This is a genomic window from Enterovibrio nigricans DSM 22720 (assembly GCF_900167155.1).
Taxonomy (GTDB): Bacteria; Pseudomonadota; Gammaproteobacteria; order Enterobacterales; family Vibrionaceae; genus Enterovibrio; species Enterovibrio nigricans.
Genome location: NZ_FUXU01000021.1, coordinates 1 through 57,671 on the forward strand (window position 1 = coordinate 1; position 57,671 = coordinate 57,671).

Here is a 57,671-nt window from a genome sequence, read left to right on the forward strand (position 1 = left end):
GCCTGAAACTCAGTATATTGCTTAAGAACCGAACAACTTTAGGCTGCCATGTCTTCCAACCGAATTAAGCAACAAAGCCTGTTAGAATTGTTTCCGACGGTGTCCATTTCGTTGATCTGGCCGCCATAAGAGTCAATTTGAACAATCGTTTGCTTTAATTCATCGATATCCACAATAGTTGGATCGATACTTTCAGGAATTGTTCTTAGGAAATTATATAATCCCGTTGCTTCAGTAAGAGTGAAAGACTCTTTCATATTGGCTGATTTATATTTCCCATTCTGATTGTCACCTGAGCCATTCAATGCCTGAGTGACATCAATCCATGGTAAATCATGAATCTCACCTTGTGGAATGACAGCATTGACAGGGTGACCCGCCAAATTTGCCACTGAACCCTTTCGGCCGCTTCGCGTGGTCTTGAGAAAACGGGCATTTTCAAAATGACTAAAGAACTTTTCAATCGCTGCCTTCGCAGTCGCTCTGTCTATCGCCACGACATCTACACCACCATTGGCCTTTGAATGAGATGTGCTATCCCCGTAGACAACTTGAATCAGGATAACAATGTCATTTCCATGCTCGATACCTTTGTTATCAACACCATTCCAATTCAGCTTACCCAGCGTGAACCCCTGCAAAGGTAATTCCAAGCACGCGGTTCTGTATGTGTTTATAAAATCGCGTAATAATTCAGGAGAATCGAGATCTTTCCAAGGAATGGTCGCGGCTTCATACATCGCATATTCTGGAGAGTTTGGAAGCTTATCAAACTCAAAATAGTAGGCAGTAATAACACCGAATTGACCACCACCGCCACCTTTGCTCGCCCAAATAAGATCGCGAGGCGTTGCTGAATTTGGTTCCACACTGTCCATCAATGAAGGCGTATATTTAAGTAACTCAAATGTCCCTGTACGGTTTACGACGATGTCGACACCCGATAAGTAATCCACGGTCAATCCATGCAACCGTGACAGCAAACCATAGCCCCCGCCAGAGACATGCCCTCCCGCACAGACCGAATAACACGAGCCACCCGGTAAAGCCTTTCCAAACAGTGAGAACAAGGTGTGTTGCGCATCCCAGTTCCCCACTCCAGGCTCAACTACGAGGTATTTTTTACCCTCAATCATTTCGATACGTGTGCCACTCATGGTACTCATATCAACGATCACTTTCGACGATGTCGTTCCATTTTCAAAAACGAAGTTCTCATAACAGTGGCCACCACTGACCACTCTTATATCACCAGGGATAATGTCGTGGTTACTATTCGCAGTGTTTAATGCATCAACAACATCTTGGGCGGTTGTAACAACATATACGCCCTTGTTTGTGCCCGCTCCAATATTACTTTCATCAAGGACAAATCGCTGGTTAAAACCACGATCGCTACCGGGCCAGTTATTACTGTCTTTGTCTATTTTTACGTAGTTACTCATTATGCAATACCACCATGTTAACAACAGGATAATGGTAAAATGGTTATATCGCTTTCAAATAGCACTACTTAAAATGAGGTTTAATAACGTTCACTTTGATATTGAAACTATAGTTACATTTTAATCATTCTAAAACTTAGAATAATTAAAATATAAATCATCACAATCTACGATGAGACGCCTCTCGATGGGCAACAAAGAACATATTCGGACAATCATTTTAAATCATGAACTATACGGGGGCACATCACACTTAGTATTGTTCATAGATGTCGTAAATGTAACAGTTTAATTTCTTTATGCTTATTTAATATCACTGTAACAAAGTGCGAATAGAGAAAGGAGTTATGGTGGATCAATCGTTGATAACGATATCGGCATTCGCGCCTATTTACCCATCCTCACTTTATTTCACTTGAATTAATTCGCATCAAAGTAGCAATAAATATCATCCACTAAATAATTAGAATCAACTATTGTACAAAGTGTTTTTTACGCATCACAGATAAAAAGAATTATTGTTTAAAATATTGAGGTAACGCGGGGGATTTTACAAACGCTAGATGGGTGGAAGCCTCCCCAGCCACATCCCGGCACACACGTCCCAAGCGCGGGCTGCTTCCTTCCGGATCTGACCCAGTTCACAAGTTAGTGTTGCGGGAGGACCAAGGAGGCCTCCATAGATTTGATACACCTAAAATTTCTTTAGAAAGAAACCGTTGGTTCGAGCGCATTATGTGGGATGGCCGCGACCAATGCAAGGGGTTATCGGGGTTTCACGAATCAAGTGGCGAGATTTTACCCGCCTACTCCTCTTCATTTTCCGTGTTAATCAGATAATCCCCCAGCCAAGCAATGGTAAGAGACAGCAGCCATGCCACGAACACGGGGTTAGGTACGCTGAAATCAGGAATAACGACAATGGTTGCAAATGCAATCGCGGGGAGAATAACACTCAGTTTATCACCACGTTCTTCGCCGCCGATTCGATACAGCTCTTGGAGTGCCAACGCCAATACGCTGCCACAAAATGCAAGCAGTGCACCGTGCTCCCATCCTCCTGCCAATAACGCAAGAATAAGCACGGCAGGCCACCAGCTCACTTTAACGGGTTTCCAGAAATACACCGATATCCAAACCATGACCACATAGAGTATCTGCATCAAGGTGTAACTCATCGCGCCACCAAGTTTCTGATCACTTTGCAGCGCCAGCAAGCCACATTCCATCGCAATAATCACAGAAATAACGAGGACGGACACTTGCCAATTGCGCTTCACGCCAGTGATAAGAACAAGCGCGGGTAAAATCATCCATAGGCTGAGTGAAATAGAGATAGGTTGATCCGGCGTTACCACACCAAAACCAACAAGACCCACTGCAAGGATCCAGACTGCAATGCCGCCGCGAGCAAAGAACAGCGCTGGAATGACGAACGCAATTAAGGGAATATTGCCATCGGTGATGGCAAGCGAGAGTGCAGCCCCTACGACCATAACGGCTGACGTTATCATGAGCATTGTCGAATACCACATAGCCACACCTCCTTGCGCTTCTATGCCGACATCATGTGCTTTTTTCCTACCTAAGTGTGTAATGGGAAACAAAAGCCCATTCTTTTCTCTTTCTTCGTGCACACTTGGTATGATTGTTATTACTTTTTTTTGCCCGTTCGATACGATGACTGCTTTAAATATGCCTAATTTTGACCTGCAAATCTATGCCGTATTGGCACAGATTCCTCAAGGAAAAGTAACAACTTACGGTGATGTCGCAAAAATCGCGGGTTATCCTCGGCATGCTCGTCACGTGGGTAAACTGTTGGGTTCCTTACCCAAGGATAGCCGTCTGCCTTGGTTTCGGGTGGTGAATGCGAAAGGAATGATTTCACTGACTGGCGAGAGGTTTGCCGTTCAGAGAGAGAAGTTGTTAGAGGATGGTGTTGAGGTAAAAGAAAACGGCGCCATTTCTATGCGCCGTTTTCGTTGGGATGGTGAGCCGAATTAACGCATTGCGCTAACGACTTGGATCCTTACGTTGGTGGTACTGTTTGGATCAGTAATAACGTTATATGCCGTGTCACTGATAAACATGAGTTGACCATCTACTTCGATTCTCGCACTCACGTTATAAGTGTGGTTAGGCTTAATCTCTGACGGTGAATAGCTCAGGTTAAAGGCTAGCGGAACCTGCTGCCCCTCCGTGATATACGATTGACTGCTAATCACGTCCATTGGCGCATCAGCCAATGACACATCCGCCAAGGTTACCGTAAGCTTTGCATTATCTGGCAATGCAATGCGCTGAAGGTAGTACACATCACCTTGAATATTTGCCATGTCTCCATCTTCCATGAAGTTACTGCATGCTGTGAATGCAAGCAGCGACAGTGCCGCAAAAAAACCGAAAAACACCTTATTCATGGTATCAAACTCCAACTTCTACGCTGTATAGACAAAACTAACATTAGTGTAACAGGATTGAATAAAATCCCACGACTAATTTGTGGGTTTAAGATCACAGGTTTTCACACTGAGTCACTCTAGCGCTGGTATATTAACGTCTAGATTCCAAATAATTAATGGATAAATTGAGAGGAATATGTCATTTCTTTGTCAATTTATGCAATCTGTGTGTGTCAGAGGATTTATGAGCACAAAACTTGAAGAGTTGTTAACGCTACTCAAGCTAGAACAAATCGAAGAAGGAATTTATCGTGGTCAAAGCGAGAACTTGGGCTTGCCTCAAGTTTACGGAGGACAAGTCATTGGACAGGCGCTTTCCGCCGCTAAAGGAACGGTCAAAGGCGACCGCTTTGTCCACTCCTTTCACAGTTATTTCCTAAGACCCGGCGATCCGGAAAAACCGATTGTCTATGACGTTGAAAATCTTCGTGATGGCGGCAGTTTCAGCACTCGACGAGTAAAAGCGATTCAATACGGTCAGCCCATTTTCTATCTCACGGCCTCTTACCACAAAAACGAGCCCGGGTTTGAACACCAATCAAGCATGCCACAGGTGGCAGGCCCTGATGGTTTGATGTCTGAAAAGCAACTCGTTGATTCCATCGCACAACATTTACCGGAAAAGCTACTGGAAATTTTCGGGGGAGAGCGCCCTATCGAAGTGCGCCCGGTTAGCATTGTTAACCCGTTAAAACCTCAAAAAACCGACGCCAAGCAATATCTGTGGATCCGAGCCAACGGAAAAATGGATGACGATCTGCGAATCCACCAATACTTACTGGCCTATGCCTCCGACTGGGGATTCCTCACAACAGCATTGCAACCGCATGGCGTATCTGTGATGACGCCAAAGCTTAAAGTCGCCACAATCGACCATGCGATGTGGTTCCACCGAGAATTCCGCATGGATGAGTGGCTGCTGTTTGCTATCGATAGCCCGTCCGCAAGCGGCTCTCGCGGTTTAGTTCGCGGTGAGATTTACAACCAGCTTGGTGAGCTTGTCGCGTCTGCAGTACAAGAAGGGTTAATGCGCTATAAAACACAGCACCCTCAATCCTAGCTCAGATACTCCCCGCCCTTGCGGGGAGTATCATTTGGGCAGATCTGCCAATTCCTCATTGTCCCTTCGATTTTGGCTTTGCTCGTTGTCTGCAATCGCTTCCAGACCGTCCAACTTCTGCCCGTTTGAATCCCCCTGCGTTTCGTATTTATCCAGTGGGTAATCCGCTACCGCCTCAGGTACCGTAGCAGCACCCGGCTCTTGCGATAACGTCGGTAACGGGTCTGATTGCAGCGTCATAGGGGGCGCCTCCGTTTCAGCGACGCACACAGATGTGAAAACCAAGATAAGAAGTGAAAACAGTCTCATGGCAATGACCTTGTCGTTTTAGATACTCAAGATCTAGCACACGCTAATAATGCAGGTTGTCGTAAATATTCAATACTGAAAAAGTCATCGTCGCTAGGCTAAGAAAAAACCAGCAAGGATAGGATGATGAAATTTCGCTATACCATTTTGTACGTTGAGAATGTCGAACTGACCCTGTCGTTTTATGAGAATGCGTTTGGCCTAACGCGCGGCTTCATTCACGAAAGTGGCGATTATGGTGAGTTGGCAACTGGTGAAACAAAATTGGCGTTTTCTTCCATGGCGTTAATGACGTCATTAGGTAAAAACCCCAAAGGTCTGGACACGCATTCCCCGAGTTTTGAAATTGCATTTGAAACCTGTGACGTAAAAGCGCAGTTGGAAAAGGCGATAGACGCAGGCGCTGAGTTAGTTCAAGGCGTGGAGGAAATGCCATGGGGGCAAACTACCGCGTACGTTAGAGATATCAACGGTACTCTGATTGAGCTTTGCACGGCGGCTGGACAGTAACCCGAGTCATGATTCGGATTAATACCCCGGAGAATGAAGCTGACTGAGCAAGTCTTGACGAACTTTCAACTCTCCGGGTGTTACCCCAAACCAACGTTTGATTTCACGGGTTAAGTGCGCTTGATCGGAATATCCCCAGTCGCAAGCAACATCCACCAATGGGCATCCACTTCCAATCGATTTCGCACTTTGTCTTACTCGGGTCAGTTGCATCCAGAAAACGGGCGATATTCCAGTATGGCGTGTTAAATGCCTCTGCAGCGTTCTTTCACTCACGCCCAATTTTACGGCGAGTAACGAAGCCCTCCCTTGATGATGTCGAATACTTTCAAGTATTTCAGAAATATCGGGACAAATGTGGGTATACACACCCACTTTGTCTTCAATATCTTGCGACGATTCCGTAAGCGCACAAATCAGTCTACTTTCATCAATAAATGCCCCTGGCGCAAGACGATAGCCCAGCATTGTCATCCCTGGGGTCATTTGAACATTCAAGGTGTTTGCGTAAAGCGGAGAAACATGGACTGAACACGCACCCTGCTCCGTTGTGGTGAGAATGACATCCCGACAGCCATCGGGTACAACGCTGAAAGTTTGCGCTTCACTGACCGACGATTGCCAAATATCAATCACTGCAGGTTCGATAGCCACGTTTATCTTCCTCGCTTACCTTGTACGTTTAGGCACCACGGACACTGTATTTATCAGCAGATACCTTGCCCTGCTTCAGCACACGCGTGTTCTATCTCTTTAAGGTGCGCTCGGGTTTGCTGAAGTTGGTACATCTGCCAGTAGCGCCCTTTTTGTGCCAAGAGTGCTTGATGCGTACCCTGCTCTTCAACATGACCATGATGAAGCACCATAATGTGGTCCGCGTCTGCGATGGTCGACAAACGGTGGGCAATCACCACAATGGTCATGGATTGGCGCAGCACGGTCAGGGCTTTTTGAACCCGCTCTTCCGTCCCTGAATCAATATTAGCTGTCGCCTCATCCAAAATCAGGATCTTCGGTTTTTCTACCAACACGCGCGCCAACGCAAGAAGCTGTTTCTGCCCCGCTGACAAGGTGATTTCTCCCACACCAATAGGCGTATCCAGTTGCTCGGGCAATTGCTGCACATACTCGGCCAAATCAACCTGCTCTAGCGCTTTCCACACTTGCTCATCGGTCACCTTGCGTCCTAACGTCACGTTCTCTCGGAACGAATCAGACAAGACGTGTGGATCCTGTTGCACCATGGCAATCCCTGAACGTAGCGCGCGTTGAGAAAACGACGACAATGCCCTTCCACCCAACGCGATATCCCCCTGTTGAACAGGGTAAAAACCCATGAGTAGCGAGGCCAACGTACTTTTCCCGCTTCCGGTGTGCCCAACCAGCGCAAGGAATTCACCTTCTTTGACGGAAACGTTGATGTTGTTCAGTATCTGCGTTTTACCGTCATAGCTAAATTGAAGATCGGTTATCGCAATATCGCCGGAGTCTAACACGCGGTCATCATCACCATACTCGTGCGCTTTCGCATCCATCAGCTCAAACAGACGTTCGCCTGCCATGATCGCTTGTTGCAGCAATGACAATCGCTGCATCAGTTCAATCAATGGCTCTGTCACACGCCCCAAATAGCTAATAAAGGCATAGAGCACACCCACGCCAATGACTTCGCTGCCTGTCCAGCCGAAAATCGCCGCCAACGAAACCAGTGCAATACCTGACAACAAATCGATGAGAGGACGAAGGAAGATACCGTTGATCTTGACGATCTTTACTTCAGCCGTGAAATGCTGATCCGTCAAAGACGCGAAACGCTCAGAAAAACGCTGCTCCTGACCCATTACCTGGATAAGGCTCATGCCCTGGATCGACTCGCTCATTACGGAGTTAATGTCGGTCAACAAATCTCGTGAGTCACGAAACACAGTAGACGAGCGACGTTGGTAGTAGTACATCACCAAAACCACGGTAGGAATAAGAACAGCAACGACAATGGTCAATTGTGGGCTCAAAAAGTACATCGCTGTTAGCATGGCAACGATCAGCGTACTGGCCTGCAAGAAGCTGGCGACCACCTGCACGTATAGTTCTTTCAGTGACTCCGTATCATTGGTTACGCGTGAAACCAGCTTACCTGCTGGCACATAATCAAACGCCGATAAAGGTTGATTGATTATGCTGGCGTAGACCTTTTTACGAATAGTCTGAACAATATCGATGGCAATACGACTAAAACGAATACCGTAGGCGTAATGCAGAAAACCCGACAAAATGGTGACGCTGATATACCCTACCGCTAACGCCCAAAGCATGGTCGGCGGATAACTATCTTTCGCGACGTAATCATCTAAGAAGATACGGATCAGCCAAGGTCCGCTCACATCGGCCACAACAGCACATAACAGAAATACCACCGCAGTAGCAAACGACGCCTTGTCTCCCAACAAATAACTCAGAAGGCGTTTCAAGGTTTCGCGTTTACTCATTACGCCTCCTCCAATGCTTGTTCAAGTTGTTGGTAACGCTGCATTTCTGCGTACCAACCGTTCGCCACGAGCAGTTCCTTATGGCGACCCCGCTCTTCAATATGGCCTTTTTGCAAAACAATTATTTCGTCTGCCGACTCAAGTGCTGACAGCCTGTGTGCTATCACCACGGTTGTTTGATCCTTCGCCCTATCATGTAAATTTTTCAGAATGTGGTGTTCAGTGCGCCCATCAACGGCGGAGAGCGCGTCATCAAGCACCAGAATCTCTGCATCCAAAAGTAAAGCTCGCGCAATCGAGATACGCTGCTTTTGCCCGCCTGACAGCGTAATCCCTTTTTCACCGACCAAGGTGTCGTAACCTTCCCTGAACTGCATGATATCTTCGTCAATACAGGCAAGCGCGGCAGCAGCACGAATTTCTTCTCGCGTTGCATCAGGCTTACCTAACGCAATATTGTCCGCAATGCTTCTGGAAAACAGAAACGGCGTTTGGGTCACAACCGCCAATTTGCCGCGCCAATCCCCGAGCCTAAGATCGCGAAGATCGATATCGCCATACTGCAAACGTCCCTGTACGGGGTCTTCAAACCTCAGCATCAGCGAGAGAAGCGTGGTTTTTCCACTCCCCACGGGGCCCGCAATACCTAACACTTTCCCTGGCGGTAAGGTAATCGAGATATCACGCAATGCAGGCAGGTCGTGACCGCGCCAAGTGAATTGATCAACATTGATAGAAAGCGTTTCTTTGCTGTCTGGCAGACTGGCTTCACCGTCCACCAAATCCGGCGTGGTATCCAAGATCTCTTTGATGCGCTTCCACGCAGCAGAGCCACGTTCAATGATATTAAACAGCCACGCCACCGCCAGCATTGGCCAAATCATCAAGCCCTGATAGAGCGTAAAAGCGGTTAGTTCCCCCAATGTCATCATGCCGTGGGCTACCATGTAGCCACCACCACTGATTGAGCAGAAGAAGGACGCACCGATGGTGATATAAATCACAGGATCAAACATGGCATCCACTTTCGCGACGTCCATGTTCTTTTTGCCCGTATCATCCGCTACGGCATTGAAGCGATCGATTTGCTGTGATTCCAAACCAAATGCACGGATCATCCGAATGCCATTAAGCGACGATTGTGTTTCATCGGAAAGTGAGGAAAACGCCGCTTGAGAGGCAGTGAATCGATGATGCAATTGCTCTCCAAAGCGGTTCACAAGAATCGCCATCACGGGCATTGGGGCCAGTGCTAACAGGGTCAGCTCCCAACTCATGAGGGTGGTCATGACGATAAGAACAGCGAAGCCAGTGATAAGCGAATCCGCCAGCGTGAGAACACCCTCGCCCGCGGTCATCACCACTGCTTTGACGTCATTGGTGGAGCGCGCCATCAAATCACCCGTTCGATAACGGTCAAAGAACGGGGGCGCGTGCGTGGTGAAATGACGATACAGTTTGTCACGTAGCACAGTACCCAGCTCTGCTGCGGCACCAAATAGCCAGATACGCCACACAATGCGAAGAAGGTAAACGAAAACCCAAAGAAGAATGAGTGCACCAAGGATCAGCAGCATCTGGTTACGATGGATATCGCCAGCCATTACGCCGTCCACCAGCCAGCCAATTGCTTTGGGTGGAATCAGTTCAAACCCCGCGACAAAGAAAAAGATAATGATCGCACCAAGATAACGTTTCCACGCCATCTTAAAAAACCAACCTAGCTCTAGAAATATGCGCATCCATCCTCCCTTGCGCGACTACGTTACTCATCAGGTCTATGTCTTGCCTGATTTCAATTGCTGTTATTTGCTGTTTGTTACAAAGGCAACGCTGTCGTGTACTTTAGCGGTTCCATCGCAAAGGTGGACGTCACGTTGGTCAGTCCTTCAATGCTGTTCACCAGTTTTTTATAGAAACGGTCGTAAGCCGCCATATCAGCCACTTGCACCTTCATCATGTAATCGTATTCGCCAGCCATGCGGTAGCACTCCATCACTTCGGGAAAGGGTGTCACAGCATCCACAAACTTGCGATACCACGCCTCTGAATGATCAGAGGTTTTGATGTGTACAAACGCAGTAAACGACAGCCCCAAAGCTTCTGGGTCTAACAAGGCCACACGCTTACGTAAAACGCCGCACTCTTCTAAACGTTTCAAACGCTTCCAACATGGCGTGGTGGTGAGATTGACGTGCTCAGCGAGTTCAGACAACGACAATGAAGCATCTCGTTGCAACCAGTCAAGCAATTGTCGATCGACTTTATCTAGTGAAATTGTCATTGGAGTAAGGCCATAAAAAGGATAAATATTCCACCTAACCATAGTAGAGGGAAATATTTTTCTTTTCTAAGCCTTTTTAAGCATACTTTTTCCACAAAGACGCATTTTTCGCCAAAAAATAGCAAAAAAATCCTCTTAACAAGCACTTATAGTAATCCTATCCCTACGCCTATTGAGAGAACCCATAATAATGACAACGACATGCTGTTCTGCTTCCCCCGCTGACTGGACTTGCGAAGCAATTCGTAAAATTGAGGCTGATGTACAACGCTCTGCCGACACGCACCTCATCAAACTGGATCTGCCGTACTTCGAAGCGTGCGATATCGACATCTATCTGAAAGATGAAAGCACACACCCAACGGGCAGCCTGAAGCACCGCCTTGCACGCTCACTTTTTCTCTACGGTTTGTGTAACGGTTGGATTAACAAAGACACCACTATCATTGAATCTTCATCTGGCAGCACCGCCATTTCTGAAGCCTACTTTGCTCGCTTGCTAGGATTAAGATTCATCGCCGTTGTGCCAAAAACCACAGCGAAAAAGAAAATCGAACAAATCCAATTCTACGGCGGTGAAGCGCATTTCGTTGAACGTTCAGACGAGATTTACGCGGAATCTCGCCGTTTGGCCGAAGAGTTAAACGGTCACTACATGGATCAATTCACGTACGCAGAACGCGCAACGGACTGGCGCAGCAATAACAACATTGCTAACAGCATTTTCAGCCAAATGACGTATGAGCGTTACCCTGTACCTCGCTGGATTGTTATGAGCCCGGGCACAGGCGGCACGTCTGCAACCATTGGCCGTTTCATTCGCTACCGTTGTCACCAAACGCAATTGATGGCAGTAGATCCTGAAAACTCCGTATTTCACGAATTCTACAAAACCGGTGACGCGACACTGACGTTGGATCGCGGCGGCAAAATCGAAGGCATTGGTCGACCACGCGTCGAGCCAAGTTTTATTCCTGGCGTCATCGACCGCATGGAAACCATCGCTGATATTGACAGTGTTGCGACAGTGCACTGGCTGGAAGGCATTCTGGGCCGCAAAGCGGGCCCGTCTACCGGCACTAATTTGTTTGGCGTCTTGAAGCTCGCTGAAGAGATGAAAGCAAACGGCGAAAAAGGCTCGCTGGTTACCTTGTTGTGTGACAGCGGTGACCGTTATCTGGATACCCATTTCGACGACAACTGGGTTGCCGAGAACATTGGTGACATTTACCCAACGTTGGATTACCTGAATAAATTTAACGGGTAATCACAAGCCAAATAGGTTTCAAAAAGCGCACATCGGTGCGCTTTTTTGTACCCAAAAATCCAACGATTCATTATCTTCATCAAGCATATATCTAACTTTCCACCTTCTTTAAACCAGTTTGTCAGACATATCCTTTCTCAACAAAATAACTTATTGACCTTTCACACAGTTCCGCAAAAAAACCATTTCTGCGCAAACGTTTACACGCTATAAGTTCACGCAATTTTTTCAGGGTTACTGCCTGACGATTCGCAACAGAAAAACGCGCGTTCGCAACAATAAAAAGAATAAGGAACACCCCATGAATGCTAATAACTTCACCGTTATGGCAAAGCCTGTCAGTGATAAATGCAACCTAAAGTGCGAGTACTGCTTTTACCTTGGCACGGCGGAATCCCTTTCCAGTAAACCGACAGAATGCATGTCGGACGAGACGCTAGAACGCTTTGTTCAACAATACATTGAGGACGCTAACGCGCCTCAGGTGAGTTTTGTCTGGCAGGGTGGCGAACCTACTTTGGCCGGACTCGATTTCTTCCGTAAAGCCGTTGCCTTACAGCAGAAGTACGCCAACGGGAAAGTGATTACTAACTCACTGCAAACCAATGGCATCGCTATCAATAAGCAATGGGTCGCATTTCTAAAAGAGAACCAATTCTTAGTCGGTATTTCGCTTGATGGTACACAAGCGGCACACGATAAATACCGCATTACCCTTTCTGGTGGCGATACCTACCAAAAAGTGAAACAAACCGTTCAGATGTTTAATGAGGCAGGCGTGGAATACAACGTGCTCTGCACCGTTAACAGTGCCAACTGGAACAAAGGCAAGCAGGTGTACAACAACATCAAACAGATGGGTGCACGCTTCATTCAGTTCATTCCTATTGTCGCCTATCACAAAGGCAAACCGCTCGGTTTTACCGTCCCTGAAAAAGGTTTCGGTACCTTCCTGACTGACGTATTTAAAGAGTGGGTCGAAGGCGATATCGGCTTTATGTTCGTGATGAACTTTGAAAGTGCCATGTCATCGCACGCTAACGGCTACCCGCTGATTTGCTTTCACAACAAAGAATGTGGCTCGCCTTTTGTCATAGAATCCAACGGCGCGGTCTACTCCTGCGACCACTATGTCGAGGATAAATACCAACTGGGCAATATTGCCGAAACCACCTTCTCCGATGCTGCGACGAGCCAAAAGCATCAGGCTTTTCTGTCTCTTCGCAGTACCCAGTACTGCCAAAAATGTGAGTTCCTGTCTGTGTGCAATGGCGGCTGTCCGAAACACACGAAACCAGACGGCTCCAACCACCTTTGTCAGTCCTATAAGACCTTCTTCAAGAACACCCAAAACACCATGAAGTACATCGTAAACAACCTCCTTTAAATAACGTGATGCTCTTTTTTATTGAAAGGGCCGCTGAATACTAAGAGTGAAAACAATGAGAAAAACCAAACTTGCTAGTGCGATTGCACTCGCTGCGCTGGCGACAACTGCGTGTGCCAGTAACCCTGCAACACCCGCGAAAACGGCTGAAAAGCCAAACGTTGTGATTTTCTATGTAGACGATTTGGGCTATGGCGACCTTGCGTCGTACGGTCACCAAATCGTGAAAACGCCAAACATCGACAAACTGGCGCAAGAAGGTATCAAGTTCACCCAGTACTATGCACCCGCTCCACTCTGTTCGCCTTCTCGTGCAGGTCTGCTGACGGGTCGTACGCCTTACCGTACCGGTATTCGTTCTTGGATCCCTGACAGCCAAAACGTACACATCGGCTGGGGCGAGCGCACGCTGGCTCACATGTTAAAAGACGAAGGCTACAACACGGCATTGATGGGTAAAGTGCACCTAAATGGTGGCGCGCACATGACCGAACACCCGCAAGCGGCAGATCTGGGCTTTGACTACTCGTTCGCGATGTACGCGGGTTGGCAGAAAAACGCAAAAGTAGAAAAACCACGTGCAGACGGCAGCCTGCGCCACGGTAAGATTTACCCAGACAACTTCATTCGTAACGGCAAGCCTGTTGGCGAAACCCATGATTTTGCAGGTGGCGTAGTTGCCGATGAATCTATCGAGTGGCTGAGCAGCATCAACAAAGAAGACCCGTTCTTCCTGTACGTGCCGTTCCCGGAAGTACACACCCCAATTGCATCGCCAAAAGAATACTTGGACATGTACAGTGACCACATCACTGAATTCGCCAAAGAAAACCCAGACCTTTACCACTGGGATTGGAAAGGTCAGCCTTACCGTGGTCAAGGCGAATACTACGCCAACATCACTTACATGGATGCGCAGGTTGGCCGTATCGTCGCCCAGCTAAAAGAGATGGGCGAATACGACAACACCATCTTCCTGTTCTCGTCAGACAATGGCCCTGTAACCCGCGAAGCGCGTAAGCCTTGGGAACTGAACATGGCGGGGGAAACTGGCGGTCTGCGCGGCCGTAAAGACAACCTGTTTGAAGGCGGTATCCGCGTTCCTATGATCATGGCGGGCCCTGGCATCAACGCAGCGTCACAATCTCATGAGCCTGTTTACGGTTTGGATGTGGTACCTACGTTGTCCACAATGATCGGCTTTGATCTGCCGACTGACCGTGTGATCGACGGTGTATCCATCACGGATACCTTTGAAGGCAAAGAAGTTGCGCGTACCAACCCAATGGTTTGGACCATCGACATGCCGTATCAAGACGATCCAATCAACGAATACGCAGTGCGTATCGACGATTACAAGCTAATCGTTGACCGTGACGGCAAAGGCAAGTACCTGTTCAACATCGAGCAGGATCCGTACGAAGTGTTCAACTTGATTGGTAAAGCTGAGTACAAAGGCAAGCTGGAAGCCATGACCAAAGCGTACGCGGAATACCGCAAGGACATTGAAAGCGACAACATTCTGCTAAACCACTACGCAAAGCCTAAAGCGTAATTCTGCCAAGCCCCGATGGGAAACTGTCGGGGCTTATTCAGAAATGGAAGCGGCATGTGTCACACAGGCTTCCAGCAAATCTTTTACCAGTGCTTTATCGTCTAGGGCCCGTGACACGACCACGCCGCCAATCATCATCGCAGCAATCGCTTTCGCGGCACTCTGCTTCTGCCCGTCATCTCCCTCAATCTTTGACTCCAGAACACTAAGAAGCCCCTGAAAAACCTGCGTATAGGACTGTTTAATTTCACTTTCTTGATGCGAAACGTCCGTAGCAAAAGCCGCCAGCGGGCAAGGTGATATTCGCTGTTCAACATGCCCTTCTGAAAGGTAAAAACCAAGAATATCGCTGAGCTCTAAACGTACTTCTGGTTGCTTTGCCGCCACTCCCAGAGGGCTTGAATCCTTCGCAACAACAACGGCTTCTTTGTATAACGACTGTTTGGAATCGAAGTGCGCATAAAAGGCACCATGGGTGAGCTTGGCATCTTTCATGATTTCACCAAGCGAAACGTTATTGAATCCCTTTTCAGCAAACAGCTTGATGGCACTGCATAAAATTCGGGTTTTCGTCTGCGCTTTACGCGATTCAGGCCACGGCATATATCACTCAAAATATTATGTTGAACATATAGTCAGACACTTTACCCTTTTCACTGACAGGAATACGAAGTCGTTGATCGCAATGCGATCACACACAACCTTTCAGGAGGAAAGACCATGAGCGATTTAAGCACCCTTTCAAAGGGAGAAAACCATACAGCCATATCGGCGGGTGAACTCAACAACATCGGTAACTTCACGTTTACGCACGACGCCCTTCCCGTCGATGTCGAAGGTAAAGTGTTTATTAGCCAAGCTCTCGGGATGACTGGTGGCATTCTGTCGTTAAACAAACTTCCACCGAATACTTCCATGCCTTTTCATCACACGCATATTGAGCATGAGGAGGTCTACATCATCCTCGATGGACACGCAGAGTTTCGTGTTGATGATCAACGCTTTGAAGCAAAGACAGGTTCCGTAGTTCGTATCGCCCCGCAGGGTGTTCGCTGTTGGCGTAACCTCTCCGACACGCCGCTTTACTATGCAACGTTTCAAGTAAAAATGGGGAAGTCGGTAAATACCAACACCATTGAAGACGGTCGAGGTGTCAATCTGCCTGTGGAGTGGTAATGCTTATGGATTACAAAGCTTTGTATCAGCGCATTGTCGCAAACCGCGAAAAAGTAGATTTATCTTTGAAAGGTATTAAACAGCATGATCTTCTCATCACCGCATACAGCAGTTGCGGTGACGGTTTTAGCAATGCCGTGGGTTATTGCTTGCAAATTCGAGAAGGCACCGGGAATGAAGGTTCAGATAATCAAGTCTTTCTGCGTCATGCTGACGGCTCGATTGTCGTTCATTACGAACAGATCTTTTACCGCGTAGCAGACAGGGATAAGGAAGACGTGCTTTCTCTTTTCCAAATCAAACCGGAAGAAGAGCAAGGGACGATACTTACCTGCCCAAACAACATTTCACACTGCGAGTTTAGAGTGCCACTTTCAGGGCAGTGTTACCAATAGGCACTTCTTGGAATCTGTCCACACATAGAGCTGCACGTTTAGTTGAGGTACACTTCGCCACAAGCAAATGAACTCTCCGGTTAAGGATTTAGCCATGAAAAAAGCGGTAGTCGTCTTCAGTGGTGGCCAAGACTCAACAACATGCCTGATTCAGGCTCTGTCTGAGTTTGACGAAGTACACTGTATTACGTTCGACTATAACCAACGCCACAAGCAAGAAATCGACGTGGCATGTGACGTCGCCAAAGCACTGGGTGCCACCTCGCACAAAGTGATGGATGTTGGCCTATTGAATGAGCTTGCGATCAGCTCGCTGACCCGTGACAACATTCCAGTTTCTCACGAGTTACAGGAAAATGGTCTGCCTAACTCTTTCGTGCCGGGCCGTAACATTCTGTTCCTGACACTGGCGGGTATTTATGCCTATCAGTTAGGCGCGGAAACCGTGATCACGGGCGTGTGTGAAACGGACTTTTCTGGCTACCCAGATTGCCGCAACGACTTTGTCCAGGCGATGAACAATGCACTGGTGCTAGGTATGGATCGTCAATTGGAAATCCGCACACCACTGATGTGGCTGAACAAAGCAGAAACATGGGCATTGGCGGATAAATACGGCAAGTTGGACTTCGTTCGCGACCAAACTCTCACCTGCTACAACGGTGTGATTGGCAGCGGCTGTGGTGATTGCCCCGCGTGCGACTTGCGCCAGAAAGGGTTGGATAGCTATCTTCATGACAAAGACTGCGTGATGGCTGATCTGAACAGTAAAATTCAGTAATCCTTCTTAAAAGAAAACGGCAAAAACCACCTGTGTTTTTGCCGTTTTTTATTGCGCTGATTATGCCAGTTTCGGGTTCGCACCAAAGTGGTTAGTGCCTTCAACACCTTTCAAGAAACCACAGTCAATCAACAACCAAATGCAACCGATAACTGGCACCAAGCCAATTAATACCCACCAACCGCTCTTACTACGATCGTGAAGACGCTTGATATACAGGGCCATTGCTTCCCAAATACTGAGCACCATAGTGATAGCGAGAATCACAAACCCAGCGGTGGATGGCATATTCGTTTCCATGTTAAACGTCATAGATAAAGCAACGAACATAGCAATATTTTGAATAAGCATGACTAACATGCCTAACCAAAACTTTTTACGGCTGATGCGCCCTTTGAATGAAAACAGTACGTCTTTCACTTTTCTTCCCATTGTCCGAAATTGATGATTTATGCACACTCCACCTTTACATTTCATGATGTAAAAGCGCCTAAGCGGCTTCAATAAAGCAAAACTGCGAAGCGATAAACTCGGTGCACCCGCTGCATTGTTAGTTGATACAGTGTCGGCTGCCGTCAACAGATGAAAAAAACAGGTATGACAGAAACGTAAGATGCAACTTGGCTATTACTTCAGCGGCAGAAATATACCAGTGAATAAGAAAATATGTCTTGTTTAACAGCTAGATGGAATACCAACAACGCCTGTGGTTTTTCGTTTTTGCGATAAGCTTGAAATAAGCATAAACGTGCGGTGAAGCAGTATCACAGATACCGATTTTTTGTATTGTTTGGCAACGGAATCAGTGCTCTGAACGCGAACATAGTCCAATTGTAGCGTAGCCCTTTTGAACACAAAACAGTCCTCACCTTTCACGCAAAGCACTCAGCCTCCTTTTTCACGAAAGATCTCAAACACTCTTCCGGTTTTATCTAACCCAGAGACAGAGGAATAATCGGATGTATATTGCGGTCAGCGGAACATGCTATTGGTGTATGGAAGCAGTTTTACGTTCATTGAAAGGCATCAGCCGTGTCGAGCAAGGGTTTGTTAAAACAAACGTTGGGCCTGACTGTGAAGCCGTACTTTGTTTCGTGGACTTATCATCCATCACTTTGAAAGATGTGGTAAGTGCCCACTTAGCGACACATGCATGTACCGCAAACCACAGCAGCAGACAAAAATACCCGAGTGCGATTTACCCCGTATCCGCCAACGACACCAAACTTGTTACTGCTGCCTTGGAGGCAGGTGCAAAAGCGTTTGATTTGCCCGTAGTAACCGAGGTTCGTCCCTTTGCTGCCTTCTACCCGACTAAACGCGCACAACAGAATTATTTCTGGCGGCAAACAGAGAAACCTTTTTGCCAAGGGACCATTTTGCCAAAATTGCAGGCACTCGCATTGAGCCACCCTCACCTGCTAACCACAAATGCCATGGCGTTCTTACAGGGTACGCTGACAAGGAAATAAAAAAGCACCCTAGGGTGCTTTTCAAATCACGCTTGCTTGTTCTTTTTCGCTTCCTGACGTGCGTTGTACGCAGCCATTTGCTCATCAGATGCTGGCGTTTGGTGGTTGGCTTTCCACTCGCTGTAAGGCATGCCATAAACGCGTTCACGTGCTTCGTCATCGCTCACGTCCACACCCAGCTTGTCTGCTTCCGCTTTGTACCATTTGCCAAGGCAGTTACGACAAAAGTCCGCCAAGATCATTAGATCGATGTTTTGCACATCTTTGTTGTTGTCGAGGTGCGACAGAAAACGACGGAATGTCGCAGCATCCAGTTGATCTTGTTGTTCTTGCGTCAATTTCTCTGACATGACTTTCTTCCTGTATTGTTTTTGGTTTACCCGATAACCATACCAGTGGTTGCAAGATCCATAAAGAAAATGCCAGCCCCTTTTCAGAGGCTGGCATTCAATATTACAGGTAGCGGTGCGTTTTATTTCGCGTTGAAATCACCGTGACTGTGACGATGCGGCTGCATGGCCTTCAGTTCGGCATTCAATTGCGCTTCCACATACCCTGGCGATTGTGTTTTCGCAGACAACAGACGATACATGGCAGGGATCACGATGAGCGTTACGGCAGTCGCAAATGACATGCCCGCAAAAATCACGGCACCTACTGCAACGCGGCTTTCAAAACCTGCACCGGTTGAGACGATCAACGGGATTGCGCCGATGATGGTGGTAAACGCTGTCATCATGATTGGGCGCAGACGACGAACGGACGCATCAATGATCGCTTGTTCAAACGCAACGCCACGGTCACGAAGCTGGTTCGCAAACTCAACGATCAAGATACCGTTCTTGGTTACCATACCTATCAGCATGATCATGCCGATCTGCGAATAGATATTGAGACCCAACTCCGCAAATTTCAGACCGACCAAGCCACCAAAAATACCCATCGGGACGGTTAACATCACTACCAGTGGGTTGATAAAGCTTTCAAACTGCGCGGCAAGCACAAGGTAAGCAACCAGCAACGCCAAACCAAAGACCGCCAGCATGCTGCTTTGGTTGTCTTTAAATTCAGCAGATTCACCCGCATAACTGATCGTGATATCAGAAGGCAGCAGTTCAATGGCTTTGCCATCCAAGAACGCCAACGCATCACCCAAGGTGTAGCCCTCGCCCAAGTTTGCTTTCAACGTGATGGCTTTTTGCTTGTTGAAGTGACGAAGCATCTGCGCTGACGCGACTTCTTCTACTTCTGCCAAGGTATCCAAGCTCACCAGATCACCGGTGCGGGTGCGCATGTAAATCTGGCTCAGGTCATCTTTGCTGCTAAAGCGAGATTCGTCACCGCGCAGGTAAACGTCGAACTCTTCACCACGGTCAACAAACGTTGTTTCTGTACTACCACCCAGCATGGTTTCCATGGTGTTAGACACGGCATCAACACTGATACCCAGCTCTGCAGCACGTTTACGGTCGATTTTGACCACCAGCTCTGGCGTGGTTTCTGCGTAATCCAAATCTGCGCCACGCAATATTGGGCTCGCTTTCGCTTCATCTAACAGCATCTGCGCCCACTTATTCAGCTCTTGGTAGTCAGGACCACCAAGCACAAACTGAACAGGCTCACTGGAGCCACCGCGGAAACCCGGAATAAAAGCGCGAACAAAAATATCAGGAATACCGGACAAAGCTTTTTGCACACGGCCCAGCACGTAATCTGCTGTCACGTCACGGTTATCCCAATCATCCAGCTGCATGATCACGAAACCTGTCTGGTCTCCCGCCATACCGCCAAACGCTGGAGCCTGTAAGCTCACTGATGTCAGCAGACCTTCATCAACCAATGGCAACAGTCGACGCTCTACTTCTTCCATGTTGCCAACCATACGGTTGTACGCTGTACCTTCTGCACCTTTTACAAAGGCCATCAGTACACCGCGGTCTTCTTGTGGAACCAGTTCTGCCGGTAGTGCTTTCATCAACGCAAAGCTACCGCCAATACAGGCCAGAATTACCAGCGGTGCAGCAAGACGCGCTTTTACCGAGAAGGTCACCACAGAGCGATAACCACGCTCTAAGCAGTCAAACATGGCATCAACCATACGGTTGAATCCGCTGCGTTTGACGTTGGCTTTGAGGATTTTACTGCCCAGCACTGGGGTCAGCGTCAGTGCAACAACCGACGAGAAAATGACCGCCATTGCCAGCAATACCGCGAACTCGGTAAACATCTTGCCGACCATACCGTCCATAAAAGAGATTGGCAGGAAAACCATCACCAGTACGGCGGTCGTTGCGACAACAGCAAAACCGACTTCACGGGTACCATTAAAGGCAGCCACCAGCGGCGTATCGCCTTTTTCCAAATGGTGGAACATGTTTTCGACCACAACGATCGCATCATCCACCACCAGACCGATAGCGAGGATCAGTGCCATCAATGTCAGAAGGTTAATCGAGAAGCCTAAGAAATACGCCGCGATAAATGCCGAGATCAATGATACTGGCACGGTGACCGCAGGGATCAGTGTCGCACGAGCCTGACCGATAAAGATGTAAAGAATCAGGACAACCAGACCGCCCGTCACAAACAGGGTGCTGTATACCTCAGCGATTGAGCGTTCGATGAACACGGTAGAATCATAGTCCACCCAAAGACTGGTACCGACTGGCAGGAACGGCTGCATTTCATCAACCAACTGACGAACGCCAACTGCCACATCCAATGGGTTCGCATCGGACTGAGGCACAATGCCCAAACTCAGGTTGTTGATGCCGTTGTTCTTGTAGGTCGCATTTTCGTTCTGAGACCCGATGTACACATCCGCCACATCTTTTAGGTAGATAAGGCTGCCGTCGCTTGCAGTGCGCACAACCAGATAACCAAAATCTTCAGGCGTTTGATATAAACGCTCAGTGCGAACAGTCATCTTAGTGACGTCGTTACGAATTTCACCGCCCGGACTTTCCAGGTTTTCACTGCGCAGAGCGGCGGTAATGTCTTGTGTAGTGACACCGCGACCCGCCATTGAAATCGGGTCTAAACGCACATACATCACTTTATAGAGTGCGCCGTAGAGCTCGACCGAACTCACGCCATTCAATAGGCCGAATTTGTCTTCCAGCACGCGTTGCGCGTACTCGGTCATCTGGGTGCGATCCATTTCCGATGAAGCAAGGTTGATATAAATGGAGGCTTCACCTGAACCGTTGGACTTCGACACGATAGGTTCGTTGGCTTCGTCAGGCAATCGACGCTGCGCACGCGCTACCGCATCACGCACGTCACTCACGCCTTCCGTCAGGTCCCAATCAATATTGAATTCCACGGTAATGCGCGACATACCATTACGGCTCACCGAAGTGATTTCTTCGATGCCACTAATACCGGAAAGTTCATCTTCCAGAACCTGCGTGATTTGGCTTTCCATGATGCTGGCGGAGGCACCAGAATAAATGGTCAGTACTGACACAACAGGGCTGTCAATATCCGGGTATTCACGTACCGCCAGCTTACTGAACGATACGATACCAAAGACAATCAATAGCAAGCTCAGAACGATGGCGACGACCGGTCGCTTAACGGAGACATCCGAGAGCCACATTTATTTGTCCTCGCCCTTGGCTGCGGTCAAATCGTTCACTTTAGTGCCATCACGCATACTTACCAGACCTTGAACAACAATGCGGTCACCCAGTTCCAGGCCACTTTCTACCGTGACGCTGTTTTCTACACGCGCACCCAGTTTCACTTCAGTGCGATGTGCAATACCGGCGTCATCTACAAGGTACACAAAGCGCTTCGTGCCGGAGTATTCGATCGCCTGAACAGGAATAATGGCATTCACTTGTGGCTCAAACGCCAAGGTCGCTTCCATCATCATGCCGGGACGCAGTAAACGCTCTTGGTTATCAATGTTGATGCGCGCACGAAGGTTCAACGAGTCATTGTTTACGCGAGAATCAACCGCAGCCAATTCACCCTCAAAACTCTTCCCTTTCCACGCCTTTGACTTCGCCGAAACGTCGATGTCATTGTCCAATTCACTCAGGTATTGCTCTGGCACGTTAACGTCCAGTTGCATCAAAGAGAGATCATCAAGGTTTACCAATGCTTCACCCGCTGTCACCAATTGCCCACGGGTAATATCGATAAGGCCGACAGTGCCCGCAAACGGTGCGGTGATTTGGTGGTCGTTTAGATCAGCTTGGGCAGCATCCAGACGCGCTTTCGCAATATCAACGTTGGTTTGTTGTGCATCTAACTCGGTTTTGGTCAATGCCCCTCGTTTAAGAAGCTTGGAAAACTCGCCTAGTTTACGTTGTTCATCTTTATAGAATGCTTGCGCTTCAGAAACTGAAGCCTGAGATTTGGCTGAATCCAACGTAAAGAGTGTTGCGCCCTCTTCTACACGCTGCCCGGCTTTCACCCGCACAGACGCAATCTTGCCACCTAGCTCTGGTGCGATAACAACAGAGTTTTCAGATTTCAGATTGCCTATCAAAGAGAGGCTGCGAGCAACTGGGTGCTCTTGCACTTGCGCAGTCGCGACAGCAATGGCTGGACGCGCTCGATTTGGGGCCGGAGTATCTTCTGCTTCAGCTTTACCTGGCCAAGCAAAATAGCTGGCGGTGCCAAGCACAACGACTGCTGTGAAAAGGACTTTATTCTTCATTGTGATAACCGTAAATGACAACTCGCGATAGTCTACTTCATGCCTATCTCGCGTGCGGTAAAGAAATGTAAATCTATAAAAAGAAATACCCGCGCCAGAACAGCATGTCTTCCCCATCGAACTGATGGAGCTGGGTTTATTGCAGAGAATTACCTAAATTGCGGGGAATTAGATTGCCTTCTATCAACAAAATCCCATTTTCTGTATACCCAAAACACACTAACGCCGAAAAAAACAGCAAACGCACGGTGTTTTCAAGAAAAGTGCTTTACAGACATGTTTCGTTTGATAATATGCGCCCCGCACAGCGTGGTGGGATTCCCGAGTGGCCAAAGGGATCAGACTGTAAATCTGACGGCTCCGCCTTCGAAGGTTCGAATCCTTCTCCCATTTTAGCTTCGTGGCGATGTTCGTATCGATTTCCGCAACGCAGCATACAATCAGAATAACTCGTGGTGGGATTCCCGAGTGGCCAAAGGGATCAGACTGTAAATCTGACGGCTCCGCCTTCGAATCCTTCTCCCACCACCATCTTTTAGCTTCGTGGCGATGTTCGTATCGATTTCCGCAACGCAGCATACAATCAGAATAACTCGTGGTGGGATTCCCGAGTGGCCAAAGGGATCAGACTGTAAATCTGACGGCTCCGCCTTCGAAGGTTCGAATCCTTCTCCCACCACCATCATTTGAAAGCCAGCTCATTGAGCTGGCTTTTTTCATTTCAAACGTCCTGTCAACTATCAACAAACTAACGCCCAATAGCTTCACGTCCATGCGGTGCCCACAAATCCTGCTCCGGGCCTTTGGGTACGATACGTGTTGGGTTAATCGTCGCATGACTGTAATAGTAATGACGCTTAATGTGGTGCATGTTGACGGTGTCAGCCACGCCTTCCACTTGATACAACTCTTTCAGATACCCAAAGATATTGTCGTACTGCGCAATTTGCTGCTTATTGCATTTAAAGTGCCCCACATACACAGGGTCAAAACGCACCAGTGTTGTAAACAATCGCCAATCTGCTTCGGTGATTTGATTCCCCGCTAAATAGCGGCTGGTTGCCAAATGCGCATCCACTTTATCCAATGCCGAAAACAGGTTGTCGTAGGCTTCTTCGTACGCATCTTGTGTCGTTGCAAACCCGCTACGATAGACACCGTTATTAATGTTTGGATACACAAATGCATTCCATTCATCAATGGCATCTTTCATTGCATCAGAATAATAGTCATCCGTGTTGCCTGTCAGGTCGTTAAACGCAGTATTGAACATTCGGATAATTTCAGAGGATTCGTTGCTGACAATGGTTTCGGTCTTCTTGTCCCAAAGCACTGGCACCGTTACACGGCCGGTATAATCCGACTTGGCTTTCGAATACACCTGATGCATGTAGTTGAAACCATAGAGAGGCTCTGGCTCGTCAAACTGCCAGCCTTTTTCCAACATATCTGGGCTCACCACAGAAACAGAAATGTGAGACTCTAACCTTTTCAGCTTGCGGAAAATCAGCGTACGGTGCGCCCATGGACACGCCAGTGATACATAGAGATGATAGCGACCAGATTCTGCCTTGAATCCCCCCACTCCTGTTGGCCCTGCTTCACCACTGGCAGTTACCCAAGAACGAAAACCTGCATCTTCACGGACGAACTTTCCGTTTGATGATTTTGTGTCATACCAGACATCATGCCATACACCGTCGACTAATTTGCCCATGCTTGCTCTCCTTACTCTGTATTCCCACAGCATAAAGGCGTTGTTAAATGATGTCAGCGGAAGGGAGTTGTCAAAGTTGTTCGAATAATTCGACGAAGACAACGTTCAAATAGAGGGAGAATCGCCCCGAGAATTCAGGGGCGAAGAGAAGAGAGTTATGATTTACCGCCCAGCATGGAGATATTGTAGGTCACATTAAACGACGCACTGCCATCTGGAAATGTCTCATGGATTTCAATTTCATCACCATCAATGGTGAATCGAATTGTTGGGTCTTGCGCTTGATCGCGCCAACGCCCGTCCTGACCTTGGGACCATACTGCGCGCGTTTTATCGACTTTGCAGCGGTAAAGCCACTTCTTGCCATCGTCAGGACGTTTATAGGAGATATGAAAGATATCCAACTCCGTATCTGCATCAACTTCCGTCTTGTCGACACTCATGATAGACGGGCTTTTTCCTTTGATTGCCGCAAGACTTGCCTTACAGATTTGCAATTGTGTGAAGTCCCCGTATTCGCTGCACCCCAACAAAGCAAAGGGAGCAAGTATTACGGTCAGGGATTTCATGAGCGTACGCAATTTCATTTAAACGCCTCCGTCCAATTTGCACAATGTAAGTAAGGCTTTGAGTGGCCTATGCATTATTTATTCAAAGCATAGTTGCAAAGCTGAGACTTCGCCGCATTCTCATTAAAGCAAGGTATTGTTATTGTTCAGCTAAACGTTTTAGTTTCAGATACACTATCAGCACTCAATGCACTCGAACCAAAAGAGAAGTTAGTCAGCATGAAAGTCATTTCATTTAATATCAACGGATTGCGCGCTCGTCTTCATCAACTTCAAGCACTTATCGAGAAGCACAAGCCAGATGTGATCGGCCTTCAAGAGATCAAAGTGCACGATGAAGCTTTCCCTGTCGAAGATGTTGAAGCGATGGGTTACAAGGTGTATTTCCACGGGCAAAAAGCACATTACGGCGTTGCCATGTTGTGTAAAACAGAGCCAGCGCACGTGCAAAAAGGGTTCCCGACTGACGATGATGAAGCCCAACGCCGTATGATCATGGCGACGTTTGAGCAAGAGGATGGCAGCAAAATCACTGTGCTGAACGGCTACTTCCCACAAGGTGAAAACATCGCGCATGAGACCAAGTACCCAGCAAAGCGCAAATTCTACAAAGACTTGATGACTTATTTAAATGATGCACACACCAATGATGAAAAAGTCATTGTGATGGGTGATATCAACATCAGCCCAATTGATTTGGACATTGGTATTGGTGAAGTAAACCGCAAACGCTGGTTGAAAACGGGTAAATGTTCTTTCCAACCTGAAGAGCGTGAAATGCTAGCGACTCTTATGAATTGGGGCTTTGTCGACACCTTCCGTCAACAATTCCCAGACGCAGACGACAAATTCTCGTGGTTTGATTATCGCTCTCGCGGCTTTGATGATAACCGTGGCCTGCGTATTGATGTGATATTGGCAACGCCTTCTCTGGCTGCTGAATGTGTTGATACTGGCATTGATTATGAACTACGCGGCATTGAAAAGCCGTCTGATCACGCGCCAATTTGGGCTTCGTTCAAATAAGTTCAGGTCCTATGCAGGAATAAAAAGCCAGCTCTTTGAGCTGGCTTTTTATTTGGCGCTACGCAAGATTACTTCGTTTCAAGCGGCCTTAAATGGCGATGCCAGTGGTGCTCTAAGCGTTTAAAACCGTACACGATAGTAAACGTCAGGCAGAGGTAAATTGCGGCGACAAACAAGAAAGCATCAAACGGGGCATAAAAACGCGCATAAATATCACGTGCAGCTCCGGTCAAATCAATGATCGTCACCACAGAGGCAATCGAACTCGCATGCAGCATGAAAATCACTTCATTGCTGTATGCAGGCAGTGCACGCCGAAATGCTGATGGTAAAATTATCCGATGTAAAATGGTAAACCGTGACATGCCGTAAGCTTTGCCCGCTTCTATTTCCCCACGAGACGTTGCGACCATCGCCCCGCGCAAAATTTCCGTCGTGTACGCGGCGGTATTCAGTACAAATGCCATCAAACACGGGTAAAACGCATCTTCAACGATTGGCCAGAAAAACGACTGTTGAATGCCTTCAATCGTCGCTACGCCATAGTAAATAATATAAAGCTGGATAAGCAGTGGCGTCCCGCGGAAGACATAGACAAAAATCCATACCGGACGGTTAATCCACGGGTTTTTAGACGTTCTGGCCACTGCTAACGGTACGGACAACAGTAACCCTAACACCAGCGACAGAAACACCAGCTGCACGGTGACCGTTAACCCATCCCAGTAATGCAAGATAGTGGTCGAATTGAATATCTCGTTTTGATCGAGAAAGGCGTAAATGGACTCTAACATGCTTTATCTCCTCAACCTCTAACGACACCCGCGCTGAATTTACGCTCTAATCTTTTGAGCCCCAATTCAGAAACGGACGTGATAAGCAGATAAACAATGGCGACAGGAATAAAGAACTTGAACGGTTCATTCACTGCACCCGCGGCTTCTTTCGCAAGACGCGTCATATCCGCAAGCCCGATGACCGACACCAGTGCTGTCGTTTTCACGAGCACCAGCCAATTGTTACCAATGCCTGGCAAAGCGTGGCGCATCATCTGCGGAAACATGATTCTGCGAAAGACCATCCACCGGCTCATGCCATACGCCGTGCCCGCTTCCAATTGGCCTCTATCGACTGCAAGAAATGCCCCACGAAATGTCTCCGCCATATAGGCACCGAAGATAAATCCAATGGTGGCAACACCCGCGGTAAACTCATCAACGTTAAAGAACACATCAATTTCATACGCTTCGTACAACCAATCAGAAAAATTATTCAGCATGATTTGGACGCCGAAAAAGATGAGCAGCATCAACACCAGATCCGGCACACCTCGCACCACGGTGGAGTACACCGTCGCAACACCACGAGCAACAGGGTTGTGCGATAACCTAGCTAACGCCGTTATCAATCCCAATAACACTGCGATAAACGCCGACAACACCGCTAATTCAACGGTTAAAATCGCCCCCATAAAAATGGATGGGCCATAGCCATGCAGATCTAACATCCTTTCCTCCTGCACGAGTTCACTGACAACGAAACGACCGCTTTATGACTCTTGTATTTCGTTTTCGCTTATCAGTCGAAAGGGAGCGAACCCGCTCCCTTTGGGCTTTTTGTCATCCATAGATCTGAAGAAATTGCTGTCTATAGCTGACAAGTATCCTGCAAAACAGTTGGAGCTAAGGCAAGGCATTGAACAAGTAACCCAAGCTATAGCCCCGCCTATAGAAATTGCTGTAAATAGATGGTGCTGTATCAAGGCAACAAGCAAACGAATGCCGGGAGCTTAGTTCACTAAGTGACCAAGCGAGTTTGCGCAGTTAACGCCGATACAGTGCCATCTATGACCAGCAATGCAGGTTTACATTTTGATGTCGTAAGCAAAATACTTCTTACGAATCTCATCATACGTACCGTTCGCCTTCACTTCCGCCAGCGACTCGTTAAAGATACCCGCAAGGTCTTTGTCACGCTTACGGAATGCAGCACCGACACCACCGCCCAATTGGATATTTTCACCCACGGCTGTAAACGTATCACCGTCTTTACCACCAAGAATTGACGCTTCACCAACTGGGAAATCAATCAATACGATGTCCAGACGACCACCCTGAAGATCCAACACCAGATCATCGCCTGTGGTGTAGCGTTTCACTTCAGCCACTTTGCCGAAAGTGTCTGTTGCGTGCGTATCTTGGATGGTACCGCGCTGAACACCAATTCGCTTGCCTTCGAGTGACGAAGCATCTGATGGGTTTATCGTCGTACCTTTAGGTGCAAAATAGCCGCTAGGGGTGTTGTAGTACGGTTCGGAGAACAGTACCTGTTTTGCCCGCTCTGGCGTGACAGACATTGACGAGAAGATAACGTCGTATTTACGCGCTTTTAAGCCAGGAATGATGCCATCCCACGCCTGAACAACCCAACTACAGTTAAGCTTTGCGTTTTCACAAACTGCATTGCCGAGATCAACTTCGAAGCCTGTCAGGGTGCCGTCCGGCGCTTTATATTCGAAAGGTTCATAAGGTACGTCCACAGCGATGCGCACATCTTTCCATTCTTTTGCTTGAACAGCTGTCGCGCCAAGAGCAGCAGTCACTGCAACAGCAACTAACCATTTTTTCATCTTTCTGTCTCCTTATGGATTTTATTGTCAGGTGGTACAACTCCATCTCCACCTGCGGTACTCGTATCAATAAGCGGTAGTTGGGTGTAAATAAAACTCAGTAGATGGACGAGATGAACTGTTGTAAACGTTCAGACTCGGGCTGGGTAAACAGCTTTTCAGGGTTACCTTGCTCTTCCACTAAGCCTTGATGCAAAAACATGACGTGACTGGACACATCACGAGCAAACGCCATTTCGTGTGTCACAACCAACATGGTGCGCCCTTCTTCGGCAAGACTTTTCATTACATTGAGCACTTCACCCACCAGTTCGGGGTCAAGTGCTGAAGTGGGTTCATCAAAAAGCAAGACCTCAGGTTCAACGGCTAACGCGCGTGCGATGGCTGCTCGTTGCTGCTGGCCGCCAGATAAATGACCGGGATAATAGTCGCGGCGCTCCCACAATCCAACGCGCTTCAAGTAGGCTTCCGCACGCTCATAGGCTTCCGCTTTCGGCACACCCAAAACATGAATGGGGGCTTCAACGACATTTTCCATGACTGTCATGTGGGACCATAAATTGAACCCTTGGAAGACCATTGCGAGGCGGGAGCGAATACGTTGCACTTGCTTTTCATCCACGGGCACAGCTTGACCACCGCGGCCGTTTTTCATTTCTATGAGCTCACCATTGACCCAGATCTCACCACTGGTTGGCGTTTCGAGAAGATTGATACAACGAAGAAAGGTGCTCTTTCCAGAACCGGAAGAGCCGATAATCGAAATCACGTCGCCTCTGTTGGCGTCGAGAGAAATACCTTTAAGCACTTCATGTTGCCCAAAAGTTTTGTGCAAATCTCTTATTTGAAGCGCCACTGCGTCCTTCATGCGCTTGACTCCTGTCTCATTTTTATATGTATCGCTGGGTGGCCGCAAAGCGGATCCTCATGCATTTATTGAGACCTAGCCACCTCTACGAGATGTTAATAATGACCTTTTTATTATTTTCAGCTGCTTCAGCAATACATTTCACTAATTAAGCCAATTTATGTAAACGTAACATCCAAATCCTTATGTGGCAACAAATTGTTAACCCATGTAAAAGCAATAATTAAGTCGATTTTTTCGCATAATTACGCAACCCATATCAACACCAGCGGACGCTAATCTCATTGATGAGACTTTTGGCTTGATGTAGGGTGGTAACAAAAATATTCTTTAAATTCAGAGAAGATTGAGCCATGTTGCTTCGCTTGCTTTCAACATGCTGTTGGGCAATTGCATTTGCTGCCGAATCAGCGCCAAATATGCTAACGATAATGCCCGACCTATCGAGTGGCTTTGTCCGCAACTACAATCCCTTCCGTGCCGACGCTCTCGCAACCACCAAAGATTTCGTCTTTGAGTACCTCTACATTTATGAAGAAAATGAGGTTCACTACCGTCTTGCCGAAAAGTTTCAATTAGACAAAGACTTAAAAGGGATCACCATTACGCTGAGAAAAGGCATTAAATGGTCAGATGGCATGCCTTTTACCGCCGATGATGTGGCCTACTCATTACAGCTATTAAAACAAGAGCCCAAATTGGATTATGATTCACTTGGAGGGTGGCTCAGCCATATTGAGGTCTATAACGAAAATGAGGTCTACATCTCGTTAGTTCGCCCAAATGCACAGATCGCTCAAAAAATTGCGTCGGCAGTGATCGTTCCCAGGCATCAATGGGAAAACGTGGATAATAAGTTAGATTACACAAACCCAACTCCGGTTGGCTCAGGCCCTTTCACCACCATAAAAGCCTTCAGTAGCAACAACATCGTCCAATGCCGCAACGAACTATATTGGCAAAAAGACGAGTTGAAAGTTGATTGTATTCGCTACCCAATGGTGAGAACAAATGATGAACTTATTTCTCGGTTAAGCAGTGGTGAGTTTGATTGGGCAAGTGCCTTTATTCCGGATATCGACCGTAACTACGCCTCTTACTCTCCTAACTATCACTACTTTCATCGGCCTTCGACCGTTGTGAGTTTGATGCTCAATTTTAAGCATCCTGACGAAGAAGTTCGAAATACGATTAATGACATTCGATTCCGCCGTGCAATATCAATGGGATTGGAAAGAGACACGCTGATTAATGTCGCCCTTTTCGGTCAAGGCCAGAAAGCAACATTTGCCAGTGGGTTGGAATCTAAGTTCGATGAGTGGGTATCAGACACGTCGGCCGAACAACACCTTTATTATATCCGCTACCATCCGGATGCAGCGCAGCGGTTGCTCGATGAGGCGGGTATTGTGGATAGAGATGGAGATGGCTTTCGCGATCTTCCCTCCGGCAAACCATTCTTCTTGTCCATCGTTGCACCGATAGAGTGGACAGATTTCACTTCGGCTGCAAATGTGGCCAGCGACATGTTGAGGCAAATTGGACTCGACGTCAGGGCTATCGCCTTGCCGCTTCCCGTTTATATCGATCGTCTTTGCAAAGGGAAGTTTGATATTGGTATCACCAACTATTTTTCTGGTTTGACCCCATATAGGTACTTAGATTCTGCCTTTAACAGCGCGTATCAAACAGCGACATATCCACGTTTCGCGCAGCACAAATACGTAAATAAAGACGTTGATACATTACTCGATGCGTTCCTGTTGACCACCAACAAACAAGAGCAAGTGGCTATCATTAACGATCTTCATCTGATTATTGCAGAGCAACAGGTGACGGTGCCGCTGTATTACAAACTCAACACAGTAGAGTTCACAACATCACGGTTTGCGGGATGGCGAGTGAAACCCAATGGGAAACCCAACGTCCCTCCCATTTGGTATACCGAAAGAGCACGGCTCATCCAAATTCTTGATTTGAAGCCCATTGACCCGATTATTTTTCGCAATCAAGATAAAAAATGGCTTAATTAGTTTTGATTAAATCCAAGGTTTTAAGCCAGATATCGGCTTCGCCTTCGGGATCTAGCTGCTTAAGCTTCAAATAGGCCGAACGCGAAAGCTCAAGCTGATGGGTTTTCATTGCACTGTAACCGAGTATTTCCCACAAGAAAGGATCACTGTGTGCCCCGAGATCAATGGCTTGCTGAGCAAGTATGGCCGCGGCATCCCATTTTTGCAGTTGTGAAGCAATCTTGCATTGTGCCTTTAACAAAGGGATTTCTGGCTGCTTATTTAAGTCAGAGGCAATGTCCCAAGCATCCATCCATCGTGCTGCCTGCATCTTATATTCCAACCGCGTTTTGTTCACGGCTCGGTCTACAACGACAACACGCGCTTCGGTACCTTTGTTTAGCCACGCTATCGCGGCATCTGGGTCTCCCGTTCTGCTGGCATAGCGGGCAAGGTCTAAATAGTCATTGTGTGTTAACACGTCGCTAGGCACCGCTTCCATAATGGACAGTGCTTTTCTCGCGCTCCCAAGATAGGCAAGCGCAGCCGCCTGCTTGCGTTGCCACCGAATATCTTCACCGAAGCGTTGTTGCAATTCACGCGTGGTATTAATTAACGCACGCTGTTGACCAAGCTGCTCCTCGCTCAATGCTTTTATCTGCCAGATAAACTCTGGAATATCAGAATACCCAGCAATGACGGCATTCGCTTGCTTAAGTGCCTCAGGGTAGTTTTGCGCCGCAAACAGCGCTCGCGTATACAACTGCTCAACGGGCTGATAAGGGGGGAAACCACTGAGATACATCCGGCTGTATTGAATCGCAACTTCTGGCTTTCCACGTTTCATTGATAAAGACACTAATGCGCCCAGTGTGTCTTGCCGCAGGCTTTCTGGCAGCTTTCTGTATTTCAGTGCACTGGTATAGGCAAGGTAGGCTCGGTCGTAATTTCCTTCACTAAGGTAAATATATCCCAGTAAACGCTGGTGTAGCGCTGCCTGTTCATCATTATCTGCAACGAGAGCTTTCGCGATTGAAGCGGCTTCAGTGAGTTCATCTTTCGACAACAGTTGTTCGATATGGCTAAGGTGTCGAGAAAAATCAGGATCGCTCGCTTGCGCGGAAAAACTGACTCCCATGATAAAGATGGCTATGCCGAAATTGTTCATGTCCCTTGCCAATAACGAATTGATATCTCGACTATAACGCAGATCGTACAACCTTAGCCTTGAGAATCCTCTATTTTTTGCATGCACGCAACATATCAAAATATTCGTAACCTCTATGTTGGTATATATACCTCGTATATACTTCGCGCCTTAAAAAGAGACAGAGAATCCCATGAAAACTTATATTCCCGGTAAAGACGCCGCTTTAGAAGAATCCATCAATGCGTTTGAAGCCAAATTGAAAGTCGCAGGTTTCAATGTAGAGCCTGTTTCATGGCTTAATCCGGTACCGAATGTCTGGTCTGTGCATGTCCGTGATGTTGATGCGCCGATGAACTTCACCAACGGCAAAGGTGCCAGCAAAAAGGCGGCACTGGCTTCTGCACTTGGCGAATATTTCGAACGTCTGTCATGCAACTATTTTTACGCCGATTTCTACTTGGGTCAGGACATCGCTGAATCACCTTTCGTTCATTACCCGAACGAAAAATGGTTTCCATTGACCGATGATGACACTCTGCCAGAAGCCCTTCTGGATGACGCAATGCGCGCGTTTTACGATCCAGAAGAAATGCTAAATGCCAGTGATCTGATTGACCTTCAATCGGGCAATGAAGAGCGCGGTATCTGTGCCCTGCCGTTTACTCGTCAGGCCGACCAACAAACCGTATATGTTCCTATGAATATTATCGGTAACCTGTATGTCTCTAACGGCATGTCTGCCGGCAACACGAAGACTGAAGCGCGTAGCCAAGGTCTATCAGAAGTGTTCGAACGTGCAATCAAAAATCGCATCATTGCCCAACGCATCAGCATGCCAGAAATCCCAGAAGCGGTGATCGCTCAATACCCAAGTATCAAAGCATCGATTGACGCCTTGGTAGAAGAAGGATTCCCTATTGGTGTTTATGATGCATCGATGGGCGGTAACTACCCTGTTGTTTGTGTCACTTTGTTTAACCCGAACAACGGCACTTGTTTCACGTCTTGGGGTGCACACCCTCGTTTTCAGGTTGCACTAGAACGTACTGTCACCGAGTTGCTGCAAGGCCGAGGCCTGAAGGATTTGGACGTGTTCGAAGCACCTTCGTTCCACGACGAAGATGTGGCAGATCACCACAACCTCGAAACTCATTTCATTGACTCGTCAGGCACCGTATCTTGGGACATGTTTAAAGACACACCTGATTACGCTTTCACCGAGTGGAACTTCGACGGCACGTCTGAGGAAGAGGTGGAATGGCTGCTTGGCAAACTACACGCAGAAGACGCCGATGCTTACATCGCGGACTATGACCACTTAGGTGTGAATTGCTGCCGTATCATCGTTCCAGGCTGGTCAGAAATATACCCACCGGAAGAAGTACAATTGTGCAACAACAACCGTGGCACTGACTTGCGTGATGCAATGAGCATGTTGTTGGCAACTGGTTTTGCTGACGAGGAAGTCGAATCACTGTTTGATGTGCTGGAAATGTCAGACTTTGACGACAGCTACATGGTGTGCGAACTGATGGGCATTGCACCTGATGCTGGCAGTGCTTGGAAATCACTGACCATTGGCGAGCTGAAATGTCTGTTAGCGCTTGCGATGGGCGATCTAGAATCAACGCAAGAGTTTGCCGCTTGGAGTTTAGAGTACAACGCTACAATCTATAGCAAAGAACGTCTGAACTTTATGCGTTGCCTGATCGCGAGTCTTGAGCTGGCGCAAGATGAAAATCGTGATCCCGCGGAATATCGTCGTGCATTTGGCTTCATCTATGGTAACGCGATCACGGAAGCGGTATGGAGCTCCATTACCGGTGACATCCGCTTCTTTGGTCTTGAAGCGCCAGAGCCAGACTTGACGAGCTTTAGTGCGCATCAAAAGCTGCTTGGTTCGTACCATAAGCTTCAGGTAGCCAAGTCTCGCGCTGCGAGCTGAGCCCCACCATCGCAACAGTAACAATAACTAAGCTGGTCATTTGTCTGTGACCAGCTTTGCAACCTTTTCTCGCCACACTCTCTACTCTTCAACATTCACAGTATAATCGCGGGTTCACCACGCATTTATAGCACATCCCAACCACCTCAAACTGTAATTTAATTACAAAATAATCATTTACAGCCCTAATTATGTCGATTAAATCCTCTCCCAGGTCACATTTTGTTATTTTCAAACCATCCAGCTTGTAATTTATTTTCACGAAAATGATCTAAATCAAGTTTACAAAAGACACCTTTGTTAGTATTTCAGTAACTAATTTTAGCCTCACACGAACACGTTTTTGGCAGCCTAAATCGCCAAGCAAAATTCTAACAATGTGAGAGGCTCTATCTGCATTGATTGCTTTTGTACGAAGAGGACTTTATGTCAATCCAAGCTCCATCAGAGCAAGCTGGCGACCAGGCGCAAAGCGAATACCAAGCTAAGCACCGTCCGGCTTCCGAGTTCGCAACACGTTCAGATTATCTGGACCACGAACTTCAAATCATGAACCCGCGCCGCTACAAGCTAAACCTTCCTGGCCGTGACTTCCGTTTCGAGCTCGAAGACCTTGTTCCTGCACTTGCTGGTACCATTGGTATCATCGCGATGTACTCTGCGGTAATGATGTCTTGGGCCGAAGGCTTAACAGCCGCATGGGACCACATCGAACTGGGTAAACAATTCGCCATCGAAGTCGCCCGTGTAGAAATGCTTATTCCAGCATTTCTGTTCTGTGTTCTTGCATCGGGTTTCATCAACCCTCGCGCGAACCTTGCAGGCAACCATGGTCCTATGATCCCTCTAATCGGCACGATCGCTCTTGCCGGTGCTCACCCTCTTGCATTAGCAATTTTGATTGGTGTCTTTGGTCTGGCGTTGAGCTTCCTCAAAGGGGGGTCCAAGCTGGTTAACCTCACCTCTGAAGGTACTGCTGGTGGCTTGCTGATCTTCCTGGGTCTAACAGGTACCGTAAGCCAAATCACCTCTATCCAAGAATGGGCTGTAGGCATTCAATCGCCAACGGTTGAAGCGGGTAGCATGGGCTATGTAGGTCTGATTGTTCTTGCAGTGACCATTGCGCTTTACGCACTTCTTGCAAAATACAACAAGCGTTGGTTAGCGATTCCAGTCTGTGCATTTACAGGTCTGGTTATTGCGCTTGCGCTTGGTACAGGTTTTGACATCCAATTTGTAACAGAAACAGGTTTGCCAAACCTGAACCCTGTGTACTGGTGGGGTTCTACCTCTGAAGGCTGGATGCTTGGTATGCCAAACGCCCAACACTTCATTGCATCGTTGCCATTCGCCATTCTGGCTGTTGCTATGTGGTCTCCAGACTTCCTGGGTCACCGAATTTTCCAAGAGCTGAACTACCCGAAGAAAACTGAACGCGTACTGATGGATGTCGATGACACCATGACCATGTGTTCTATCCGTCAGATGGTAGGTACTGCGGTAGGTGGTGGTAACATCACGTCATCTTGGGGTACGTACATGATCCCAGCAGCGATTGCGAAGCGCCCTATCCCTGCGGGTTCTATCCTGCTTGGTCTATTGGTGATGATCATCGCTATCCTAGGCTTCCCTATGGATGTCGCTGTATGGCCGCCAGTAATGCGCGTTGCTCTGCTAGTAGGTGTATCACTTCCTCTACTTGAAGCTGGTATGCAGATGGTGAAAGATTCTAAATCTTCACAAGCAGCAGGTATCTGTATCTTCGGTGCTGCGGTTGTTAACCCTGTACTGGCATGGGCACTGACAATGCTACTGGACAACAACGGTCTGATCGGCGATAAAGAGCGCGCTGAGCGTCTGTCTTTCGTTGATAAAATCGTTATCCCTGTTGGTGTATTAGTGATCTGTTTGGTCGCTATGCTGGCAGTAGGCATGTTTGAAGACCAGTACGGCATTCCAGCTCTACTGTAATCTCCGTTTGGGCAGCCTAAATTGGCTGCCCAAATTGCTATCCAAAACTGGGTAAGAGAGCGTAAAATCAAGCACGTTTCGAATTAGCGTTATTGCTTTTATCGTTTTTTAATTCGCGTACTGTCCACTGCGTTTAACAGTGGAGTGGTTTAAAGCTGCTAAGTACTTGTTTTCTTCTACTAAAAAGGTAGGTACATCATGTCTGAGCAATTTGCTAAAGCATGGGAAGGTTTCGCTGAAGGCGAATGGCAGAAAGAAGTCGACGTTCGTGACTTCATTCAGAAGAACTACACCCCTTACGAGGGTGATGAGTCTTTCATGGTTACTGAAGGTACTGAAGCGACTAACAAGCTTTGGGAAAAAGTCATGGAAGGCATCAAGCTTGAGAACTCTACTCACGCGCCTGTAGACTTCGACACTTCTGTTATCTCTACCATTACTGCTCATGACGCTGGTTACATCAACAAAGATCTGGAAAAGATTGTTGGTCTGCAAACTGAAGCGCCACTGAAACGTGCACTGATCCCTAACGGTGGCGTACGTATGATCGAGGGTTCTTGCAAAGCGTACAACCGCGAGCTAGACCCAATGGTTTCTAAGATTTACTCAGAATACCGTAAGACTCACAACCAAGGCGTATTCGATATCTACACCCCAGATATCATGAACTGCCGTAAGTCTGGTGTTCTGACTGGTCTGCCTGACGCATACGGCCGTGGTCGTATCATCGGTGACTACCGCCGCGTAGCACTGTACGGTATTGACTTCCTTCTGAAAGACAAAGCTAAGCAATTCCATTCGCTGCAAGCGAAACTGGAAGCTGGCGACGATCTGCAATTGACTATGCAGCTTCGTGAAGAGATCCAAGAGCAATACCGTGCTCTGAACCAGATTAAAGAAATGGCCGCAAAATACGGCTACGACATCTCTGGTCCTGCAACTGATGCTCAAGAAGCTGTTCAGTGGCTGTACTTCGGCTACCTGGCTGCTGTTAAGTCTCAAAACGGTGCGGCAATGTCACTGGGTCGTACTTCTACGTTCCTTGACGTGTACATCGAGCGTGATATCGCTGCTGGCAAAATCACTGAAGTTGATGCACAGGAAATCATTGACCACTTCGTAATGAAGCTGCGTATGGTTCGTTTCCTACGTACTCCTGAGTACGATGAGCTGTTCTCTGGTGACCCAATCTGGGCAACCGAGTCAATGGGTGGAATGGGTTGTGACGGTCGTACTCTGGTAAGCCGTACTAACTTCCGCTTCCTGAATACTCTATACACCATGGGTCCAAGCCCAGAGCCAAACATCACTGTACTGTGGTCTGAGCAACTGCCTGACGGCTTCAAGCGTTTCTGTGCGAAAGTATCTATCGATACTTCTTCTATCCAGTACGAAAACGATGACCTGATGCGCCCAGATTTCGACAACGATGACTACGCTATCGCTTGTTGTGTATCTCCACAGGTTCTTGGTAAACACATGCAGTTCTTTGGTGCACGTGCAAACCTTGCTAAAACCCTGCTGTATGTAATCAACGGCGGTGTGGATGAGAAACTGAAACTGCAAGTTGGTCCTAAGCAAGCACCGATGACTGACGAAGTTCTGGACTTCGACAAAGTTTGGGCTGGTCTAGACAACTTCATGGATTGGTTGGCAACTCAGTATGTGACCGCATTGAACGCGATTCACTACTCTCACGACAAGTACAGCTACGAAGCCTCTCTGATGGCTCTGATGGATCGCGACGTATACCGTACTATGGCGTGTGGTATCGCAGGTCTGTCTGTAGCAGCTGACTCACTGTCTGCTATCAAGTACGCAAAAGTTAAACCAGTTCGTGACGAAGACGGCATCGCTATCGACTTCGAAATCGAAGGCGACTATCCGAAGTTTGGTAACAACGATTCACGTGTTGATGACCTGGCTTGTGAAATGGTTGAGAAGTTTATGAACAAGATTCGTAAGCTGAAAACCTACCGCAACGCGGTTCCAACTCAGTCGATCCTGACCATCACTTCTAACGTTGTATACGGTAAGAAGACAGGTAACACGCCAGACGGTCGTCGTGCAGGTGCACCATTCGCACCAGGCGCAAACCCAATGCACGGTCGTGATGAGAAAGGTGCAGTAGCATCTCTGACATCAGTAGGTAAACTGCCATTCGCTCACGCGAAAGACGGTATCTCTTACACCTTCTCTATCGTACCTAACGCGCTAGGTAAAGATGGTGACACTCAGAAAGCTAACCTTGCTGGTCTGATGGACGGTTACTTCCACCACGAATCTGGTATCGAAGGCGGTCAGCACCTGAACGTTAACGTACTGAACCGTGAAACACTGGAAGATGCTGTTAAGCACCCAGAGAAGTACCCGCAGCTGACTATCCGTGTATCGGGTTACGCAGTTCGCTTTAACTCTCTGACTGCAGAACAGCAAAAAGACGTTATCGCACGTACTTTCACTGAATCTCTATAATCTGAGCATTCATTGAACAAAAACACCTCCCTCGTGGAGGTGTTTTTTTATGCCCAAATTTACACACATCCATCGTTTTAACCGCATTCCGTTCTGTCGACGTTCCTACAATTCCCTTCCATACTGAGAGTTAGCAAAAACTAAAACAATAATTTGAACGATACATGGATAACCTTTTGTGGGGAAACATGAACATACTGCTCGTAGAAGACCATCCCTTTCAGCGTGATGTTATCGCTGGTCAATTAATGCAGCTCATCTCCGGTGATGATGCCCTGCTAACTGCATCAGACGGCAATTCAGCGATTGAGCAAATCATCGAATACAAGCCAGATTTGATATTCTGCGATCTCGACCTGCCTGACATGGATGGCATTAAGTTACTCAGTAGTGCCGCCGATCACGGTTTCACTGGCTGCATAGTGATCACCAGTTCAGCATCGCCGAATTTGCTCGATACTGTCAAAAACATGTGTGAAAATTTTCACCTAAATGTACTAGGAACACTGCCAAAACCAGCCACGATCCCCTTGCTCAAGTACTACCTGAACCTTGCCATCGAACACGACACCAACTTCCCTGCTGATCTTGTTCCCTTGAGCGAGTCTGAAGTGCTAGATGCCTGGAAAGCGGGGCTTTTCGAAACCTGGTTTCAACCCATCGTGCGTTTCATCGATGGCGAGTGGGTTGCGTGTGAAGCACTTCAGCGTTTACACCATCCTACGCGAGGTATATTAACCCCTCACTCATTTTTGCCTCAGTTACTCTCTCTCGGGCTGGAAGGTGAACTTACCTTCAAAGTGATTGATGATGTCATTGAGCATCAACAGTATCTATTCAATCATCCTGTCGGCGTAAATATTTCAGTAAATGGCCTCATTGCGTTCGATTTCATTGATCGACTGTTGGAAAAAACGAAAGCATGTCCAGAACTAAATCGCCGTATCTATTTTGAGCTCCATGAACCGGAACACTTTGAGCAAATTGGTCAGCTGCAAGAGGCCGCATCACGGCTCCTTTTGCATGGTTTCAAGCTCGCCATTGATGATTTTGGATCCGGCTATGCCACTTTGCAGCAAATAGAGTTCGTGCCTCTCGATTCCGTGAAGGTAGGGTTAGGTTGCGTGCTGCCGATGTTAAGCAGTCGTACGTCCTTGGCATTAGTTGAAGCCAGTGTCTTGGTTGCCAAGCGAATAGATATCGCCTCTGTTGCGGAAGGCATAGAGTGCATTGAAGTCTGGCATGCACTCAGAGATATGGGGTGCGACTACGGCCAAGGCTATTTCATTGCCAAGCCTATGCCAGCAAAAGACATCCATGAATGGAAACCCCTTTGGCGTTCGGTTCTTGATAATCGTTCCGTCTGTCCCCCGATGGTTATCAACACCATTTAGTGCCATTTCCAGACGCAGCGCTATCCGCTCTGCGTCTAGAACCTGCTCATCTTTTCACCATCCACCTTCTCTGCGACGGGTTTACCGTCTACCACGTAGAGTTCCGCTTTAGGTGGTAGCGATTCTGTAATAAAATAACACCTTACTTTTTACAGTAGTTTATTGGAGAATCTCATGTCGGTTATTGGCCGCATCCACTCATTTGAATCTTGTGGAACCGTAGATGGTCCTGGCATTCGCTTTATCGTGTTTATGCAAGGCTGTCTTATGCGCTGTAAGTACTGCCACAACCGTGATACATGGGATCTCGATGACGGCCGTGAGGTCTCGGTTGATGAAATCATGAAAGAAGTGGTGACTTACCGCCATTTCATTCGCGCTTCGGGCGGTGGCGTCACAGCGTCGGGCGGCGAAGCCATGCTTCAACCAGAATTTGTTCGCGACTTCTTCCGTGCCGCACAAGCCGAAGGCATCCATACCTGTCTGGATACTAACGGTTACATCCGAAAGCACACTGATATCATTGATGAAGTTTTAGATGCATCAGATCTGGTAATGCTCGATCTGAAACAAATCAATGATGAAATTCACCAAAACCTGATCGGCGTACCCAACAAGCGTGTTTTGGATTTTGCGCGCTATCTGCATCAACGCGGCCAGAAAACCTGGATTCGCTATGTCGTTGTACCAGGCTACACCGATGACGAAGATTCAGCACGTCGCCTTGGCGAGTTTATTAAAGACATGGATAACATTGAGAAAATCGAAATGTTGCCATACCACCAGCTCGGTGAGCACAAGTGGGAAGCGATGGGTTACGAATACGAACTGAAAGACGTCGGCCCACCGAAGAAAGAAACCATGGACATGCTGAAAGGCATTCTGGAAGAATACGGTCACAAAGTGATGTATTGATCCAACTCCGAAGACCGGCCTCGCGCCGGTTTTTTTATGCCTTTAGGCCAAGCTTTAGATCACTAGGGGGACGAGCGTTATTTATCCGGAGACAAATACTCCCTATCGTAAAACGTCCTTAGCCAATGCGGCCTGTATACCGCCAACATTGAGACTGCCATGCCATTCAATAAGCCTTCGGGAAACCACACTAACAGCGCCAGCATCAAATAGTTGTTCACAATGGTATCCCAACTGTGCAGCCCAGAAATCCAATACCCTGCAGACACCACGCACAAGTGAAGGACAATCGTGAACGCGGCATTAAAAAAGCCCGCAACAAAGATATAAATAAAAAGGTGTCTTGAGAGATAGTGATACGTTAGCCAAAAGATGCCATAGCTGATCAATGCGGGTATCACTGCCGTCGTAAATGCGTACAAACCAACATCAGCAACGGGAAGCAGGCCAAATGTCACCATGAGTGCCAAAGGAAGAATACTGATCCAGATAGCGATTCTTGGACCATGACAAAGGGTTAATACTGTCATGCCGAGAATGTGAATATCGAGCCCCCTGCTGATCCCCGCTTTCAATGCCCAAAGACAAAACAGAATCAAACCACTTGAAAAAACAAAATGCTGATAACGTTGGTCATTGCGAAGTTTTTTCCATCCAATGGTCGAGCGGCTGATCCATAGCGCCACGACAAATAAGCACCATCCCAATGCTTGCCAATAAATCATCCTTCTCGCTTACACCTCGTTTTTTACACTTTGTAGCAATTTAAAAATTTAAGCCAAGAAATGCACGTATTTCCCGTTGTGAGATCAAAAAAACACCCCGAATGAGCTGCTAATCTGTAGCACATGAATTGCCAAACTTGCCGACTAAAACGAATAAATAACCGCTTGTTTGGATAAGGGATTTTTTACTTTTTGAGGCCACTTTTATGGAAATGACCGCAGCTCAACGCCTAATCCTTTCTAACCAGTACACACTGATGTCTCAGATGGATCCGCAAAACGCGGAAAAATACCGCCGCCTACAGACCATTGTAGAGCGTGGTTATGTACTTCAAATGCGTGAACTGGATAAAGACTTTGGTGAACTGTCGGAAGACATGTGTCGTCAAATTATCGATTTTATGGAGATGCACCATGCACTTCAGGAATCACATCGAATTCTAGAAGACCATTCACGTTGTGAGTGCGATGTAGATGCACGCCGCCTTCAGTTTTGGGGATTTGACGCCGCCACCGAGCCGCACCTGATGCACTATGTGCGCTTCCTGACAGAGAGTGAAGGTCTGTACCCACAATTTGAAAAATCTCTGCACCATTTCAACAGCCAAACACCTATGCTAGAAAAGTATCAACGTATGTTGAAAACATGGCGAAACTGCCCTCGCCAATACCACTTATGTGGTACGGAGATTTGCCAGATCCTTAACGCATAAGTCTCGCGTTAACCCAAAAAAGTCGCTGTCCCAAGCGGCTTTTTTGTTACTAATACTCGAAAATTCGCGTCGAAAATAACACCCACTTTCGATACAAATCTTAGCGAAATCCAACCCAAACCAGACGCCGCCTACTTTCTCAAAAGTCACAACACATTTTTATCGTCACCAAAAAAAATTTTAATTTGCATCCAGCGCAAATCGGTTGTCTAATCGCCACGCACCCGACTTATTGAGAGTCAACTCATCGAGGTGTATACGGGCTTGTAGAGCAACGAAATAAACTACAGATTGCTACTATGATCAGCCGTTTTTCTCTGTCATACCGTGCTTATAGTCCGCACGGCCTTTTTAGGAATGGCAATGAAATCTATCGCAAACAACGAGATTCAGGCAGCTGGTCTGAAAACCCTTTGCGACACCGCAGTTAATCTCCATCCGCAAAACAAACCCCAGTCCCTGTCGACACCCGTTCGCAGGAAAAGGGCATCGTTAAAGCGAACACGCAGCGCGGACGCCGTGCTCCTTGATTTGTCGCTTCAGATGCCTGAATAAGGTCTGCCAGCGTTAACCATTTTTATCTGGTACGAGCTACCGGTGACGGACTTTTATTGTCTGCCGTCACTGGCATTTTCTCGTACCCAATCACCGATGAGGAAGTAACATGAGTGATTGGTCAATTAATGACGCCCGCGATGTCTATAACACGCCATATTGGGGTCAAGGTTATTTCGATATTAACCAGCAAGGCGAAGTGGTTGTTCGTCCGAATGTGAATCAACCTGATAACACTGTCGCCCTATCGTCGCTGGCGGATGAGCTTATCGCGAAAGGTGCCTCGCTACCTGTGCTGGTGCGTTTCCCTGAGATCCTGCATCACCGTGTAGACAGCCTGTGTGCACACTTTAACGATGCAATTGCGGATTACGGCTATAACGGCGAATACCTGTTGGTTTACCCCATCAAAGTAAATCAGCAACAAGCGGTCGTTAGCGAAATTTTAAAGAGCCAGTATGCGCGCCAACAACGCCAACTGGGTCTGGAAGCAGGCAGTAAGCCTGAGTTACTGGCAGTGCTGGCAATGGCACGTCAGGCAAGCTCAGTGATCGTCTGTAACGGTTACAAAGACCGCGAATACGTGCGCCTTGCACTGATCGGTGAAAAGCTGGGCCACGAAGTGTATATCGTGCTCGAAAAGCTCTCAGAGCTCGATACCGTACTGGAAGAAGCCAAGGCACTGGGCGTGAAGCCACGTCTGGGTCTGCGTGCGCGTCTTGCCTCACAAGGTAAAGGCAAGTGGCAAGCAAGTGGCGGAGAGAAATCCAAGTTCGGTCTGTCAGCGTCTCAGGTACTGACCGTCATGGACAAGCTGCGTGAGCTGGACATGCTGGATACCCTGCAACTGATGCACTTCCATTTGGGCTCACAAATGTCGAACATTCGTGACGTTCGTTCGGGTGTCAACGAAGCTGCACGCGTGTTTGCTGAGCTTTACCAAATGGGCGCAGGCATCACCACGTTAGACGTGGGTGGCGGCTTAGCGATCGACTACGAAGGTACGCGTAGTCAAAGCAGCTGTTCAATGAACTACAGCCAGCGTGAGTACGCGAACAACGTTGTATTTACCATTGGTGACGTCTGTAAAGAATACGACATCAAAATGCCGCGCATCATTTCCGAGTCCGGCCGTAACCTGACCGCACACCATGCTGTTCTGGTAACCGATGTGGTCGGCGTAGAAAGCTACCAGCGTGAAGAAGTGTTCGCGCCAGAAGACAATGCCCCCCAAATTCTGCACAACATGTGGCGTTCGTTTAAAGAGCTGAGTCAGTCAAGCGACCATCGCTCACTGGTTGAGATCTACCACGACAACCAGAACGATCTGGCAGAAGTACACATTCAGTTCTCTATGGGTCTGGTGAATTTCTCAGAACGCGCATGGGCAGAACAAATCAGCCTGCGTATCTGCTACGAACTGTCTTGCAAAATGTCACACAAGAACCGCGCACATCGCCCAGTTCTTGATGAACTAAACGGCCGCCTTGCCGACAAGTTCTTCGTGAACTTCTCGCTGTTCCAATCGCTGCCAGATGCATGGGGTATCGAGCAAGTATTCCCAGTATTGCCACTGAGCAAGCTGGATAAGGCTCCAGAAAGCCGCGCTGTGATGCTCGACATTACCTGCGACTCTGACGGTGCGATTGAGCAGTACGTAGAAGGCCAAGGTATTGAAAGCACACTAGCCGTACCTGCATGGACGGATGAAGAACCGTACCGCATGGGCTTCTTCCTCGTCGGTGCATACCAAGAGATCTTGGGTGACATGCACAACTTGTTTGGCGACACAGACGTCGCGACGGTTCGCTGCAAAGACGACGGCGGCTATGAGATTGAAGGTGTTGAACGCGGCGACAGCGTCGGCGACGTACTGCGATATGTACACCTGGATCCAAACCAGTTCCTTGAGCAATACGAAGAGATGGTGAAAGAGCATCTACCAGAAGAAGAACACGAATCTATTCTGGCGGAAATGGCAGAAGGCCTGAACGGCTACACCTACCTCGAAGATATTCGTCACGCGTAATTATTTCTGGCCGCTAGCTTGCGCTGGCGGCCTTAGTAAGGATTTTTATTATGGCAACGTTAGCCAACTACCCAGACTACTCACTGTACGCAAATGCGTTCGGTTTCCTTCGCCAGCCTTTGGTTTTTGCACCACAAGGTTGTGATGCAGACATCGTTATCACCGGTGTTCCTTTTGATATGGCAACCACAGGTCGTTCAGGCGCACGCATGGGCCCGGGCGCTATCCGTCAGGCTTCTACCAACCTCGCGTGGGAAGGTAAAAAATGGCCGTGGGATTTCTCACTGACTGATGAAATTAAGATCGCTGATTGCGGTGACTTGGTATTCGATTGCGGTGACGCAGCTAACATGAGCGAGCGTTTGGAAGCGCATGCCACCAGCTTGTTGGCGGAAGGTAAAACCCTGCTGACATTCGGTGGTGACCACTTTGTGACCCTGCCGCTTCTGCGTGCTCACGCAAAACAGTTCGGCGAAATGGCACTGGTCCACTTCGATGCGCACACTGATACTTACGATCAGGGCAGCGAGTTCGACCACGGCACCATGTTCTACACGGCACCGAAAGAAGGCTTGATTGACCCACACGCGTCAATCCAAATCGGTATTCGCACTGAGCACAGCGACAAGCTGGGCTTCCAAGTGGTTGATGCAGCCACCGCGAACGATTGGTCTGTAGAGCAAATCGTTGATGCTATCAAAACCCGCGTTGGCGACCGTCCGGTTTACCTGACGTTCGACATCGATTGTCTTGACCCAGCATACGCACCGGGCACAGGTACACCAGTATGTGGTGGCCTGAGCACCGACAAGATCCTGAAAGTGATCCGTGCGCTGCAAGGCATCAACCTGATCGGTATGGACGTAGTAGAAGTGGCACCGGCCTACGACCACGCAGACCTGACCTCACTAGCAGCGGCGACCATCGCAACTGACCTGCTGTACGTTTGGGCGGCGAATCGTAAGAACAAGTAATTCGCACCTTCGAATACGAAAACACCCGCTCCGGCGGGTGTTTTTTTATTGCCTCTTTGCTTGATGCCTTCGCCCTCACACCGTATCCTTGCCGCTCATTCATCCTTGTCGAATTATCGCTATGTCATCTTATCTTTGTCCGCTGTGCCAACAGCCGCTGAATCTTTCTGCTCGCACTTACAAGTGTGCTAACAATCACCAGTTCGATCTGGCGAAAGAAGGCTATGTGAACTTGTTGCCAGTGCAGCACAAGCGTTCAAAGGATCCGGGTGATAACAAGGAAATGATGCAGGCGCGTCGTCAGTTTTTGGATGGTAGCCACTACCAGCCTATGCGCGATGCCGTCAGCGATTTGCTGAAAAACCTGCTGGCAGAAAAAGCCGACGGACAACTTCTGGATATCGGCTGTGGTGAAGGCTACTACACCAGCTACTTTGCCGATGAAATGCCAAGCACCAAGGTCTTTGGTCTCGATATTTCGAAAGTGATGATCCGGTACGCGGCAAAGCGTTATGCCAACGTGGATTTTCTCGTTGCATCAAGCCAACGTTTGCCGTTCGCCGATAACCAGTTAGACGGCGTTGTACGCATCTATGCGCCATGTAACGGCGACGAATTGGCACGCACAGTCAAAGACAGCGGCGTGGTTGTGACCGTCACACCGGGGCCTCGTCACTTGTACCAACTAAAAGCCGGTATCTATGACGAAGTGCGCCTGCACGATGTACCTGTAGAAGAACTGCCGGGCTTTGAACTCGAAACCGAACAAACGGTGGCATACCCGATGACGCTGAACAGTGCAGATGCCACTACCCTGCTGCAAATGACGCCGTTTGCATGGCGTGCACCTGAAAGCCTGTGGCAAACATTGAAAGACGCAGAGCAATTTGAATGTGAAGCAGATTTCACGCTAAGGGTTTACCGTAAGATTGCATAAGTAATCCGTTCTACCATAATGGAGCGTATCTGACCCTTTGTATAAAGGATGGTTACACTGATGCGCTCATTGTTTGTTTCTTCCCTTCTTTGCCTGACGCTGGCTGGTTGCAGCCAAACAGATCGCTATTCGCCCTCCCCCGCGTTAACTGGCACGCTTTACGATTACCGCATTGAATCCGCATCTGGTGAACCCTATTCACTCGACAAGCTCGCCACTGATTTAGACAGTGTGGACGTAATTCTCGTCGGGGAATGGCATTCCCATTCTGGCGTCCATCTGTTCCAAGCAGCGCTACTGTCGGAGTTAGCGTCCAATTCGCCAAATATCGCCTTATCGATGGAGCAGTTTGCACGCCCAGACCAAGCCGTGATTGACCAATACCTTGCAGGTGACATTGGTGAAAACAGCCTGCTCAACCAAACCCACCGTTGGTCAAACTACAACAGCAGCTATCGCCCACTGGTAGAATTTTCCAAAGAAAATGGGCTATCAATCATCGCCTCAAACGCGCCTGCAGACACGGTGCGTTGCATCGCCTCAGATGGCAAAGACTATCTCGACCGTCTCCCTGAAGAAAAAAGACAATATGTCGCCGCTACCTTGCATAACGACGAGTCTCCTTACAAAGAAAAATTCTTCGAAGCCATGTTCCATGGTGATGAGGCCAAAACGGAAAACCAGTACCTCGCACAACTGGCGTGGGACGACACCATGGCGGAAAGCATTGTGGACTTTCTCAAGGCACACCCCAATGACAAAGTAATGCACATTGCAGGGGCGTTCCATGTCGAAGGCGGACTGGGCATTGCCCATCGTATTCACCGTCTCAACCCAGATTTGAAGGTGGCCATCATCTCACCTCAGGCCGAAGACGAGCCATTAGACCAATCCATTGATGACTATCGCTTAATCGTGAAGCCATTGCCGCCGCAGTGGCTTTCTGATGCAGAGATGGAAGACGCCATGGAGGCATGCGTCACGGCCATCATACACCGCCATGTGATTGATGTGATAAAGATTTAATTCCAACCGTCCCACTTAATTGACAGACTTGAAAGTTAGTCCGCCAACCACGATCTATTGATAATGCACTTATCAGTGAACCTCCTTACATTGAGCAGGTCTGAACTGAGTCAATTATCATTAGTTTTGTTATACCAAGGACTAACTCTCATGTTATCGGATACATTCCAACGCCTTAACACCTACCTGCAAAGCCAGGTGGTCGGTCAGCCAGAACTCGTTAAACAACTTCTCATCGCACTCCTTGCTGATGGGCATATTCTGGTACAAGGCCCTCCGGGACTTGCAAAAACCCGCGCTGTTAAAATGTTGTCTGATTGCATCGAAGGCGATTTCCACCGCATTCAGTTCACACCGGATTTGCTACCCGCCGACCTGACAGGTACCGATATTTTCCGCCCAGAAACCGCTGAGTTCACCTTTCAGCCGGGACCGATTTTTAATTCGCTAGTGCTGGCTGATGAAATCAACCGCGCGCCAGCAAAAGTGCAAGCTGCCATGCTTGAAGCCATGGCAGAAAAACAAATCACGGCAGGACGTAAAACCTATGCGCTGCCTGAACTGTTTCTTGTTATGGCCACCCAAAACCCGATAGAGCAAGAAGGGACCTATCCGTTGCCAGAAGCGCAACTCGACCGTTTCCTGCTTCAACTGAACGTTGACTACCCAGATGCCAATGCGGAGCTCGAAATCCTGCGCCTGAACCGTGGTGAAGCCCAAGGCATCGAGAAACAAGAACCTGTCCACATTCAGCAAGAAAGTATCTTCGAAGCTCGCAAGGCAGTACTGAATATCCATATGGCGGAAGACGTCGAGAAGTACATTATTCGTCTCATCATGGCGACCCGAGAGCCAGTAGCCTACAGCGATAAACTGGCATCATGGCTACAAATGGGTGTGTCACCTCGTGCCACACTGGCCCTCGACCGCTGTGCCCGCGCACATGCATGGCTGGCGGGGCGTGACTTTGTTACCCCTGAAGACGTGCAAGCGATGGCTTACCCCGTTCTGCGTCACCGTCTGCTGCTGAGCTACGAAGCGCAGGCCGAAGGCATTGCCGCTGACAGCGTAGTTACATACTTGATTGAACAGGTTGCCAGCGTATGACACTCGCAGACACCGCCGCTGCTCTGCCTCCACACAGTGATGGCGTCAATGTGTGTCTGGCTGAATTGCTGCATTACCAAAAGCAATCCGTGCGTTGGCTTCCTCCTGCGTTGAGTATTTGGTCGCAGCTCAGTGGGCACCACAATAGTCGCCACAAAGGGCGCGGGATGAACTTCTCTGAAGTGCGTCCCTACCAACCCGGCGACGACATTCGCGCCATCGATTGGCGCGTCACCGCTCGTACGGGGAAAACCCATACCAAGCTGTTTACCGAAGAGCGTGAGCAACCTTCGATGCTGTTTATCGATTTGAGCAGCAGCATGAAGTTTGGCTCCCAACTCTTGCTTAAATCTGTGCAGGCTGCGCACATTGCCAGCCTCATCAGTTGGCTGACCATCAGCCAGCAAGACCGCATTGGCGCAGTGATTTATAACGGCATCAAAATACGGGAATGCAAACCGACAGCGCGGCAACAAGGGCCACTTCGCATCATGCATGCCGTGATGGAAGCGCATGAGGAGATGCTCAACGCAGAAAATGCAGGCGCGTCTCAGGAAAGCTGGCAGGCCGCGTTAAGGCATTTGCACCACCTGTGTCCAAAAGGCAGTGATATCGCCATAATTTCTGACTTTTATGCGCTAACGCACATGGATAAACGGCGTTTGAGCCAGCTGCGACAGCACAACCGCATTCGCTTTGTCCGCATTTTCGATCCGCTAGAACAAGGGCACACAGCGTTTCGCGGCCATGAATTGGTGTCTGACAATGAACAGACGGCATGGTTAAATTTTTCTTCTCGAAAAACCCGCGACAGCCTAGAACAACAGTACCTTCGCCATCAGCAATTTATCACTGATATGGCGAGAAGCCTGGCCATTCCGCTGCATACACTCTGTGCGGGTCAGTCACTGCTTCAACAGCTGAGTCACGCATCCAGTAAGGCAATGTAGTAATCATGACGACACCAACATCAAATACGCTTCCCCTGGCAGATATACATCTGCAAGCCGCACCGGGACTGTGGCCGCTTGCTTGGGGATGGTGGGCTGTACTGGCGGTTTTGCTGGTAATAGCCATCGCCGCAATTGTTGCGCTGCGACAGCACCGCCAAAAGCGCTTCGCGCAACAGCAAGCCATCAAACAACTTTCTGACGCCAGCTCGCTGGCCGAGGTGAACGCACTATTAAAACGCGCGGCCCTTACCTATTTTCCACGCCATGACGTCGCGAAATTAACGGGGCACGCGTGGTTGGCATTTTTAGATAACCAACGAGGCCCCTCTAATCAGGCGTTTTTACCCCATGAGGCTTTATGGCAAAAAGGCGCGTTTTCCCAAAAAGGTTTGAGTGATGAAGAACTCGACCTTTGTAAGGCATTGGCGAAAAACTGGCTGAAAGATGCGTTGCCACCTAAGCACAGCACCGCAACACGCAACCATGCTCATGGCGAGGTAAAAGATGTTTGAATTTACCTGGTGGTGGGCATTCGCTCTGTTACCACTGCCATTGCTGATTTATAAATGGGTAAAACCCGTTCCGCGTCCGGCGGCGATCCATCTTCCTCGCCTACCAAAAGGCTTGGGTGAAAAACAAAACACCAGCCGTGTACGACAGGTTCTCATGACCCTGATTTGGATCTGCCTCATTGCTGCGTTGGCGCGCCCGGTATGGTATGGCGATCCTATTCAGATCCAACCTGAACACCGCGACATGATGCTGGCGGTGGATCTATCAGGATCCATGGAGGTTGAAGACATGGTGTTGCCATCTGGTGACACTACCGACCGCTTTACCGCAGTCAAATCGGTACTCTCTGACTTCATCAAAAAACGTGATGGCGACCGTTTGGGCTTGGTGCTGTTTGCCGATCATGGCTATTTACAAACCCCGCTAACGCTCGATCGCAATACCGTGGCGCAGCAACTTGATCGTGCCGTACTTGGCCTGATTGGTAAAAGTACCGCCATTGGTGAGGGCCTTGGTATAGCAACCAAAACCTTTATCGACAGCAAAGCGCCGCAGCGTGTGATCATTTTGCTGAGTGACGGTGCCAATACCTCGGGTGTGATTGAGCCTCTCGAAGCGGCAAAACTCGCCAAGGAGAATGGCGTGACCATCTACACCGTCGGTGTCGGTGCGGAGTCCATGCGTCAGCGTAGCCTGTTCGGTTCTCGTATCGTCAACCCTTCACAGGATTTGGATGAGAAGTCATTGCGTGAAATCGCCCAAATGACAGGCGGTGAATACTTCCGTGCACGTGATCCGCAAGAGCTTGAGAAAATCTACCAAATCATTGATCAATTAGAACCCATCTCTGACGTGCAACAAACCTGGCGCCCACGAGATGAGTGGTTCCGATTCCCGCTATCAGCAGCACTGGCACTGTCCGTCGTCATCGTTGTTTTAAGGAGACGTCATGGCTGATTTTACATTTATGCACCCGATGTGGTTGCTCGCAGCGTTGCCTTTGGCACTTCTGCTGCCATGGATTAAAAACAAAACCCAAACATCAGGGCTTATCGCCCCTCATTTGAGCAAGCTGCTCTCGGGTAACACCGCAAATACGGGTAATACAAAACGCTGGCCAATTGTCGCATTGGCGACAGGCTGGTTGATTGCGGTAATTGCGCTGGCGGGCCCAAGCTGGCAGAAAGTGGAGATTCCAGCAGTAAATCTGGCGGGTGCGCGCGTTCTCGTGATGGACATGTCTCGTTCGATGTATGCCACCGACATCGCACCTAACCGTCTCGACCAAGCACGTTTTAAAGCCCTCGACATGCTGCCAGAATGGAAAGAAGGCAGCACTGGGCTTGTTGCTTATGCGGGTGATGGCTATGTCGTCAGTCCACTAACCGATGATGCCAGCACACTAAGGAACCTGATCCCTAACCTGTCACCCGAAATCATGCCCATCGCAGGCAGCAATGCAGCGGCGGGTATCCAGCAGGCCATTGATTTACTTAAGCAAGCAGGTTATGCCGATGGGGATATCGTACTGGTTACTGACGGACTCAGTGCGTCAGAATCAAAAGCTGCACTTGATGTACTCAAAAGCACAAAATACCGCGTCTCAGTTCTCGCCGTCGGTACACAACAAGGTGCACCTATCAAACTGCCAAATGGCAGTCTGCTTGAGCAAAATGGATCGCCTGTTATCGCAAAATTAGATTTGGGCACACTATCAGCCATCACCAAAGACACGGGTGGCATCTTACAGCTTTGGCAACCTACCAACCGAGACGTTGAAAACATCGCAGCTTACACATCTAAACCGCAAGACGGTGTGGCTGAGGGTAAAAGCAAGTCCATTGAAGAACGCATCAACGAAGGATTCTGGCTCCTCATCCCCATCATGCTTCTGACATTGCTCGGTTTTCGCCGCGGCGTTGTTCTGGCTGTGATGTTTATGGTGATGCCAATCCAACCCGTGCATGCCGCAGCGTTCAAAACAGACGATCAACAAGCGTATCAACATTTTGAAGCGGGTAAGTTCGAAGAAGCAGCGCAGGGCTTCACCTCGCCGCAGTGGAAAGGTATCGCGCAATACAAAGCAGGCGACTACAAAGGGGCGATTGATACTCTCTCCCAACTCGGCGATCCAGTGTCCCGCTATAACTTGGGTAATGCCCAAGCACAAGCAGGCGATCTGGAATCAGCCCTCAAAAGCTACGAGTCGGCTCTGAAAGCTAACCCAGATAACAAGGATGCACAGAAGAATCTGGATGTTGTAAAAAAGGCACTGGCGCAACAGCAACAGCAACAGCAACAGCAACAGCAACAGCAAAATAGCGAATCACAACAAGGCCAGAGCGAGCAACAGTCTCAGGGAAACAACCAAGATCAGCAATCAGCCGATAATCAGCCTGATAGCCAACAATCTGACTCAAAGCAGTCGGACGGTCAGCAGGGTCAGCAGGGTCAGCAGGGTCAGCAGGGTCAGCAGGGTCAGCAGAGTCAGCAGAGTCAGCAGAGTCAGCAGAGTCAGCAGGACAGCGAACAAAATAGCGCTGAAGAAAGCCAGTCTGCCCCTTCTTCAGCACAATCGAAAGAGAACACTCAGTCTGGACAGCAAGATTCCGAACCACAATCAGGCAACCAATCTGACAAGCAACAAGCCAACGCCAGTAACCAACAAGAAGAAGCGTCCCAAGACGAAGCGCAATCCAGTCAATCTCAAACTGGCGAGCCATCCGATAGTGACAAACCTTCACAAGCTCAGCCGTCCGCCGTCACTGAATCAGGTGAAGGTGACGAATCCTTGAGTGCCAGTAATCCTGTATTGAAAAAACTCGAACAGGTTCCTGACGATACCGCCGGTCTTATTCGTGCGCAGCTCATTCTTCAGGCTCGCGAAAAAAGCAGTCCCGAGCCAACTGAGAATACGTGGTAAATGAACAATGAAAAATAACATGACTTGGCGGGCCCAGCTTTCCCGTCGCACCAAAGGAATATTGGCCGCTTCACTGATTGCGCTAGTATCACTGCCTAACATTGCATGGGCAGGAACGGCTGAAGCAACAGTATCAACGAATGTCGTCCGAGTCGGAGATGCTTTTCAACTCACCGTCTCCGTTGATGAGAGCGTAGACAATGACGAGCTTGACCTGTCTGTACTGTCGAAAGACTTTGTCTACGGCAGGCCTAATGTCAGTAACAGCACCCAAATCATCAACGGTGATATGAATCGAAGTACAGTCTGGCGTGTTGCTGTTGCGGCGAAAGAAGCAGGAACATTCACGCTACCCAGCTTTGACATTGATGGTATGCAGACCGCACCGATTGTCATTAAAGTGTTGGCGGCAGGAGACAAAAGCACGCAAGCAGCAAACAATGCCGTTGAAGTGCAAGCCACGGTAGACCGCAATGACGGCTACATCGGCGAATCCTTTGTTTACCGAGCACGTCTGTTAATTGGCACCCGCGTTGACTCACCATCACTCCAAGCCCCTTTCGGCGAAGGTCTGGATATCACGCCTATCGGTGAAAACAGCCAATCTGAAGCTGTCATTAATGGTCGCCGTTATGTGGTGATTGAGCGCCAATATCAGGTGACGCCAACCAAAGCAGGCGCATTGACCTTGGAAGGTGCCGTATTTACGGGGTCAGAAGTCAAAGGCAGTGGCTGGGGATCGTCCGTCGGTTTACCTATCAGCCGACAAGCAAGTCGCATCACACTGAACATCAAAGACAAGCCTGCCAACTACAAAGGACTGTGGTTACCGACTTCGTCACTGGCTCTGAGCCAACGCTGGACTCCGGATGCGTTGGGTGGTGCGCAAACTGCAAAAGTGGGCGAGCCCATCAACCGCGTGATTTCGCTGAGCATTGCCAATACTGCGCAAAGCGTGATGCCGAACCTGAGTATCACCTACCCCAATCAAGTGCGTGTTTACTCGGACAAGCCGGAATACACCCAACAGGGCGATGCCACCGTGATGACCTTGAAACAGGTCATTATTCCAAGAGAGGAAGGTAAGGTTGATCTACCTGCTGTAACCATCAACTGGTTTTACACTCAGACAGGTAAACAGGAAACAGCGGAAATCAGTGGCCTTAGCCTTAACGTACAGCCTGGCGACATGAATGCACAACTCTTGCAAGCATTGCCCGAGCTGGCAGCGCAAGCTCCCGTTTCACCGTCAGAGCAAATCACGACGACGGTCACCACAGCGGGATACTGGCCATGGGCAACGGGCGCATTCACATTTCTTTGGTTGGTGACATTGGTGATGTATATCAGGAAGCCGCGTGCGCCAGCCATCAACACACGCGGTGATAATGCCAGAGCCCGTGAGGCAGGAACAGGGTTAACAGTCTTAGTCGATGCAGTGAAAGCAAACAACGCGGTTAAAGTATCGTCAGCGTACCGAGCATGGAACAAAGACGCACTACCTGCCGAACTAAAGCAAGATATTGAAGCTGAAATCAATGCGATGATGGCATCTTGTTACAGTGCAACATCAGGTGAATGGGATAGCGCAACCCTGCTAACACTGCTTGAAAAAGCGACAACAGTGAAATCAAATCACACCGAGGTTCAGGGACTTGCCGAGCTCAAATAACGATTAACGTAAACAAAAAACGCCTCGTCAAACGAGGCGTTTTTTATTACAGAGAAAATTCAGAACCGACTTAAAACCAGCGCTCTAAAGACGATTTATCCAACTGCTTAAATGCGCGGTTTAAGGTCTGTGCCAGTTCTTTGTAGCGAGGGCGACTCTTCATTGGCTGAAGTGCGCCACCTTCACTGACAATCTTTTCATGCAATTCACGATACCAACCAGCCAACGCAGGTGGAAGTTGCGTTTCACGGCGTCTTCCCAACCACCACAATCCTTGTAGCGGCATACTCAGCGCAAACAATGAGATGATCATGGCCTGTGGCATGCCATCATAGTTATTGAAGACCATTTGCATCAGGACACTGATCACTGCAACAGCAGGCATCACTTTAATCGCAAACTGGGTTGCACGAATCACTCTGTTTTCTGGGAACATCGGTGCAAGTTCTTTTCGAACCGGCCATTCCGTCATGTACTTTTGTCCATCACGAAAACTGCTCCACATCGTTTTATTGCTCATACGGCATACCTCCAAGCGATGTCACTGTTTCATCGGCTAAAAACTTGCTGCAAACTTTCAAAGAAAGTTGATAAACATTAATTCAAATCAATAATGACTTAAAAGTTTTTGTTATCTGTCGCAAGTATCGCTAGACTTAGCCGACCTAAATCAATTGTTGCTCGGATTTGATTATCTCGCAACCACTGAAACGCCAAATGGATAACCGGCAGGGCAATAAGTCACCGAATACGGTGGGCCCGAAGGCGAATCTGTCTGGCGTTTTACGTTGTGTATCAGGGACCGATTTTTGATGTATCTATTCCGCGACATAAATACGCTTTATTGCTTTAGCGAGACGGTAGTTGACACATTTATCAACTATTCTTCTCCGATTAGTAAACACCATCTACTTTACACGAATAGGTAGTTCAAATGTCTAAGCTGGTTCTTGTTCTTAACTGCGGCAGCTCATCGCTGAAGTTCGCTATCATTGACGCACAAACAGGTGATGAGCACCTGTCTGGTCTGGCTGAGTGTCTGCACCTGCCAGAAGCTCGCATTAAGTGGAAATTGGACGGCAAACACGAAGCTCAACTGGGCGAAGGTGCTGCACACAAAGAAGCACTGAGCTTCATCGTTGAAACCATTCTGGCTTCTAAACCAGAACTGGCTGAAAACCTGGGCGCAATCGGTCACCGTGTTGTACACGGCGGTGAGCAATTCACTCAATCGGCACTGATCTGTGACAGCGTGCTGAAAGGCATTCAAGACGCGTCTAGCTTCGCACCGTTGCACAACCCTGCGCACCTGGTAGGTATCGAAGCAGCGAAAGCAGCGTTCCCTGAGCTGAAAAACGTAGCGGTATTTGACACTGCGTTCCACCAAACTATGCCAGAAGAAGCGTTCCTATACGCGCTGCCATACAAGCTGTACAAAGAAAACGGTATCCGTCGTTACGGCATGCACGGTACTTCTCACTTCTTCATCGCGCAAGAAGCTGCAGCACAACTAGGCAAGCCAGTTGAAGAACTGAACATCATCAACTGTCATCTGGGTAACGGCGCATCTGTATGTGCAATCAAGAACGGTAAATCTGTAGATACTTCT

Annotated in this window: 52 protein-coding genes, 3 tRNA genes and 1 other RNA gene (1 of these 56 running past the window's edge); 33 read left to right on the forward strand and 23 right to left on the reverse strand. The window is 48.3% G+C overall.

Going from position 1 to position 57,671, the window contains the following annotated elements:
- Positions 1–38: 38 nt before the first annotated feature.
- The 3 genes from B5D35_RS09690 to B5D35_RS09700 form a co-directional block, all read right to left on the reverse strand.
- Positions 39–1,445 (reverse strand): FAD-binding protein, encoded by a 1,407-nt coding sequence (locus tag B5D35_RS09690; RefSeq protein WP_078752386.1) that lies wholly within the window; start codon positions 1,443–1,445, stop codon positions 39–41.
- A 574-nt stretch (positions 1,446–2,019) separates the two neighbouring features.
- Positions 2,020–2,116: signal recognition particle sRNA small type (gene ffs, locus B5D35_RS09695), an RNA gene on the reverse strand.
- 135 nt (positions 2,117–2,251) lie between these two features.
- A complete protein-coding gene (locus tag B5D35_RS09700) occupies positions 2,252–2,980 on the reverse strand; it encodes a VP0952 family biofilm-associated protein (RefSeq protein WP_078752387.1) in 729 nt (242 codons plus the stop codon).
- A 160-nt stretch (positions 2,981–3,140) separates the two neighbouring features.
- Between B5D35_RS09700 and B5D35_RS09705 the strand changes: the two genes are divergently transcribed.
- Positions 3,141–3,452 carry an MGMT family protein gene (locus tag B5D35_RS09705; protein WP_078752438.1) on the forward strand — a complete coding sequence of 104 codons (312 nt, stop codon included), beginning with the start codon at positions 3,141–3,143 and terminating at the stop codon, positions 3,450–3,452.
- Here the strand turns inward: B5D35_RS09705 and B5D35_RS09710 are convergent.
- Positions 3,449–3,868 (reverse strand): YbaY family lipoprotein, encoded by a 420-nt coding sequence (locus B5D35_RS09710; RefSeq protein WP_078752388.1) that lies wholly within the window; start codon positions 3,866–3,868, stop codon positions 3,449–3,451. The two genes, B5D35_RS09705 and B5D35_RS09710, sit on opposite strands and share 4 nt — an antisense overlap.
- A gap of 226 nt (positions 3,869–4,094) precedes the next feature.
- Between B5D35_RS09710 and tesB the strand changes: the two genes are divergently transcribed.
- Positions 4,095–4,970, forward strand: coding sequence for an acyl-CoA thioesterase II (gene tesB / locus B5D35_RS09715; RefSeq protein WP_078752389.1), 876 nt, complete (start codon positions 4,095–4,097; stop codon positions 4,968–4,970).
- A gap of 30 nt (positions 4,971–5,000) precedes the next feature.
- Here the strand turns inward: tesB and B5D35_RS09720 are convergent, their stop codons facing one another.
- Entirely contained in the window at positions 5,001–5,210 is a 210-nt protein-coding gene (locus B5D35_RS09720; protein WP_101210432.1) for a hypothetical protein, read from the reverse strand.
- 192 nt (positions 5,211–5,402) lie between these two features.
- Between B5D35_RS09720 and B5D35_RS09725 the strand changes: the two genes are divergently transcribed.
- Entirely contained in the window at positions 5,403–5,789 is a 387-nt protein-coding gene (locus B5D35_RS09725; protein WP_244556551.1) for a VOC family protein, read from the forward strand.
- A gap of 18 nt (positions 5,790–5,807) precedes the next feature.
- Here B5D35_RS09725 and B5D35_RS09730 read toward each other — a convergent pair whose 3' ends face one another.
- From B5D35_RS09730 to B5D35_RS09745, 4 genes are all read right to left on the reverse strand, one after another.
- Positions 5,808–6,443 carry a helix-turn-helix domain-containing protein gene (locus tag B5D35_RS09730; RefSeq protein WP_244556552.1) on the reverse strand — a complete coding sequence of 212 codons (636 nt, stop codon included), beginning with the start codon at positions 6,441–6,443 and terminating at the stop codon, positions 5,808–5,810.
- 53 nt (positions 6,444–6,496) lie between these two features.
- Complete coding sequence (locus tag B5D35_RS09735) at positions 6,497–8,275, reverse strand: ABC transporter transmembrane domain-containing protein (protein ID WP_078752392.1); 1,779 nt, start codon at positions 8,273–8,275, stop codon at positions 6,497–6,499.
- Positions 8,275–10,017, reverse strand: coding sequence for an ABC transporter transmembrane domain-containing protein (locus tag B5D35_RS09740; RefSeq protein ID WP_078752393.1), 1,743 nt, complete (start codon positions 10,015–10,017; stop codon positions 8,275–8,277). The genes B5D35_RS09735 and B5D35_RS09740 overlap by 1 nt, the downstream gene beginning before the upstream one ends.
- Positions 10,018–10,094: 77 nt before the next feature.
- Positions 10,095–10,559 carry an Lrp/AsnC family transcriptional regulator gene (locus tag B5D35_RS09745; RefSeq protein ID WP_078752394.1) on the reverse strand — a complete coding sequence of 155 codons (465 nt, stop codon included), beginning with the start codon at positions 10,557–10,559 and terminating at the stop codon, positions 10,095–10,097.
- 190 nt (positions 10,560–10,749) lie between these two features.
- Between B5D35_RS09745 and B5D35_RS09750 the strand changes: the two genes are divergently transcribed.
- The 3 genes from B5D35_RS09750 to B5D35_RS09760 all read left to right on the forward strand — a co-directional run bounded on the left by B5D35_RS09750 (position 10,750) and on the right by B5D35_RS09760 (position 14,768).
- Positions 10,750–11,826 (forward strand): PLP-dependent cysteine synthase family protein, encoded by a 1,077-nt coding sequence (locus tag B5D35_RS09750; protein ID WP_078752395.1) that lies wholly within the window; start codon positions 10,750–10,752, stop codon positions 11,824–11,826.
- A gap of 301 nt (positions 11,827–12,127) precedes the next feature.
- Positions 12,128–13,213: an anaerobic sulfatase maturase gene (locus B5D35_RS09755; protein ID WP_078752396.1), complete on the forward strand. Its 1,086-nt coding sequence runs from the start codon at positions 12,128–12,130 to the stop codon at positions 13,211–13,213.
- 55 nt (positions 13,214–13,268) lie between these two features.
- On the forward strand, positions 13,269–14,768 hold the full coding sequence (locus tag B5D35_RS09760; protein ID WP_078752397.1) for a sulfatase family protein: 1,500 nt from the start codon (positions 13,269–13,271) through the stop codon (positions 14,766–14,768).
- Between the two features lie 33 nt (positions 14,769–14,801).
- Here B5D35_RS09760 and B5D35_RS09765 read toward each other — a convergent pair whose 3' ends face one another.
- Positions 14,802–15,371: a TetR/AcrR family transcriptional regulator gene (locus tag B5D35_RS09765; RefSeq protein ID WP_078752398.1), complete on the reverse strand. Its 570-nt coding sequence runs from the start codon at positions 15,369–15,371 to the stop codon at positions 14,802–14,804.
- 117 nt (positions 15,372–15,488) lie between these two features.
- On the opposite strand from B5D35_RS09765, the gene B5D35_RS09770 reads away from it, so the two are divergent.
- The 3 genes from B5D35_RS09770 to queC all read left to right on the forward strand — a co-directional run bounded on the left by B5D35_RS09770 (position 15,489) and on the right by queC (position 17,120).
- Positions 15,489–15,944 (forward strand): cupin domain-containing protein, encoded by a 456-nt coding sequence (locus tag B5D35_RS09770; RefSeq protein ID WP_078752399.1) that lies wholly within the window; start codon positions 15,489–15,491, stop codon positions 15,942–15,944.
- The gene (locus B5D35_RS09775; RefSeq protein WP_078752400.1) at positions 15,944–16,339 is read left to right on the forward strand and encodes a hypothetical protein; all 396 of its coding nucleotides are present in this window, start codon (positions 15,944–15,946) and stop codon (positions 16,337–16,339) included. Before B5D35_RS09770 ends, B5D35_RS09775 begins: the two co-directional genes overlap by 1 nt.
- A 94-nt stretch (positions 16,340–16,433) precedes the next feature.
- Complete coding sequence (queC, locus tag B5D35_RS09780) at positions 16,434–17,120, forward strand: 7-cyano-7-deazaguanine synthase QueC (protein WP_078752401.1); 687 nt, start codon at positions 16,434–16,436, stop codon at positions 17,118–17,120.
- A 60-nt stretch (positions 17,121–17,180) separates the two neighbouring features.
- Here queC and B5D35_RS09785 read toward each other — a convergent pair whose 3' ends face one another.
- Positions 17,181–17,540, reverse strand: coding sequence for a DUF805 domain-containing protein (locus tag B5D35_RS09785; RefSeq protein WP_157828408.1), 360 nt, complete (start codon positions 17,538–17,540; stop codon positions 17,181–17,183).
- 539 nt (positions 17,541–18,079) lie between these two features.
- On the opposite strand from B5D35_RS09785, the gene B5D35_RS09795 reads away from it, so the two are divergent.
- Positions 18,080–18,592: a peptide-methionine (S)-S-oxide reductase gene (locus tag B5D35_RS09795; RefSeq protein WP_078752404.1), complete on the forward strand. Its 513-nt coding sequence runs from the start codon at positions 18,080–18,082 to the stop codon at positions 18,590–18,592.
- Positions 18,593–18,618: 26 nt separating this feature from the next.
- Here the strand turns inward: B5D35_RS09795 and B5D35_RS09800 are convergent, their stop codons facing one another.
- The 3 genes from B5D35_RS09800 to B5D35_RS09810 all read right to left on the reverse strand — a co-directional run bounded on the left by B5D35_RS09800 (position 18,619) and on the right by B5D35_RS09810 (position 23,264).
- Entirely contained in the window at positions 18,619–18,942 is a 324-nt protein-coding gene (locus tag B5D35_RS09800; protein WP_078752405.1) for a DUF1244 domain-containing protein, read from the reverse strand.
- A 122-nt stretch (positions 18,943–19,064) separates the two neighbouring features.
- Positions 19,065–22,193, reverse strand: a complete 3,129-nt coding sequence (locus B5D35_RS09805; protein ID WP_078752406.1) for a multidrug efflux RND transporter permease subunit — start codon at positions 22,191–22,193, stop codon at positions 19,065–19,067.
- Positions 22,194–23,264, reverse strand: a complete 1,071-nt coding sequence (locus B5D35_RS09810; protein ID WP_078752407.1) for an efflux RND transporter periplasmic adaptor subunit — start codon at positions 23,262–23,264, stop codon at positions 22,194–22,196.
- A 311-nt stretch (positions 23,265–23,575) separates the two neighbouring features.
- Here B5D35_RS09810 and B5D35_RS09815 point away from each other — a divergent pair.
- The 3 genes from B5D35_RS09815 (at position 23,576) to B5D35_RS09825 (ending at position 23,946) form a co-directional block, all read left to right on the forward strand.
- A tRNA-Tyr gene (locus B5D35_RS09815) sits at positions 23,576–23,657 on the forward strand.
- A 61-nt stretch (positions 23,658–23,718) separates the two neighbouring features.
- A tRNA-Tyr gene (locus B5D35_RS09820) sits at positions 23,719–23,795 on the forward strand.
- Between the two features lie 66 nt (positions 23,796–23,861).
- Positions 23,862–23,946 (forward strand) — tRNA-Tyr (locus B5D35_RS09825).
- Positions 23,947–24,012: 66 nt separating this feature from the next.
- Here B5D35_RS09825 and B5D35_RS09830 read toward each other — a convergent pair.
- Together B5D35_RS09830 and B5D35_RS09835 are read right to left on the reverse strand one after the other, a co-directional pair.
- On the reverse strand, positions 24,013–24,981 hold the full coding sequence (locus B5D35_RS09830; RefSeq protein WP_078752408.1) for a glutathione S-transferase family protein: 969 nt from the start codon (positions 24,979–24,981) through the stop codon (positions 24,013–24,015).
- Positions 24,982–25,136: 155 nt separating this feature from the next.
- Positions 25,137–25,568 carry a hypothetical protein gene (locus B5D35_RS09835; protein WP_078752409.1) on the reverse strand — a complete coding sequence of 144 codons (432 nt, stop codon included), beginning with the start codon at positions 25,566–25,568 and terminating at the stop codon, positions 25,137–25,139.
- Positions 25,569–25,769: 201 nt separating this feature from the next.
- On the opposite strand from B5D35_RS09835, the gene xthA reads away from it, so the two are divergent.
- Positions 25,770–26,576 carry an exodeoxyribonuclease III gene (xthA, locus tag B5D35_RS09840; RefSeq protein WP_078752410.1) on the forward strand — a complete coding sequence of 269 codons (807 nt, stop codon included), beginning with the start codon at positions 25,770–25,772 and terminating at the stop codon, positions 26,574–26,576.
- Between the two features lie 68 nt (positions 26,577–26,644).
- Here xthA and B5D35_RS09845 read toward each other — a convergent pair whose 3' ends face one another.
- From B5D35_RS09845 to B5D35_RS09860, 4 genes are all read right to left on the reverse strand, one after another.
- Positions 26,645–27,370 carry an ABC transporter permease gene (locus B5D35_RS09845; RefSeq protein ID WP_078752411.1) on the reverse strand — a complete coding sequence of 242 codons (726 nt, stop codon included), beginning with the start codon at positions 27,368–27,370 and terminating at the stop codon, positions 26,645–26,647.
- A gap of 11 nt (positions 27,371–27,381) precedes the next feature.
- Entirely contained in the window at positions 27,382–28,083 is a 702-nt protein-coding gene (locus tag B5D35_RS09850) for an ABC transporter permease (RefSeq protein WP_078752412.1), read from the reverse strand.
- Between the two features lie 357 nt (positions 28,084–28,440).
- Positions 28,441–29,205, reverse strand: a complete 765-nt coding sequence (locus B5D35_RS09855; RefSeq protein ID WP_078752413.1) for a transporter substrate-binding domain-containing protein — start codon at positions 29,203–29,205, stop codon at positions 28,441–28,443.
- A gap of 97 nt (positions 29,206–29,302) precedes the next feature.
- Positions 29,303–30,073: an ABC transporter ATP-binding protein gene (locus tag B5D35_RS09860; RefSeq protein WP_078752414.1), complete on the reverse strand. Its 771-nt coding sequence runs from the start codon at positions 30,071–30,073 to the stop codon at positions 29,303–29,305.
- Between the two features lie 353 nt (positions 30,074–30,426).
- Between B5D35_RS09860 and B5D35_RS09865 the strand changes: the two genes are divergently transcribed.
- Positions 30,427–32,106 carry an ABC transporter substrate-binding protein gene (locus B5D35_RS09865; RefSeq protein WP_078752415.1) on the forward strand — a complete coding sequence of 560 codons (1,680 nt, stop codon included), beginning with the start codon at positions 30,427–30,429 and terminating at the stop codon, positions 32,104–32,106.
- Here B5D35_RS09865 and B5D35_RS09870 read toward each other — a convergent pair.
- Positions 32,099–33,253, reverse strand: a complete 1,155-nt coding sequence (locus B5D35_RS09870; RefSeq protein ID WP_078752416.1) for a tetratricopeptide repeat protein — start codon at positions 33,251–33,253, stop codon at positions 32,099–32,101. The genes B5D35_RS09865 and B5D35_RS09870 overlap by 8 nt on opposite strands.
- Before the next feature lie 172 nt (positions 33,254–33,425).
- Here B5D35_RS09870 and ycaO point away from each other — a divergent pair, with 172 nt between their 5' ends.
- The 5 genes from ycaO to pflA all read left to right on the forward strand — a co-directional run bounded on the left by ycaO (position 33,426) and on the right by pflA (position 41,935).
- Positions 33,426–35,180 carry a 30S ribosomal protein S12 methylthiotransferase accessory factor YcaO gene (ycaO, locus tag B5D35_RS09875; RefSeq protein ID WP_078752417.1) on the forward strand — a complete coding sequence of 585 codons (1,755 nt, stop codon included), beginning with the start codon at positions 33,426–33,428 and terminating at the stop codon, positions 35,178–35,180.
- 426 nt (positions 35,181–35,606) lie between these two features.
- Positions 35,607–37,151 carry a DUF3360 family protein gene (locus tag B5D35_RS09880; RefSeq protein ID WP_078752418.1) on the forward strand — a complete coding sequence of 515 codons (1,545 nt, stop codon included), beginning with the start codon at positions 35,607–35,609 and terminating at the stop codon, positions 37,149–37,151.
- A gap of 198 nt (positions 37,152–37,349) precedes the next feature.
- The gene (gene pflB / locus B5D35_RS09885) at positions 37,350–39,626 is read left to right on the forward strand and encodes a formate C-acetyltransferase (protein ID WP_078752419.1); all 2,277 of its coding nucleotides are present in this window, start codon (positions 37,350–37,352) and stop codon (positions 39,624–39,626) included.
- 188 nt (positions 39,627–39,814) lie between these two features.
- Positions 39,815–41,020, forward strand: coding sequence for an EAL domain-containing response regulator (locus B5D35_RS09890; RefSeq protein WP_078752440.1), 1,206 nt, complete (start codon positions 39,815–39,817; stop codon positions 41,018–41,020).
- A gap of 174 nt (positions 41,021–41,194) precedes the next feature.
- Positions 41,195–41,935, forward strand: coding sequence for a pyruvate formate lyase 1-activating protein (gene pflA, locus B5D35_RS09895; RefSeq protein WP_078752420.1), 741 nt, complete (start codon positions 41,195–41,197; stop codon positions 41,933–41,935).
- Between the two features lie 77 nt (positions 41,936–42,012).
- Here the strand turns inward: pflA and B5D35_RS09900 are convergent, their stop codons facing one another.
- Positions 42,013–42,660 carry an energy-coupling factor ABC transporter permease gene (locus B5D35_RS09900; protein ID WP_078752421.1) on the reverse strand — a complete coding sequence of 216 codons (648 nt, stop codon included), beginning with the start codon at positions 42,658–42,660 and terminating at the stop codon, positions 42,013–42,015.
- Positions 42,661–42,866: 206 nt separating this feature from the next.
- Between B5D35_RS09900 and B5D35_RS09905 the strand changes: the two genes are divergently transcribed.
- The 12 genes from B5D35_RS09905 (at position 42,867) to B5D35_RS09960 (ending at position 56,062) form a co-directional block, all read left to right on the forward strand.
- A complete protein-coding gene (locus B5D35_RS09905; RefSeq protein WP_078752422.1) occupies positions 42,867–43,373 on the forward strand; it encodes a YfbU family protein in 507 nt (168 codons plus the stop codon).
- A 363-nt stretch (positions 43,374–43,736) separates the two neighbouring features.
- On the forward strand, positions 43,737–43,928 hold the full coding sequence (locus B5D35_RS09910; RefSeq protein WP_078752423.1) for a hypothetical protein: 192 nt from the start codon (positions 43,737–43,739) through the stop codon (positions 43,926–43,928).
- A 109-nt stretch (positions 43,929–44,037) separates the two neighbouring features.
- Positions 44,038–45,957, forward strand: coding sequence for a biosynthetic arginine decarboxylase (gene speA / locus B5D35_RS09915; RefSeq protein ID WP_078752424.1), 1,920 nt, complete (start codon positions 44,038–44,040; stop codon positions 45,955–45,957).
- 50 nt (positions 45,958–46,007) lie between these two features.
- Positions 46,008–46,931, forward strand: coding sequence for an agmatinase (speB, locus tag B5D35_RS09920; RefSeq protein WP_078752425.1), 924 nt, complete (start codon positions 46,008–46,010; stop codon positions 46,929–46,931).
- 121 nt (positions 46,932–47,052) lie between these two features.
- On the forward strand, positions 47,053–47,868 hold the full coding sequence (gene rlmA / locus B5D35_RS09925; protein ID WP_078752426.1) for a 23S rRNA (guanine(745)-N(1))-methyltransferase: 816 nt from the start codon (positions 47,053–47,055) through the stop codon (positions 47,866–47,868).
- 60 nt (positions 47,869–47,928) lie between these two features.
- Positions 47,929–48,894 (forward strand): ChaN family lipoprotein, encoded by a 966-nt coding sequence (locus tag B5D35_RS09930; protein WP_244556553.1) that lies wholly within the window; start codon positions 47,929–47,931, stop codon positions 48,892–48,894.
- 150 nt (positions 48,895–49,044) lie between these two features.
- Positions 49,045–50,001 carry an AAA family ATPase gene (locus B5D35_RS09935; RefSeq protein WP_078752427.1) on the forward strand — a complete coding sequence of 319 codons (957 nt, stop codon included), beginning with the start codon at positions 49,045–49,047 and terminating at the stop codon, positions 49,999–50,001.
- On the forward strand, positions 49,998–50,951 hold the full coding sequence (locus B5D35_RS09940; protein WP_078752428.1) for a DUF58 domain-containing protein: 954 nt from the start codon (positions 49,998–50,000) through the stop codon (positions 50,949–50,951). The genes B5D35_RS09935 and B5D35_RS09940 overlap by 4 nt, the downstream gene beginning before the upstream one ends.
- Positions 50,952–50,956: 5 nt before the next feature.
- Positions 50,957–51,466 (forward strand): DUF4381 domain-containing protein, encoded by a 510-nt coding sequence (locus B5D35_RS09945; RefSeq protein WP_078752429.1) that lies wholly within the window; start codon positions 50,957–50,959, stop codon positions 51,464–51,466.
- Entirely contained in the window at positions 51,459–52,424 is a 966-nt protein-coding gene (locus tag B5D35_RS09950; protein ID WP_078752430.1) for a vWA domain-containing protein, read from the forward strand. The genes B5D35_RS09945 and B5D35_RS09950 overlap by 8 nt, the downstream gene beginning before the upstream one ends.
- Positions 52,417–54,390: a VWA domain-containing protein gene (locus B5D35_RS09955; protein WP_078752431.1), complete on the forward strand. Its 1,974-nt coding sequence runs from the start codon at positions 52,417–52,419 to the stop codon at positions 54,388–54,390. Before B5D35_RS09950 ends, B5D35_RS09955 begins: the two co-directional genes overlap by 8 nt.
- 19 nt (positions 54,391–54,409) lie before the next feature.
- The gene (locus B5D35_RS09960) at positions 54,410–56,062 is read left to right on the forward strand and encodes a BatD family protein (RefSeq protein ID WP_101210367.1); all 1,653 of its coding nucleotides are present in this window, start codon (positions 54,410–54,412) and stop codon (positions 56,060–56,062) included.
- A gap of 70 nt (positions 56,063–56,132) precedes the next feature.
- Here B5D35_RS09960 and yfbV read toward each other — a convergent pair whose 3' ends face one another.
- Positions 56,133–56,582, reverse strand: a complete 450-nt coding sequence (gene yfbV, locus B5D35_RS09965; protein WP_078752433.1) for a terminus macrodomain insulation protein YfbV — start codon at positions 56,580–56,582, stop codon at positions 56,133–56,135.
- 414 nt (positions 56,583–56,996) lie between these two features.
- Between yfbV and B5D35_RS09970 the strand changes: the two genes are divergently transcribed.
- Positions 56,997–57,671, forward strand: partial view of an acetate kinase gene (locus B5D35_RS09970; RefSeq protein ID WP_078752434.1) — the 5' portion only. It continues 522 nt past the right edge of the window; the window shows 675 of its 1,197 coding nt (coding positions 1–675); the start codon lies at positions 56,997–56,999; its stop codon lies off the right edge, out of view.

Coding starts and splice junctions, on each gene's coding strand:
- B5D35_RS09690 (WP_078752386.1), bottom strand. CDS start 1,445: ATGAGTAACTACGTAAAAATAGACAAAGACAGTAATAACTGGCCCGGT.
- B5D35_RS09795 (WP_078752404.1), top strand. CDS start 18,080: ATGTATATTGCGGTCAGCGGAACATGCTATTGGTGTATGGAAGCAGTT.
- queC (WP_078752401.1), top strand. CDS start 16,434: ATGAAAAAAGCGGTAGTCGTCTTCAGTGGTGGCCAAGACTCAACAACA.
- B5D35_RS09865 (WP_078752415.1), top strand. CDS start 30,427: ATGTTGCTTCGCTTGCTTTCAACATGCTGTTGGGCAATTGCATTTGCT.
- B5D35_RS09835 (WP_078752409.1), bottom strand. CDS start 25,568: ATGAAATTGCGTACGCTCATGAAATCCCTGACCGTAATACTTGCTCCC.
- B5D35_RS09770 (WP_078752399.1), top strand. CDS start 15,489: ATGAGCGATTTAAGCACCCTTTCAAAGGGAGAAAACCATACAGCCATA.
- B5D35_RS09845 (WP_078752411.1), bottom strand. CDS start 27,370: ATGTTAGAGTCCATTTACGCCTTTCTCGATCAAAACGAGATATTCAAT.
- B5D35_RS09955 (WP_078752431.1), top strand. CDS start 52,417: ATGGCTGATTTTACATTTATGCACCCGATGTGGTTGCTCGCAGCGTTG.
- B5D35_RS09890 (WP_078752440.1), top strand. CDS start 39,815: ATGAACATACTGCTCGTAGAAGACCATCCCTTTCAGCGTGATGTTATC.
- B5D35_RS09700 (WP_078752387.1), bottom strand. CDS start 2,980: ATGTGGTATTCGACAATGCTCATGATAACGTCAGCCGTTATGGTCGTA.
- B5D35_RS09855 (WP_078752413.1), bottom strand. CDS start 29,205: ATGAAAAAATGGTTAGTTGCTGTTGCAGTGACTGCTGCTCTTGGCGCG.
- B5D35_RS09805 (WP_078752406.1), bottom strand. CDS start 22,193: ATGTGGCTCTCGGATGTCTCCGTTAAGCGACCGGTCGTCGCCATCGTT.
- B5D35_RS09910 (WP_078752423.1), top strand. CDS start 43,737: ATGAAATCTATCGCAAACAACGAGATTCAGGCAGCTGGTCTGAAAACC.
- speA (WP_078752424.1), top strand. CDS start 44,038: ATGAGTGATTGGTCAATTAATGACGCCCGCGATGTCTATAACACGCCA.
- speB (WP_078752425.1), top strand. CDS start 46,008: ATGGCAACGTTAGCCAACTACCCAGACTACTCACTGTACGCAAATGCG.
- rlmA (WP_078752426.1), top strand. CDS start 47,053: ATGTCATCTTATCTTTGTCCGCTGTGCCAACAGCCGCTGAATCTTTCT.
- B5D35_RS09940 (WP_078752428.1), top strand. CDS start 49,998: ATGACACTCGCAGACACCGCCGCTGCTCTGCCTCCACACAGTGATGGC.
- B5D35_RS09900 (WP_078752421.1), bottom strand. CDS start 42,660: ATGATTTATTGGCAAGCATTGGGATGGTGCTTATTTGTCGTGGCGCTA.
- B5D35_RS09860 (WP_078752414.1), bottom strand. CDS start 30,073: ATGAAGGACGCAGTGGCGCTTCAAATAAGAGATTTGCACAAAACTTTT.
- B5D35_RS09705 (WP_078752438.1), top strand. CDS start 3,141: ATGCCTAATTTTGACCTGCAAATCTATGCCGTATTGGCACAGATTCCT.
- pflB (WP_078752419.1), top strand. CDS start 37,350: ATGTCTGAGCAATTTGCTAAAGCATGGGAAGGTTTCGCTGAAGGCGAA.
- xthA (WP_078752410.1), top strand. CDS start 25,770: ATGAAAGTCATTTCATTTAATATCAACGGATTGCGCGCTCGTCTTCAT.
- B5D35_RS09775 (WP_078752400.1), top strand. CDS start 15,944: ATGCTTATGGATTACAAAGCTTTGTATCAGCGCATTGTCGCAAACCGC.
- B5D35_RS09905 (WP_078752422.1), top strand. CDS start 42,867: ATGGAAATGACCGCAGCTCAACGCCTAATCCTTTCTAACCAGTACACA.
- yfbV (WP_078752433.1), bottom strand. CDS start 56,582: ATGAGCAATAAAACGATGTGGAGCAGTTTTCGTGATGGACAAAAGTAC.
- B5D35_RS09960 (WP_101210367.1), top strand. CDS start 54,410: ATGACTTGGCGGGCCCAGCTTTCCCGTCGCACCAAAGGAATATTGGCC.
- B5D35_RS09870 (WP_078752416.1), bottom strand. CDS start 33,253: ATGAACAATTTCGGCATAGCCATCTTTATCATGGGAGTCAGTTTTTCC.
- B5D35_RS09950 (WP_078752430.1), top strand. CDS start 51,459: ATGTTTGAATTTACCTGGTGGTGGGCATTCGCTCTGTTACCACTGCCA.
- B5D35_RS09850 (WP_078752412.1), bottom strand. CDS start 28,083: ATGTTAGATCTGCATGGCTATGGCCCATCCATTTTTATGGGGGCGATT.
- B5D35_RS09935 (WP_078752427.1), top strand. CDS start 49,045: ATGTTATCGGATACATTCCAACGCCTTAACACCTACCTGCAAAGCCAG.
- B5D35_RS09720 (WP_101210432.1), bottom strand. CDS start 5,210: ATGACGCTGCAATCAGACCCGTTACCGACGTTATCGCAAGAGCCGGGT.
- B5D35_RS09880 (WP_078752418.1), top strand. CDS start 35,607: ATGTCAATCCAAGCTCCATCAGAGCAAGCTGGCGACCAGGCGCAAAGC.
- B5D35_RS09810 (WP_078752407.1), bottom strand. CDS start 23,264: ATGAAGAATAAAGTCCTTTTCACAGCAGTCGTTGTGCTTGGCACCGCC.
- B5D35_RS09725 (WP_244556551.1), top strand. CDS start 5,403: ATGATGAAATTTCGCTATACCATTTTGTACGTTGAGAATGTCGAACTG.
- B5D35_RS09750 (WP_078752395.1), top strand. CDS start 10,750: ATGACAACGACATGCTGTTCTGCTTCCCCCGCTGACTGGACTTGCGAA.
- B5D35_RS09760 (WP_078752397.1), top strand. CDS start 13,269: ATGAGAAAAACCAAACTTGCTAGTGCGATTGCACTCGCTGCGCTGGCG.
- B5D35_RS09830 (WP_078752408.1), bottom strand. CDS start 24,981: ATGGGCAAATTAGTCGACGGTGTATGGCATGATGTCTGGTATGACACA.
- B5D35_RS09735 (WP_078752392.1), bottom strand. CDS start 8,275: ATGAGTAAACGCGAAACCTTGAAACGCCTTCTGAGTTATTTGTTGGGA.
- pflA (WP_078752420.1), top strand. CDS start 41,195: ATGTCGGTTATTGGCCGCATCCACTCATTTGAATCTTGTGGAACCGTA.
- B5D35_RS09945 (WP_078752429.1), top strand. CDS start 50,957: ATGACGACACCAACATCAAATACGCTTCCCCTGGCAGATATACATCTG.
- ycaO (WP_078752417.1), top strand. CDS start 33,426: ATGAAAACTTATATTCCCGGTAAAGACGCCGCTTTAGAAGAATCCATC.
- B5D35_RS09765 (WP_078752398.1), bottom strand. CDS start 15,371: ATGCCGTGGCCTGAATCGCGTAAAGCGCAGACGAAAACCCGAATTTTA.
- B5D35_RS09755 (WP_078752396.1), top strand. CDS start 12,128: ATGAATGCTAATAACTTCACCGTTATGGCAAAGCCTGTCAGTGATAAA.
- B5D35_RS09800 (WP_078752405.1), bottom strand. CDS start 18,942: ATGTCAGAGAAATTGACGCAAGAACAACAAGATCAACTGGATGCTGCG.
- B5D35_RS09930 (WP_244556553.1), top strand. CDS start 47,929: ATGCGCTCATTGTTTGTTTCTTCCCTTCTTTGCCTGACGCTGGCTGGT.
- tesB (WP_078752389.1), top strand. CDS start 4,095: ATGAGCACAAAACTTGAAGAGTTGTTAACGCTACTCAAGCTAGAACAA.
- B5D35_RS09740 (WP_078752393.1), bottom strand. CDS start 10,017: ATGCGCATATTTCTAGAGCTAGGTTGGTTTTTTAAGATGGCGTGGAAA.
- B5D35_RS09745 (WP_078752394.1), bottom strand. CDS start 10,559: ATGACAATTTCACTAGATAAAGTCGATCGACAATTGCTTGACTGGTTG.
- B5D35_RS09710 (WP_078752388.1), bottom strand. CDS start 3,868: ATGAATAAGGTGTTTTTCGGTTTTTTTGCGGCACTGTCGCTGCTTGCA.